Source organism: Bradyrhizobium vignae (assembly GCF_004114425.1).
Lineage (GTDB): Bacteria > Pseudomonadota > Alphaproteobacteria > Rhizobiales > Xanthobacteraceae > Bradyrhizobium > Bradyrhizobium vignae.
In genome coordinates, this window is sequence record NZ_RDQF01000038.1 from 1 (window position 1) to 57090 (window position 57090).

Sequence of the window (57090 nt, forward strand, 5' to 3'; positions counted from 1 at the left end):
CATGCCAGCCGTACGTCACGCCATCGTCGATCTCATCCTTCGGCCGCCGTCTCAGCATTGCCCATATTGCCGAAGGCAAATCCGTGAAAAACAGCGGCGAAAACACAATCTGCCAAAGTAGTGCTAGCCTAGGACTGCACCGCGATTATGCCGCGGCCGCGATGGAAACCGGCTCGGCGATTACGCGATTGATTTGGCATCGAAACCTCCAATGGAGGGTGACATGCAGAATTGGGAAGGGAATTGGACGAACGCAAAGTTTTGTGACGTTGCGAACCTGATCCTCGGCGCGGTACTGTTCGTTTCGCCCTGGATATTCAGTTTCGATGCGGGGACGGTCTCTCAAAACGCCGTTATCACCGGTATCGCCATCGCGATCCTTGCGGTCGCGGCGCTGGCGGCGTTCGCGGTGTGGGAGGAGTGGCTGAACCTCGTCGTCGGCTTGTGGGCACTGGTATCGCCCTGGGTATTGGGCTTCCAGGGAACCACCGCGATGACGGTGCATGTGATCATCGGCGCGGCGGTCGCAATCTTGGCAGCGATCGAGCTCTGGATTATCCCCAGCAACCCGCCGCGGCTGACCACCGGTAGCTGAGAAGCTGGATCGTTTGGCTCGTGGCATAGCTTCGCCGTCATCGGAAAAACCCTGTCCAGCCGACGCGGACGAAATTCGGTGCGGGCCTGGGGCCGGCAGCTACTCAGCGCAGTCGGCCTTGGGTCAGCCGTAAGTGCCGCAGCTTGAGTGCCGGCAACCGCTTCATGAGGTCAGCGGAGGCGCCAAGTTCTCCACGCGTGGCGATCGCCCGGATACCGCTGCGATGCTCTTCGATCAAGCGGTCGCGATCCGTCGCTTCCCAGAGTTTGTGCAGGACGTAGCGCGCGTCGAGATCGTCCATATCCCAGGCGGGATAGGCTCCGATCATCAGCACTTCGGGCTTCGTCGGCATGGTAGGGACTCCTTTTGAGCCCGGTGTAGGGCCGCAAATTGCTTAAGAGGCGCCGGGACGCGTGGATCACAGACAGGTGGTGATGCCGCCATCGACATAGAGCGTATGGCCGTTGACGAAGGACGACGCCTCGCCGGACAGAAACACGGCAGCGCCGATCAGTTCGTCGACATTGCCCCAGCGCGAGGCTGGCGTGCGCTTTTCCAGCCATGCCGAGAACTCGGGATTGTCCACGAGAGCCTGGTTCAGGGGAGTCTTGAAATAGCCGGGTGCGATCGCGTTGACCTGCAGACCGTACCTGGCCCAATCGGCACACATGCCCCGCGTCAGGTTCTTGATTGCTCCCTTGGTCGCGGTGTACGGCGCAATCCCGGGCCGCGCCAATTCGCTCTGGACCGACGCGATGTTGATGATTTTGCCTTTCCCGCGCGGAATCATATGGCGCGCCACTGCCTGGCCGACGTAGAAGGCGCTGGAGACGTTGGTCTTGAGCAACTCCTCCCACTTCTCGGCCGGAAACTCCTCCAAGGGCGTGCGGAATTGCATGCCGGCGTTGTTGACGAGGATGTCAATCGGCCCGATTGCCTCTTCAATGCGTAAGATTCCGCCGCGAACGGCGTCGGACCGAGTCACATCGAAGCTTGTCACTGCGACCTCATGGCCGCCGGCCCTGACGCCCGCTGCGGCCGCATCCAGCTTATTGCGATCGCGGCCATTCAGCACCACGGAGGCGCCGTGCTCGGCCAGCCCTCGGGCGATGGCAAGCCCGATGCCTTGCGATGATCCCGTTATAAGCGCGCGCCGGCCGGCGAGATTGAACAATTCGAATGCCACGGGACCCTCTCTCACTGCGCGTGACTCAGCGCTCAAGCAGCTTCTTGACGCCAGCTAGGCCGACACGCAGGAACGGGTCGGAGTGAATGTAAAAATACCGCACCCCCTGCTCCAGCAGCGCGGGCAGTTCATCCGATGTCACGAGTGTCCCCGCAACCTTTCCGGCCGCACGGATCTTCTTCACGGCGTAGCCAACTCGCTCCGTCACGGCCTGCGGCCGCGGCTGCCCGAATGGCGGCGCCGGCGGATAGCCCATGTTCTGTGAGAGGTCGCCGGGTCCAATGAAAAAGACGTCGATCCCTTCCACCGCGAGTAGCGCATCGATGTCGTCGATCGCTTTCGGAGTCTCGATCATGGCGATGATGAGCCGATTCTCGTGATCGGCCGGGCATGCGTAGCGCACCGCATCGACGATGGCGCGCGCCTGGTCTGCTGTATCGACCATCGGCACCATCAGACCGTCGGCGCCGGCATTGAGATAGCGGATCAGAACCGGCCGCTCATGAGAATGCGGGCGCACGATCGCGGCGCCACCGGCACCGCGGATGGCTTGGGCCGTGATCCGAACATCCTCGAAGCTCCAGGTGCCATGCTCGCAATCGACGAAGATAGCATCCGCACCGAGCTCGATCAGGCGGACTGCCAGCCCCGACGACGAGTGATGGGGCGTGAACATGGTGACCGCCTCGCTCTTGGCAAGGCGCTCGCGTAACTTGGCTCCGTTCATGGGAGATCCTCTTCTCTAGCTTTTCGGCTTGTCGGCGAGGCCCGCGGGTGCACCCACCCAACGGGCCGTTTCGATGTCCGCGGACGTATCCCGCATGAAGGTCGGACAGATGTGCAACTCTGGGATCACGGCGCCCTTTTGCAGGCTCGCACATAGCAGCACCGCACGCGCGACGTCGTGCGGATTGAGCATCGCGGCGCGTTCGCTATCCAGCGGCGGGCGCGCGCGGTTATCCATGATAGGCGTGTCGGTCTCGCCTGGAAGGATCGTCGTTGCTCGGATGCCCTGGTTACGAAACGTGTTGTGTAGGAACGTCATGAAGTTCTTCACGCCGGCCTTGGCTGCACCGTAGGCTGCTCCCCCGAGCAGGTTCGGATTGACGACGGCCAGCGAGGAGACCGTGATGATCGTGCCATCCTTCTTCGCGAGCATGTCATCCAGCACGGCCTGCGTCAGGTTGAACACGGCCGTGAGATTGACGTTGACTGTGGCGTTCCACTCCGCCTCGCTGATGAAACGCGCGTTCAGCACCTTGCTCGCGCTGCCGGCGTTATTAACGAGGATGTCGACCGACCCGACATGGCCTTTCACCCAGGCGACAGTCTCCAGGATCGCATCCCGCGACGCGACGTCGAGCGCGCGAGCGACGGCTTTGCCGCCCGCCTTCTCGATCACTGACGCAACTTCCTGCAGCGGCGCGATACGCCGCCCCGTCACGACCACCGTCGCGCCTTCCCGCGCAAGCAGGATCACCGTCTCGCGCCCGATCCCTGTTCCCGCACCCGTGACGAGTGCGATCTTCCCATCGAGCATACCCATGATTGTCCTATTCGGCGGCGCTCGCCGCCATGCTTGTGGGCTGATAGCCGTAAATCTGCCTCGCGGCGGCAGCCGTGATCAAGCCTTCGGCGAGATCGAGCTCGATCGCAGCCGCCGTGCGCTCGGACGTCCGTCCCCACCCGCCGCCGCCGGGCGTCTCGACCTCGAGCCGATCGCCGGTCTTCAGCACCACCTTGCCCTTGGGAAACTGCGGTTCGCCATTCCGGTACACCTTGCCGGCGCTGCCCGACTTGCCGCCGACCACGCCGAAGCAGGGATGGCGCACGCGTTCCGACGCCAGATAGATGTTCATCGGGTTGCGCCCGAGATTGCGCAGCACGACGCGCTGGCCGAGGCCGCCGCGGCTCTTGCCGGCGCCGCCGGAATCTGGGATCAGCTCCTTGCACTCCGTGAGCGCTGGCACCGCGATCTCGAACATCTCGATCGCCGTGACCTTGCAATTCGATGGGAAGCTCAGCGTATCAAGACCGTCGAATTCGGCGCGGGCGCCCTGCCCGCCGTGAAAATTCTGCACCGAACCGTATTGCGAACCGTCGTCACGCCGTCCGACGCAATTGGCGGCCCAGATCGGCGCGCCGCCGCTGTCGCCCATCACCTTGCCGGGCACCACGCCTTCCAGCGCTTTGAAGATCAGCGACGGGATCACATGTCCGATCAGGTTGCGCGAATTGCCCGCCGTCCATTCCTCCGGATTGAGGATAGAGCCGAGCGGCGCCTCGTCCGTAATCGGCGTGATGCAGCCCTCGTTGTTCGGCGTATCCGGGTCGAGCAGGCATTTCAACGCATAGACCGAGTGGGCGTAGCGATAATTGGTGCGGCAGTTGATCGAGTGAAGGATCTGCTCGGACGTACCGGCATAGTCGACGTGAATGGAATCGTCGCGGACGATCACGGCCGCCCTGAGCGTGACGTCGGTATCGTAGCCGTCGAGCAGCACCTCGGCGCTGTAGGTGCCGTTCGGCCATTGCCGGATCGCGCGGCGGGTCTGCGCCTCGGAGCGGGTGTGGATCGCATCCGCGAGTTCGTCGATCCCATCGAGATCATACTCGTCGAGGAACTTGACCAGCTCGCGGCCCATCACGTTGTTGGCCGCGACCATGGATTCGAGGTCACCCATTACCTCGGTCGGCAGGCGAACGGAGGCAGCGATTATGTCGAGGACGTCCTGATTGGGAACGCCGGCCTTGTGCAGCTTCACTATCGGGAAGCGAATACCTTCCTCGAAGATATCGCTGGCTTCGGAGTGCAAGGGCGCGCCGCCGATGTCGGGCAGATGCGCGATCGAACCCGCATAGGCCACGACCTTGCCTTTCTTGAAGATCGGCGTGATCATGGTGACGTCAGGCAGATGGCCGGTGCCGATCTCCGGATCATTGGTAGCGAGCACGTCGCCCTCCTGCAACGTGTCGACTGGAAACTTCGTCAGGAAGTATTTCTGCGCGGCGACTGGCAGCGAGGTGATGAACACCGGAATCGACCAGGTGCATTGCGCGAGCGCGCGGCCGCGGCTGTCGAGCAGCACCGTCACATAGTCGTGGTTCTCGCGCACGATCGGCGAGAACGCGGTCCGGCCGAGCACGATGTCGGCCTGGTCGGCGATGAAGATCAGTCGATTCCACATCACCTGAAGATTGATGGGATCGTTGAAATCGGCAGTGTTCACGGACATGGTGGCGTCGTCCCTAGGCGATGTTGATCACGAGATTGCCGTTGATATCGACATGCGCCGTGCCGCTCGGCCCGATGACGGCGGTCGACTCTCGTTGCTCGACGATGGCGGGCCCCTGGATGGCTACGCCCACCGGCAGCTTGTAGTGATCGTAAACCGGCGTTTCGGCGAAGCCGCCGCGCTCGCTAAAATAGACCGAGCGCGCGCCCTTCTTCGCCTCGGCAGCATGGCGCGTGTGCGGACGGGTCACACGATCCTTCTCACCGCTGGAGCGCAGGCGCCAGGTGATCACCTCAACGGACGAGCCCGCGACCGTGCGGCCGAACAGTTCGCGATAGAGCTTGTAGAAATTGCCGAGCAGTTGTTCGAAGAATTTCTCCCGCGGCACGCTGGGATCGGGCAGCGCGACCGTAATCTCGTGGCCCTGACCGACATGTCGCATGTCGACCGTGTAGCTGTTCACGATCGTCTCCGGCGCAACACCGGCGGCGCGGACGACTTCTGCACCTTGCGCGGAGAGATCGCCAAGCAGGCGATCCATGGTCTCAAAGTCCCAATTGTCCACCTGCATCGGGAAGCTCGCCGACAGATCGACCGCAACCGGCGCAATCAGCAGGCCGATCGCCGACGTGACGCCCGCACCGGTCGGGCAGATGATACGCTTGATGCCGAGCTTGCGCGCGATGCCATAGGCATGCACGGGCCCGGCGCCGCCGAATGCGACCATCGGCAGGCTGCGCGGATCGACGCCGAGGTCGGTCGCATGCACCGCGGCCGCCTTGCTCATGGATTCATTTACGAGATCGTGGATGCCGAAGGCGCAGCGGGAAACGCTGACGTCGAGCGAAGCTGCAAGCTTCGTCATCGCCGCCAACGCCGCATCCTTCGACACCTTGAACGAACCGCCGACGAAAGATTCGGTGCCCATATAGCCGAGCAGGATGTCGGCGTCCGTCACGGTCGGCTCGGTGCCGCCGCGCTGATATGCGGCCGGCCCGGGCATCGCGCCCGCCGAGCGCGGCCCGACATCGAGCAGGCCGAGCGGATTCTTGGCCGCGATCGATCCGCCGCCGGCGCCGATCTCGATCATCCGGATCGACTGGATTTTGAGCGGAAAGCCCGAGCCCTTGCGGAAGCGATGATAGTGCGCGACTTCGAGGTCGGTGCCAACCGTCGGCTCGCCGTTCGGGATCAGGCACAATTTAGCGGTGGTGCCGCCCATGTCGAAGGACAGCACGCTGCCCTCGCCGGCGATGCGGCCGAATTCGGCAGCGGCAACGGCGCCGGCGGCCGGGCCCGATTCAATCAGGCGCACCGGCAGCTCCGCGGCGCGGCTGCTCGGCACCAGACCGCCCGACGAGGTCATCCATAGCACCTGGCGATCGATGCCCTTGGCGGCGAATTCGCGCTCGAGATGGGCGACGTGGCCGGACATCTGCGGCCGCGTGTAGGCATTGACGACGGTGGTCGAGGCGCGGTCGAACTCGCGGACCTCTGGGCAGACTTCCGAGGACAGCGATACGAAGATATCAGGATCTTCCTCGCGCAGCAGCGCTGCGATGCGCTGCTCGTGGTCAGGATATTTGTAGGCGTGCAGCAGACAGACGGCGACGGACTTGATGCCCTCCTGTCGCAGCCGCCCAGCGATCTCGCGGACCGTGTCCTCCTCCAGCGCCGTGATGACCTCGCCATCCGCAGACATCCGCTCGACTGCGCCAAAGCTGTTGGCGCGCGTCACCAGCGGGTCGGGATATTTCAAATTCAGGTCGTAGAGATCGTAGCGCCCTTCGTTACGGATCCGCAGCATGTCCTGGAAGCCGGCGGTCGAGATGAACCCGGTCTTGACGCCCTTCCGCTCCAGCACCGCGTTGGTGACGACGGTGGTGGCGCCGAGCACCTGCAGATGATCGACATCGACCACGTCGCCGAATTCCCCGAGCAGTTCGGAGACGCCCCGAACCACGGCTTCGGCAGGATTGGACGGGGTACTCAGCACCTTGTGGAGATGCAGCTCGCCTTGGTCGTCGAGCAGCGCGAAATCGGTGAAGGTTCCCCCGGTATCGAATGCGAGCTTGGCCATCTGTTTCCTCGGAGCTGTCATCTTCGAGGGTAGGAAATGAGCCTCCACGCGACCACCACAACTCCAGTCTGCCGCCATAGGTTTTGTTTATGGCCTGGCAAAGCCGGCACGATGCAACAACACGAAAGCGCGAAAACAACACCATGCACAATAGAATGGCCGCAGCCGGCAGCCGTGTCGCTAGACCGCCCGGATACCCTGCGGATGGCTGCGCATGAGCTTCTCCACGACGGTCAGAAGCACCGAGCGCGTGGCAAGCGCGGGCTCCGACAACGGCAGGTGATCGGAGACGCACAAGGAGACGGTCGCCTCTATGGCGGGGCGCACCAGCCGTCGCACCTCGACACCGGCAAAGCTTGATGCGCTGGCGGCGGCGACCGACGCCGGCAGGATGGCCGAGCCCAGCCCTTCGGTCACGGCCGCACCGAGCGCGGAGACCGATTCGATCTCGGAGGCGACATTCGGCGTCACCCGCGCCCGCGCCAGGGACTCGTCGATCAGGCGACGCAGGAAATGGCCTTGGCTCGGCAGCAGCAGCTTGACGTCGGCCAGCGCCGACAGCGGCAGTGGCTCGTCACTCGGCTTCTTTGCCGTCGTCTCGGCGCGCGAGACCAGATACAGCTCCTCGCGAAACAAGGGCTGCAGCTTGACGCCCTTAATTGGACCGGAACCGTAGATCATGGCCATGTCCATCTTGCCGGTCATGATCAGCTCGCTCAGCACATGACCAAAGCTGTCGTTGATATGGACGATGATCTGCGGATGCAGCGCCGACATCTCCTTCAAGATCGGCAGCGACAGCGTGCTCGACGCCGAATAAGTCGCCAGGCCAATCGACACCCGTCCCGCCAGCGCCTTGGTCGATTGATCGATATCGGTCTGGGCTTGCTCGATCTGCTTCAGCAACAATTGCGCATGACGGTAGAGAATCAGGCCGGCTTCGGTCGGCACGATGCCGTGGTTGCTGCGGAGCAGCAGCTTGTGCTTGAAGTGGCTCTCCAGTGCCGCGATCTGCTGCGACAGCGCCGGCTGCGCGGTTCGCAATAGGCCGGCGGCGCGTGAAACGCTGCCGGCATCGACGACCTTGACGAAGCTCTTCAGCTTCCTGAAATCGACGCTCATGAGGATGGAATGCTGCTCTGGAACCACGCTCCTATCAGGCACTATCCCTTATCTAGCCCATTGATTTCAATCGGTTTCTCAGCGCAGCGCCCGGCAGGCCTGCTCGATGCGGTCGCAGGCGTCCTTGATCACCTCCATCGAGGTCGCGATCGACAGGCGGAAATAGGGCGAGAGCCCATAGGCCGCCCCCTGCACGGCGGCGACGCCGACGCCGTCCAGCAGATAGAGCACGAAGTCGAGATCGTTCTCGATGACCTTGCCCTCGGGCGTGGTCTTGCCGATTACACCTGCACAGCCGGGATAGAGATAGAAGGCGCCATCAGGCACCAGGCATGACAGGCCGGGAATCGCATTGAGCCGCGCGCAGGCATAGTCGCGGCGCTCCTTGTAGAGCTTGACGCTGTCGCGCACGAAGGACTGGTCGCCGGTAAGTGCATGGGCCGCCGCCGCCTGGCTGATCGACGACGGACAGGATGACATCTGCGATTGCAGCTTGTTGATCGCCGAGACCAGCGGCGCGGGACCTGCGGCATAGCCGATCCGCCATCCGGTCATGGCGTAGGTCTTGGACACGCCGTTGGTGAGCAGGATGCGATCCTTCAAGGCGGGCACCGCAGCCGCAAGCGTGGTCGCCGGCTCGTCGTGATACCAGATCTGATCGTAGATATCGTCTGACAGCACGAGGACGTTCGGATGGCGCAGCAGCACAGCGCCGAGCGCTTCGAGGTCGCTGCGGGAATAGGCCGCACCAGTCGGATTCGACGGCGCATTGAGGATCAGCCAGCGGGTCTTTGGCGTGATCGCGGCTTCCAGCGCGTCTACCGTCAGCTTGAACCCCTGGTTCTCGGAGCATCGGACAATGACCGGCTTGCCGTCATTGGCGATGACCATGTCGGGATAGGACACCCAATAGGGTGCCGGAATGATGACCTCGGCTCCTTCCTCCACGCTCGCCATCAGCGCAAGAAACAGGATCTGCTTGGCGCCGCCGCCGACGCAAATCTCGTTGTCGGTGTAGTCGAGCCCAAGGCGCCGCTTGTAGTCGGCGATTATCCCCTCGCGCAGCGCGACGGTGCCGTTGACGGCCGTATACTTGGTCTCGCCGCGGTCGATCGCCGTATGTGCCGCGGCCTTGATGTCATCAGGCGTGTCGAAATCGGGCTCGCCGATCGCCATGTCGACGATGTCGCGACCGGCGGCTTTCAACTCGCGCACGCGCGCAGACGCTGCGGTGGTCGGGGATATCTTGATGCGCGAGACGCGCGCGGCCGGCACGAAAATCGTCACTGTGGTCGTCCTTTGAGTTGCAAAGCGTGTCAGTGCTCGACGTTGGTCTCGCCGCGCATACGCCCGGTGAGGAAGAGCTCGCCGAGTTCGTCGTGGGTAATGTCGGCGGGCCGGCCGTCCCAGATCACCTTGCCGAGCCGCAGAATTACTGCGCGCTGCGCGACCTGCATGGCCTTCTTGGTGTTCTGCTCGACCAGCAGGATGGTCTGGCCGGCCGCGTTAATGCGCAGCAATTCGTCGAACACGATACCGATCGCGGTCGGCGACAGTCCGACCGAGGGCTCGTCGACCAGCAGGATTTTTGGCCGCTGCAGCACGGCCATCGCGACCTCGAGCAATTGCTGCTCGCCGCCGGACATGTTGCCCGCGAGCGTGTTGCGGCGGGTCTTCAGGATCGGGAAGAGGTCGTAGACATAGTCGCGCTCTGCCTTCACTCTGGCATCGCGCAGCGTGTAGGCGGCCATCTGCAGATTCTCGTCGACCGTCATGACTGGAAAATTGCAGCGGCCCTGCGGCACCCAGGAGATGCCTTCGGCCAGGATCGCTCGCGACTTGAAGGCAGAGATGTCCTTGCCCCGCCAGTTGATGCTGCCGCCCTTGACCGTGGTCATGCCGTAGAGCGTCTTGAGCAAGGTCGACTTGCCGGCGCCGTTCGGGCCCATCAGCGCAACGAACTGCCCTTGCGGAACGTCGAGATCGACGCCGTTGAGAATGTCGAGCGCGCCGTAGCCCGCGCGCAGTCCCTTAATCGAGAGAGAGGGTTCAGCCACCGAGATAGGCCTCCCGCACTGCCTGGTTTTGCACGATCTCGTCCGGTGTTCCCTCAGCGAGCTTGCGACCCTGATCGAGCACAACCACGCGCTTGCATAGGCTGGTGACCACGTCGATGTTGTGCTCGATGATCAGGAAGCTGACGCCGAAGGACGTGTTGGCGAGCCGGATGCTGTCGACCACGCGCTCGATGAGCTTCGGGTTGATCCCGGCCATGGGCTCGTCGAGCAAAATAAGCTTTGGTTCCGGCATCAGCATCGAGGCAAACTGGATGAGTTTCTGCTGGCCGCCAGAGAGCTTGCCCGCGGGCTGGAAGCGCACATCCCAGAGGCCGGCGATCTTGATCAGCTCGCGCGCCCGCTCCCGCAAGGCCGCGACACGGTTGCGCGCTGCGGTACCGATGCCGAAGGTCGACCAGATTCCGGGGAAGGTGAACATCTGACCAGCGATGACGAGGTTCTCCTCGATATCGAGCGCCGAGAATACCACCGTCTTCTGGAACGAGCGCAGCATGCGCCCTTCGCGCGCGATATCGTTCAACGACCAGCCGGTGATGTCCTGACCGTCGAGCTTCACCGCACCGGCGCTTGGCCGCGCAAGCCCAGTCACGCAGTCGAAGAAGGTCGACTTGCCGGAACCATTGGGGCCGATCAGACCGCAGATCTCGCCGCGATTGACATGCAGATCGACACCGTCGACCGCGCGCACGGCGCCGTAGGATTTGCAGAGCCCGGAAATGTCGAGAATCGGCAGCCCACTCATTTGCGCCTCTCGAGAAATGACCAGAAACGGCCGATCAACGGCGCGAACCCGTTCGGGAAGTAGAACACGAGCGCGAGCAGGAAGAAGCCGTACGCGATCATGCGCAGTTCCGGCGCGACGCGCAGCGCTTCGGTGAGGCCGACGAACAGCAGGCTGCCGAAGATCACGCCCGAGATGGTCCCCGCCCCGCCGCCGAGCACGATAATCAGCATCGTCGTCGAGTAGTACATCTGGAAGGTCAACGGGCTGACGACGGTGAGGTAATGCGCATACAGGCTGCCACCCAGGCCTGCGAAAGCGGCGCTGATCATGAAGACTATGAGCTTGTAATGCCAGGTCGGGATGCCGACGGATTCCGCCAGCGTCTCGTTCTCGCGAATAGCGATCATGTTTCGACCGGCGGGCGATCGCACAATCAGATAGACGGCGAGGGTCGCCAGCGCAGCGATGGCAAGCACTAAATAATAAAAACCGACGGTTCCCGACACCGTGAATGAGGCCGGCCCGAGCGAGAAGTGAGGCTTGGGGATTGCCGCCAGGCCCATGTCGCCACGCGTCAAGCTGATCCAGTTCTTGGCGATCGCCTGGCCGATGATGACGAAACCGAGCGTGCACATCACGAACGACGTCGATCGCAGGCGCAGCGCCGGGATGCCAAGCGGCAGCGCGATGGCGCCGGTCACGAAGCCCGCAGCGAGGAAATTCAGATAGAACGGTGTGCCGAAATGCACCGCCAGCAGCGCCGACGTGTAGGCGCCGATGCCGAAGAACGCTGCCTGCGCCAGCGACAACAGCCCGGTATAGCCGAGCAGCAGGTTGAGACCATGCGCCGGCAGCAGGAAGATCAACGCGATGATGATCGCATGCAGCGGGTAGTTGCCGAGGAACAGCGGTGCGACACAGGCCAGCCCAATCAGCGCGAGGCCGAAGGGAATGCGAAGATCGCGTCCCGTCGTCGCCACCGCGCTTTCGGCTTGCGTCATGGTCTGGTCCCGGACGATCTCGGTCATGTCACATCCATGCGATCAGAAGCGCGCCTGCGCGGAGAACAGCCCGTGCGGTCGCCACATCAGCACCAGCATGAGGGTCGCAAAGCCCACGGTGTCGCGGAACTGCAGGCCGACATAGGTGGCAACAAGGCTCTCGGCGATGCCGAGGATCATCGCCGCGACGAACGTGCCGCGAACATTGCCGAGCCCGCCCATGATGATGATCGGCAGCGTTTTGAAGGTGATGAGCTCCCCCATGCCACCATAGACACTTACATTGACCGGCGCCGTCAGCACGCCCGACAGCCCCGCAAGGCCGGCGCCTAGGATGAAGGTCCACAGCGCAATATGGCTGACATCGATGCCGACCACCGCGCAGCACTCGATGTTCTGTGACACCGCACGCATCGCCTTGCCCATCCGGCTGTAGGTGACCATCAGCTCGAGGCCGACGAACACGATGAGCCCGACGATAATGATCAAGATGCGCTGCTCGGCGAGCGTGAAGCCGAATATACTCACCGGCTCGATGTAGCCGCCGGAGAAGAACTTGTAGCTGCCACCGAACACCAGGATGACCGTGTTCTGCAGGATCAACGCGACACCGAGAGTTGCGAGCACGCCAGCCTCGGCTGGCGCCCCCACGATGCGTTGCATCACGAAATTGCCGACCACCACGGCGATCATCGCCGTCGCCACCACGCCAATCACGATCGCCACCGGATAGGGCAGATCGAAATAGTCGATCGCGAACCAGGCCCCGAAGGTCCCCAGCATATAATATTCGCCATGGGCGAAATTAATGGCGCGCAGCACGCCGAAGATCATCGTCATGCCGACGGCAACGATCGCGTAGACCGATCCGGATACGATCCCGTTAACGACCTGCTCGATGACCGTGTAGAACATGTGCGTTCCGTTGCGCTGCCTTACTTCGGATAGTCGATCTCGGCCGAGTAGGCTCCCTTGATCGCGGGCTTGCCGTGCTCGATCTCCAGCAGGATCATCGGCAAGCGGGCCTGATTGTGATCGTCGAAGGTCACCTCGCCAACTGCGCTTTCGTAGTGGATGGTGGAGAGCGCGGCGCGAACCTTCTCGCGATCGATGCTCTGAGCCTGCTCGATCGCCTTGGCGAGCAGATGAACCGTCTCCCAATGCACATAGGCGTGATTGTTGGGTGCCTCGCCGTACTCGGCGATGAACTTCTCCACGAAAGCCTTGCTCTTTGGAGAATCATACGCGGGAAGCCAGGCCGCGGCCTCGATGGCTCCTTCGAGCGCCTTCGGTGCCGCCTTGATCGAGCTCGCCGTATTGAATTCGGCATTGCCAATCAGCGGAATCTTTCCGGCGATGCCGACTTCGATCATTTGGCGCCCGACAATGGGCGTGCTATCCGCGTTGCCGTACATGATGATGGCCTGAGCACCGGAGTCGCGGATCTTGGCGAGCACGCTGCGGAAATCGACCTCGCCTTCCTTATAATAGTCTTCCGTCAGGATCTGGCTCTTGAAGCGAGGCAGGTACTTCTTGGTGAACTCGATGGCCGCGCGCCCATAGTCGGTATCGACGGAGAGCACGGCGTATTTGGTGAACCCCTTCTTCTCGGCAGCGTATTGCAACACGATCAGGGCGCGGTTCTCATCCGTCGGATAGTTGCGGTAGGTCCATTTGAAGCCGCCGACGCCCGCCTTGTAGGTAATCTTCGGATTCGACGAGGCGGCATTGAGCAACAGCACGCCGGCATCCTCGGCGACCGGCTGCATCGCGAGCGTCACCGAGCTCGATACGTCGCCGATGATGTAGTCGACTTGGCTCTGGTCGATCAGGCGCCGGGTCGCCGAAACGCCCTCGACCGGCGTGCCCTGGCTGTCCCCGGGCATGACGCTGATCTTGCGGCCGCCGACGCCGCCGCCGGCGTTGATCTCCTTCGCGGCCATCTCGGCGCCGCGCAGCGAGAAAGCGCCGTAGCGGGCATTCGGACCGCTCATTGGCGCCACCAAACCGAGCTTGACGGTGCCATCCTCGCTCCGGGCGAAGGCACCGGACGACATGGTCTGAAGCCCAATCAGAGCGGTTCCGATACAGAATCCCCGACGGCTTAACTCGATCGTCATTTCCCCGCTCCGTTGCTGCTGCCAATCCACGCGCCTGACCACGTCTCCGCCTTAGCGGTCTTGTTCTTAGATTTTTGCTGCGGCCGACGGTAAAAAATAGATTTGCAGCTGCGGGCGGGGGAAGCACGACTGCGGTCTGCCGCCATAGTGAATTCTTATGGCTGGCTGGGCCATCGGACTTGATGCCGCGGACCTGTTCGCCGCTTGGCGGCGCAGGCTACGGCGGTCTCTCGGCTTCGGCCGCCCTGCACTCCAACCAGCCGCCCGGTCAGTGAACCAATAGACCGGGTACCAGCGATCCGATCAGGCCGCGACGCCGATCGTCTTAGTGATAGACAATGATGAATGTAACGTATGTCACCGGTAGAAGATGCCCGAGCTTAACGCGAGAGACCTTCGCGGGACAGACTTTCCCTCCGCTGAATTCAGGCTGGCAGCGTGTTGGGGCTGATCGCACTCCTTCAATGCTGGACTGCGACGGGATGCGGTTCCGCCAAGGACACCCGGAGCATCCGATGAGGAGTAGCGCCCAAGCGCGGAGCGGCACCTTGGAACGGCAATGTCGCTGCCGATCGTATCAGGCACCGAGAAGCGAACAGGAAAAGCCGCTCGCGGCGAACAGCATAGCCAATCAAAGATAGTCTGCTTTGCGCCAAAGGCCAGCCCTCGATCACGTCGACCGGTTCAATGCGCTTCTTGGCGGAGGAAACACTGTAGTAGGCTTCAAGAGGCTGCTCACACTGGATGCTGCAAATTTTGGTTGATCTCCCGGTTGCACACGTGGTCCACGCGGCGCCTCCTAATTGATTGAAAAACTTGAACTCTGTTCCAATCCATCATGGTCGGGTTTGAGCCAACTCCAGCAATCGATGTCCATTCGGGTCGAAGAGGCACAGAGACACCCCTCCTCCTCATCACCGCGGCGGTCGCCACCACCTACGCCATGTCGCTGCGGTACGAGCGCCATTTCATTGTCGCCGAGCGAGCGCGTTTAGGCAGACCATAGCGCTGCCGCCGGGCCGCGGCATCGCCGGGAACAACCGGTCATCGCGGTGCTGCACGACGGGCACAGCTTTCGGCTCGCGTAGAGCACAGTCCTCGGATTTTTCCTGCCACCCGCGTGCGTAGTTCATCGCTGGACGTCGGTGCAACAGTGTCGCCGAAAGTTGTCCGCGATCTCCTCAGCTCTTGACCTCTCCGCTGGCCGATAGTGAAATCCGGCTTTCAGTAATTGTTGCGGGGGTGGCGTCGTGGAAGAGTTCTACGGAGGCTTCGCGCAGCGGACGCGCGATCTGGCGGAGAATGCGGGCCCGTTCACCAAGCGGCGGCTGCTCGACCTGGCCAGTCGGCACGATCTCAAGAGCAGCGGATCAAGCTACGGACGCTCCGGTGCCCAGGCAACGCCGCCGAACTTGCTGTTCTCCGGCTCGGGCGAAGCATGAGTAAGGGCGGCATCGCAGAGATCCGGTGCACTTAGTCCGCAACGCACGAGAGCGCAGCGTTGGACGAGGATGTCACTCGGTTTGATTCACGCTCTCGATTCTGAGGACATCCATTCCTTCCGACACGAAATATGGCATGTGATCCCCAACCCGGAGGCCGACAAGCGCGGCGCCCAAACCCGACAAAACCGAAAGCTGCGCCGGATTGGACGCGACGTCTTCAGGCCAGACCAACTGCACGGTGCGTCTGCGAATGCCCCAATTCGTCCAGAACTCGACCCAAGAGCCGATCGCAACGAGCGATTTGACCTCGGGAGCGTTATCCGAAACGATAATTGCTCGATCGATTTCAGCAAGCAGAAACGCCCCACCCGTGTCTCCTTGCCGTGCAGCTACGCGCGCGAGTGTGTCTAGGCGCGGAAAGTCGGACGCGGTTAGGGCGATGGAAGGCAGAGGCATCACTACACTCAGTTCGTCAAGGTAAAGGGAGGCGATCCCGCAACGAAGCGCTGGGAACAACCTGTTGGATCGAAAGACAGTCCGGACGGGCGAGGCTACCGTCCGGCTAAATGCCTTATTGCAAGCGTCCGCCATGCAGAGAACGCCGCGCAACGTGTGTATCAGGCTCAACCGTGTGAATCATAACAACTCCAACATAGTCCTTACTGACATTGCGAGCATTGCGGCGAATAGGGCACAAAACAGTTCGACGTAGTTCGGCTGATGCGACTGCATTCACAAAAGCCCACGCTCTTCATCCGCAGAATAGCCATCCGTTCAATCGGCGCGAGTAGATCGCATGGGGGCCGAAAACGTGCCGGCTCGCGCTGCCGCTAAGCTCATCCAATCGCGAAGAAGCCCTTTGTCATGCCTCGAATGGGAGGCCCGGCGCCGAAGATCCTCAATTGTATCGTCGGGATAACAGCGCGCAAAGTCTTCCCGGATCAAGCTCTCAAGGAAGTCTCGCTCAGCTTCGTCCGCTGGATCTACGTAATGAAGGCAAGTACTCAACACTGCGTTGTTCACCCGTCTCTGCTTATTGCGCTCTAGATTCGAGGGGGCCGAGCGCGGATGTTATTCATTCTGCGGGGCAGAATAAGTACTGCCCCGCACTGTTACATCGCGATTACCATGGTCCCTTCGGAGCCTCAGGCACTCTGTGGTACGCGGACCTCAAGAACCGTCAATCGCCGAAGGTCGCCGGTCCGCGTCTCCCAGGTGATCGAGTTGCCGGCATTAAGGCCAATGAGAGCGGCGCCGACGGGCGTCAGGACGGAAAGCTTTCGCCGGGAGATGTCCGCGTCGTCCGGATAGACGAGCGTCGCAGTCCGAACGGTCCCCGTCGAGTCGTCCCGGAACCGCACCTCAGAGCCCATGCAAACAGTTTGTACAGGATGGCCATCCGCAAGCACGTGTGCCCGCTCCAGCTCCTCGGTTAGTACAGAGGCCACATCAGGCATTTTGTTCTCCGCTGCTCGCGCGAGCAGCGAAAGCCGCTTGTAATCATTAGCCGTGAGCGTTATCGGCGGCTTGATCTCACTACGCACGGTCGTCTTAGTTGATGTTATTGACATCGTGTTCTTCTCCACTTTTTGCGTTCGGGTTTCGGCCCGACAAGATGTCTTCGTCTGCTCGTCTGGGTCCCCTCGCCGCGCCAGTTCGAGTAGAGCTTGCTCCAGGAAATGAAGCGGCCCGAGCTTCTGAGCCGATCTGGGATCGGCCAAGTTCGGTTGCTCGGACTTTATTCATCACATCGGATGCCTAGGCCTCGCATCTGCGGGCGCTCTGATACGCTTGCAGGCGGATTTGAGCTCGACCGAATGCAATGCGCTTTAGTTTGCCTGCCGGCGGTCGCCCCGAGCTCGGAGCGGACAAGCGCGCTGAGCTCGGGGCTATTCGCCCGCGATCGGATACCTTGCGAGGTACAGGCTCCGACGGAATGTTGCCAAGCTCACCATGATAAAGTTTAAGTGGGCATTCCTGGCATGAAGTCAAACGCGACATTTCGTCAGGAACGCATTACGCCTCAAGAAGAATAGAAGACCCTTCCCAGCCCGAAGGAGGTGCAATTCCTTTCCTGCGCAAAAAGCCGCCGGCCTTTCTCACTGGTATTAAGTTTCAGTAATTGATCGCCTCTTCGGCGGGCAATATTCAGAGCCCTTCTCAAACAAGAACCTCAATTCCGCTCGCTTTTTGATGGTACGATATGCATCTGCCACCGAAGTTCTCTGGCAAAAGACGGCCGGTCACCTGCTAAACGCGGAGATTGATAATGCCGAAGGAATACGAAACATCGGAGCAGCGAGAAAAGCGAGAACTGGACGAGGAGCTGGACCGGCAACTGCGGGAAACTTTTCCAGCCAGCGATCCCCCAAAAATCACGCGACCAGCCAAACGAACCGTGTCAAAATCAGCTGTCCGCGACACTGGGCGAATACGCGGCTGAGTCATATCGGGAGGCCATGGCGATCCGCGGACATGCGAATCTCCCTGCGGACGCCATGCTGCTGCGCAAGGGGATTTCGCGCTCTGGTTCTGTTGAGACCCTGGGCCCCCGGCGAGTCCCCATTCGTTCCGCGTCACGCCTGAGAAGAGGCAGCCGTGGCGACCTTTGGAGGTCTGAGGTCAGCGCGGGTGGGAGGAACGACGAGGACGTCCACGTTCACGGACCGCAGAACCTCTTCTGTGACGCTGCCAATCAACGCGCGGAGAAACCCAGATCGGCCATGAGTACCCATTACGACCATGTCCGGCCTCTTTTCTGCGACCGCGCGCGCGATCACCTGCATGGGCGCGCCCTCGTCGACCCTGAGCGACCATCGCTCGGTGGCGAACTCATTGGCCACGAGGAAACTGCTCATTTCTTCCAGCGCGCCGTGACGCTGGCTATCGACATATCCACTAATGACCTCGGAGCTCGCACCGGAGCTAAGCAACCGTCTCTTGGCCACCGGCGAGAAGGCGTGAAGAAGCGTCGCTCCGTTTGCCAAAAGCCCGGCGGTCAGGCCGAAGCGGATCGCATCGGCCGATGTCTCCGACATGTCGACTGGCACCAGAACTCGTTCGTAGTGCCGTTGCGCTTCGTTGTTCACCATCAGCACAGGATACTTTCCTCCGCGAATGACACGCTCGATCGTGGTCCCAGTAAAGATGTCGCGCAGAAACTGCTTGCGATGGGCGCCCATTACGATGAGATCGGCGCCGACCGCGGCGCTCGCGCGCAAGATCCCGTCGAAGGGATTCCCCCTGATCACGGTCGCATGGCAACGCGCGTCAGGTAGCTCGGGCATGGACCCGATCTGCTCGGTCAGGACCCGCTGAGCCTCGCGCTCTTCCATATCGGCCAGATCGGCGGGCAGGTCTTCATCAACGACGTGAACAAGGTGCAGTTCGGCACGGCGGGCGCGCGCCAGAAGGCCGGCCTGGCGCAGAGCGCGATGAGAACGCGTAGAGAAATCCGTCGCAGCGACGATGATCATGTCAGAACCCTTGTATTGGCCCACCTCGCTGAGGCGATCTCGGCAAGGGGACGATTGATTGGTTGAAGGCCGGCTCGTGGACCGGCCGCACACAGGCCGCTCCGAGATCCGGAGCGCAGGAGCATGTCGCGATCGAAAACCCTAGGAGCGGGAGCACGAGGTGACGAAGCACCTTCCAGCATCACCCTTCCGGGTGATGCGGTATCGGGGGCGGACGGCGCGCAAAGGCTGTGCGGAATCCGTCCGGATCACAAATCCAGATGAACAGGATCCACGAGGTCAGGACGAGCAGTGCGAAAAAGACAGACATGAAGAACTCCCGGCTTGCTTGGAATCGTTGAGTTGCCGCGCCCGGGCGATACAAATCGCCCGGGTCACATGCCGATTTGCAGCCGGTTCTCCTGAATGTCTGGTCGCACCTTGGTCATCATGTCCTCTATTGGGAATGCCGCAGATCTTCGAGCGGCATCCGCAAGATCAGGTCGTCGGCGCGGGCCGACGATCGGCCGGCTGAAGTCGCGGCGAACGTGCACGCGGTCCAGCATCATGCCTACAATGGACGTAAGCATGCGCCGCGGCAGATCAATTGCGACATTTAGCCGGCCTTGCCGGTGGGAGCGTCGCCCGGAACCCTCGCGTGGGGCTGCACCCGGCCTGCGGGTTTGCCCAGCTGTGCCCGTTCCGCGGTGTCGCGAAAGTGGGCTGCGCCGACGAGAACAGTCAGCGCGATCGGAGTGGTCACGATGCCGAGGACGATGATCAGGATTTCGTGCAGCACCGGTCTGGTCTGCAGCACCGAGAAGTAGACCATCGAAGCGGCCGCGATGAACACGGTACCGAGCGTCGTTCCGAGCGTCGGCGCATGGACCCGCTCGTAGAATGTACCGAGCCGCAAAAGGCCCAGTGAGCCGATCAGCGTGACGGCAGCGCCGGTCAAAAGGAAGACCGCTGTGAGGACGGCCGCCCAAGGCGGCAAGTGCTGAATGCCGTTCATTCGATCACCTCGCCGCGAAGGAGGAACTTGGCGAGCGCAGCCGTCCCGACGAAACCGAACAGGGCCATGGCCAGGGCAGCCTCGAAATAGAGCGCTTCGCCGGTTCGAATCCCGACCGTCAGAAGCAACAACATCGCGTTGACGGACAACGTATCGAAACCGAGAACGCGATCCTGCACGCGAGGTCCAAGGAAGATGCGCAAAGCGCCACAGCCAATTGCCAATCCCAGCAACACCTGTGCGACCAGCAGCGAGTAGGTCAGCATGAGCTGGCTCATTCGAATATCTCCAGCAGATGACGTTCGTAACGGTCCTTGATGGTGCGGATCCACTCCTCTTCATCGACGAGGTCCAGAACGTGGATGGTCAGCGCCCCTCTCTGGGCATCGAAGTTCACCCACAACGTCCCCGGGGTCGACGTGATGATGTAGGCGAGTGAGGCCAGCCCGTAGGGGTCGCGCATGTCGAGCGGAATCTCCACAAAACCCGATCTGCGCTGTCGCCGCCCGAAGCCGAGAACGATCCGTCCCACCGCCAGGTTCGAGCGGACGATGTCCATCACAACCATTCGCAACAACCGCAGAATGATGCCGGCTCGCCTGACCCGCACGGGCGGCAATTCCAAGATGGTCAGGATCCGTCCGCCGACGAGGGCGACCAAGCAGCCAAGCAGGATGTGCCCGAAGGTGATCGCTTGATTGAGCAGCAGCCATAGCGCGAGCAGGCAGAAGCTGATAATCGGAAAGGGCAGCAAGCGCGTCATTTGCCCTCCGCTTGTCGGCTGCTGGGGCCGTTGTCCAGGACGTCGCTGATGTAACCCGCCGGTGCGTGGAGGGAATGGGCCGCGGCCTGCATGAAGCGGATCACGGGACCGGCCCAGACGGTTTGCGCGGCACAGATGAACAGCAGGAATATGATCGGCGCCATCTCGATCACGCGCACGCGCGGCACAGTGCGATCGGGCGAGGCCCAGAAGATGCGGATTCCCGCGCGTGCCATCGCGACCAAGGTCGCGAAACCCGAGAGGATCAGCACCGCGAGAAGAGCCCATCCGCTACCGGGAATGGCTCCGCCCGGCTGATCGGTCGGATGCAGCGCCGCAGCGAGCAGCGCGAATTTGGCGATGAATCCGGACAGCGGCGGCAAGCCGGCGATAACTAGCGCACAGCCGATGAAAGCGACGCCGAGCCATGCCATGGTGGCCACGATCGCGATGCCCACGTCCGCTTCGGCTTCGTCTGTCTCGACCTCCTCGCCATAAGCCTCCCGCGTGACAGCGATCATGTCCGCTCCAGGTTCACGGCCGCGCTCGATGAGCTCGACGAGGAGAAAGAATGCGCCGATTCCGAGCGTCGAGCTGACCAGGTAGAACAGCGCTCCACTGGTGACGCCGACCTGTCCCATCCCGGTGGCGGCGAGCACCGTTCCGGAGGATATGAGCACCGAGAACCCGCCCAGTCGGGCGGTGTCCTGCGAGGCCAGTGTGCCGACCGCTCCGAACAGGATCGTCGCCAGACCGGCGAACAACAAGAACTCCCTGCCGAAGCCAGCCGATGCGCCGGCGCTCTCGCCGAAAAGCAAGAGCGACAGGCGCAGCACGATATAGACGCCGACCTTGGTCAGGATTGCGAAGATCGACGCCACCGGCGGACTTGCGGCGGCGTAGGCGGTCGGCAGCCAAAAGTTCAGGGGCCACATTCCTGCCTTGAGCAGGAAGGCAACCGCCAGCACGCCCGCACCTGCTTCGAGCAAGCCGCGGCTCTCGGCGGCGACCGCGGGCACCCGTGCCGCGAGATCCGCCATGTTGAGCGTTCCGGTCACGCCGTAGATCAGGCTGACCCCGATCAGAAACAGCAGCGAGGCGGCGAGGTTGACGACGATGTAATGCAGTCCCGCCTTCACCCGTGCAAGGCCGGATCCGTGCAGCAGAAGGCCGTATGACGCCGCCAGCAACAACTCGAAAAACACGAACAGGTTGAAGAGATCGCCGGTGAGGAAGGCGCCGTTGAGGCCCATCAGCAGGAATTGAAACAGCGAATGGAAATGCGCGCCTGCCCGGTGCCAGCGTGCAAGGGAGTACACGATTGAGGCCAGCGCGAGGATATTGGTCAGCAGCAGCATCAGAGCCGACAGCCGATCGAGAACGAGAACAATTCCGAACGGCGCAGGCCAATTGCCCAGACGATAGACGTCCCTTGTGCCGGTATCGGAGATTTCGAGCAGGATCGCGGCAATGCCAACGAGAGCAAAAGTTGCGCCGACGTTGAGGCCGGCGACGATCCACCGGTGTCTCTCTCCGTTGAGCAGCAGCATGCCGGCACCCGCCAGCAGGGGCAGGAGGATCGGGCCAATCACCAGGCCAGAGGCGCCGCTCACGCTTCCGGCTCCTGGCCGTCGACATGATCGGTCCGGGCGAGGCCGCGGGATGCCAGCAGCACGACAAGAAACAGCGCGGTGGTCGCGAAACTGATGACGATTGCCGTCAGCACCAGCGCCTGCGGGAGCGGATCGGCATAGCGCGCGGGATCTCCGGCCTCCTTTGCGATGAGCACCGGAGCTCCGCTCCGCACCCGCCCCATGGCCACGATGAAGAGATTGACGGCGTAAGAGAGCAACGACAGCCCGATGATGACCTGAAAGGTGCGCGGCCTGAGGATCAGCCAGACGCCGGACGCCGCAAGCGTACCGATACCGATCGCCAGCACGAGCTCCATCAGACCAGTTCCTCCTTCGATGCCTCACTGCCCAAGTGTCGGCCGCTTTGAGGCGGAACTGCGTACCGACGCAGCGATTGATGCGCGATCGCGATGAGCATCAGCACCGTGGCGCCGATCACGAGTGAGAACACGCCGACGTCGAAAAGGAATGCGCTCGCTGTGGGGACGCGGCCGACCAGCGGCAGTTCGGCATACGCAAAGTACGAGGTCAGAAACGGATATCCGAAAACGCAGGCAGCTGCCCCCGTGCACCCAGCGAGCAGAAGCCCAATCCCCATCCAGCGTACCGGCATGAAGTGCAGACGAGCTTCCACCCATGTCGTGCCGCGAGCCATGTACTGCAGGATGAACGCGGTCGCCATGGCGACGCCGGCCACGAAGCCTCCGCCCGGAAGATCGTGCCCGCGCAACAGCAGGAAGACCGCGACCACGCCGATCACGGGAAACATCAGCCTCATCATCAGCGACGCGGTCTCCGTGGTGTCCTTGGCGGTGTCACCCTTCTGTCGGTCGGGATGCGCCTCGTCGTGGCTGTCCTGGGCGTGCTGCTGTTCGGGAACGGGAATGCTCTCCGGCGCCGGACGGAAGCGACGCAACAGTGCGTAGACGGTGAGGGCGACGACCGCGAGCACCGTGATTTCACCCATGGTGTCGAATCCGCGGAAGTCCACCAGGATGACGTTGACCACGTTCGTGCCGCCGCCTTTTACATAGGCGTTTTCGATGAAGTATCGCGAGATGCTGTTCGTATCCGGGTGCTGCATGGCCGCAAGCGCGAGCGTCGCCAGCCCGACGCCGACGGAGAGCGCGATCGCGAAGTCACGCGCGCGGTGCCATCGAATCCTGCCGGCTGGCGCCTCCGCCCAGGCCGGGGCGATACGTTTTGGCAACCATCGCAAGCCGAGCAGCAGGAGCACAGTCGTAACCGTCTCGACGACGATCTGCGTCAGGGCTACGTCGGGAGCCGATAGCCATACGAAGGTGACGCAGGTCACGAGACCGGCAGACCCGAGCAGGATCAGCGCGACGACGCGATGAAATTTGGCCTGGATCGCGGCGCCGACCGCGCAGGCAGCGCCAACCGTCCAAAGCAAAGCGAACGCAAGGTCAAATGGAGTCCGCAGGGGATCCGCCAGCGGGACGCCGCGCCAATAGAGCGGCAGCAGGGCGGCGAGGAACGCGGTAGCGGCCAGGACTCTCAATTGTGGTTGGAGACGTCTCGTTCCGAGCTTGCTCTCGAGCCAGCGTGCAAGACGCCAGGATAGCGTCACCATCATCCAGTCGAAGACCTCCTTGCCGCTGAACCGGCCGAGCAGGGGCGGCCCCTCATTAACGAGAAGATAGGAGCGCAGCATCATATAGACGCCGACGCCGCCAACCATCGCCAGGATGCTCATCAGCAATTCGGGCGTGAAGCCGTGCCAGATCCTGAGACTGTACTCCGGCATGTTGGAACCGAGCACGGCGCCAGCGGCGGTATCGAGGACCGGTGCAACGGTCAACGCCGGAGCGATGCCCACCACGACGCATGCAAGCACGAGAAGCTCGGCCGGAAGCCGCATCAGAAGGGGCGGCTCGTGAGGCGTGCGCGGAAGGCCGACGGCGGCGGGACCGAAGAACACGTCGCGAATGAATCGGAGTGAATAGGCCACGGTGAAAGTGCTTGCCGCAGTGACGATGTAGGGTAGCGCCTGATCGACAAATGAATTGTCATGGATTTCGATTGTTTCAGCGAAGAACATCTCTTTCGAGAGGAAGCCATTGAGCAGCGGTACGCCCGCCATCGATCCGGCCGCAACCATGGCCAGCGTCGCGGTGATCGGCATGAACGCGTAGAGACCGCTCAAGCGCCGGATGTCGCGCGTGCCGGTTTCGTGGTCGATGATCCCCGCCGCCATGAACAGTGAGGCCTTGAAGGTGGCGTGGTTCATGATGTGAAAGATCGCTGCGATCTGCCCGAACGGCGTGTCCAGTCCGGTCAGAAGGGTGATCAAGCCGAGATGGCTGATGGTCGAGTAAGCCAGCAGGCCTTTCAGATCCTGCTGGAATACCGCGAGAAACGCGCCCAGCAGAAAGGTGATCAGACCGGCCGATCCCACCAGCCACAGCCATTCGTTCGATCCGCCGAGGGCGGGCCAGAGTCTGACCAAAAGAAACACGCCCGCCTTCACCATCGTTGCCGAGTGCAGATAGGCGGATACGGGAGTCGGAGCCGCCATCGCGTGCGGTAGCCAAAAATGGAAAGGAAACTGGGCGCTCTTGGTCAGGGCGCCGAGCAGGATCAGCACGAGAGCGGGAACATAGAGCGGATGCGAACGGATCGCCTCTCCTGACGCCAACACCTTGTCCAGGTCGTAGCCGCCGACGATGTGACCGATCAGCAGGACACCCGCAAAGAGGCAGAGTCCGCCGCTCGAGGTGATCACCAGCGCCATTCGTGCGCCGTCCCTCGCAGCCGAATTGTGATGCCAATAGCTGATCAGCAAGAACGAAAACAAGCTGGTCAGCTCCCAGAAGAAAACGAGCTGGAGCAGATTGCCGGAGAGCACTATCCCGAGCATCGCCCCCATGAAGGCGCTCAGGAGAGAAAAGAACCGCGGAACGGGGTCACTAGGCGACATGTAATAGCGGGCGTACAGCACTACCAGAAATCCGATGCCGGTGACCAGCATGGCGAACGCCCAGGCGAAGCCATCGAGTCTCAGTGCGAACAAAAGCCCAAGTTCGGCAATCCACGCCGTGCGCCAGCCGACGACCCCGCCGTGCGTCACGCTCGGATAGGCCACAGCAATGATGCAAAAGGCTGCAAGCGCAACTCCTCCGGCGAGCCATGCCGCAGCATTGCGCGCATGGACCGGCAGGAGCGCCGCGATGAAGCTCCCGACGAAGGGAAGAACGAGAACGGCAAGGAGGAACATGCCTTCGCTGCCCCAGCTGCTAGGTGGAGGGTATGTTTTCGCGACCCACCTTGCTTAGCCGAGACAGATGCGTATCGCCACTGTAAGGTTTGGCGCCGCTCTGCGGGTTCGACCGGCATGCCCGGGGCCACTGGCCAGCCCTCGTTCACAATCGAACGGTTCAGATCCAATGAGGAAAAGTGCCTACCAAGGCAGCAATTGCGGCCGCCAGCGCGCCAAGAAACGCATACAATCCGCAGAGCGCGACCACCCGCCAGCCGCTTAGCGCAACGGCCTCGCCGTCTTTGGGTTCACTGAATTCTGAGCGGCGTCGCATGTCGTGGATGCCATTCGTTGTTCCACGCAGGTGAGTCCAGCCCAATATAACGACGTGCTGCGGAATTGCGGCTCACATTCATGTCAAAGGCCGGCCCTACCGATTGAGGCGACAGAAGTTTGGACCCTCAGATGCGGACTGCCAGCGCACCATGTGCGTGCACAACTATGTAGGCGGATAACCACCCGCCTGCTTCACCTAGCAGTGCTCTTTCACTCGGTCTTCGGTATTGCAAGCGACTGTGCGGTTTCGCCGCAATGTCGCCGACGGGCTAAGGACACTATATTGGTTTTGCTATGGTTTATAGGATAGAAATTGATACGCGCGCGGCGCGCTTTGATCTTCACGCCGGCCTTCTTCTCGCAGGCAGTTAGCCGGACGGTGTGCGCGCCGTCCGGGCTCTTTTCGAGCTTTCGTGATCTCCACCCGAGAGATCGTATTGAAGCAGAAGGAGTTGTCATGCTGCCCCTTCCGAAAATCGCGCTCACCGCATCTGACTATCCACGGCTTGAACAGCTCGCCCACATTGCCGCCCGACAAGGAGACTTGGACGGGATATTCCTTATGGGTGAGATCAACAGGGCCGAGATCGTACCCGAAGAGTCGGAGGATCTCCCCTCATTCGTGACCATAGGATCGTGGGTCACCTATTCCACCAACTGGGGCGTTCCTCGGCGAAGGGTCCAACTGGTCTGGCCCGAGGAGTGTCAAGCGGATCTTGCCCGCATTTCAGTTTTGACGCCGTTAGGTGCGGCTTTGATCGGGCTCCAGGTCGGCGACCAAATGCCATACTTCGTTGCCGGCTGTTTGAACGTTGTAAGGGTACAAAACGTGGCCCAGTCAGACGAGGTAGTGCCCCTCGTGCCCAGGACGGCGCGTCGGCAGAACAAGCCGCTTGATGATGACCCAGGACCATCTGCGGCGTAGGAGAGATCAGGGCCCAAGAAGCGTCAGCGGATCGACTTCGAGACAGCCGATAGGCGCAAAAGAGATCTGACCGTTCTTTCGGTTTCGGAATGACAGCCAGATAGGTCGGTCGATCGGCGATGCGGGACCTACTATACGAGCGCGGCTTAGAGCACGGTTCTCCCTCGTAAATGCCACGGATCAGCTCGGCCGCATCAAACTTGCCCAACGCAAACCTCGGAAGAACGCGAGCAGGATATGAGGAAGACTAAAGGCGCGGAAATCGCTCTGTTGACCATTCTAACAGCCATATTGTTGCTCACCGGCGCTGGAGCTGTTGTTACGTGGGGAGCGACCACCGGTGTGGAAATCGGAAAGCATGGCTGGATAGCCCTTGGCCTCGGAACATTCTTCGCCCTGCTAGTCGGTTGCGGGCTGATGGCGCTGATGTTTTTCAGCAGTCGCAGCGGTCACGACGATATGGCGGACCCCTTCCGTCGGACAGACGTCAGATAGTCTTATCGTGCCCTCAAAGACGGCCAGACAGTCACCATTGAGGACAAATATTCGACTCTCTGAACCTAAAGGACGCCCGTCGCGTCTTTGCATTCTATCGGGCCCAGCAGTGCCCAACGCGATGGCCTCCTCCATCGCGCCCGTCGAAAGGCGGTGCCCGGCGACGTTGATGACGTCATCGGTGCAGCCGACCACCCGGACGTATCCATCCTGTCTGAGTATCCGGCGTCGGCCGTGATGAAGTACTGGCGTAACGCTGCAGATAGCCTCCCTCGAATCGATCGTTCGCGTACCAATGGGTGACGGCCGTGCCAGGCCGGAGCGCCAATTTCGGGCCCCGACATCTCGCCGGTGGCGACCTCGGTTTCTTCCGCACCATCGTAGCCCGGCATCGAGACCGAGGGCGACCCGTGCTTAATCGGCAGAATGCCGAGGCAATTCGGTTCGCAGCGATGGATCGTCCGGTAATACATCAACTAACGCATCGACTTCGCGCTGCAAACTCTCTCAATTCGATCAGCGCGTCTAGCCGGACGGGATCCGATCCCTAGGCATGTCTGTCGTTCTTTGGGTGCCGTCCGCGGCTAATCTGGGCCAAGACATCTTGCGCTGTGGCGCGCGCAGTTCGAGTCGACATCTCACTAGCATCACCAATAGAACCTTTAATGGATTAAGCCCGCTTGCCGGGCGCATCAGGTCGCCTTGGACGCTGAAGGTCCTCCGGGGCCTTCCGGAGCATGAAGTTTGCTCTTAACTCTCAGGAAAATTCGTTTGTCTGAAGTAAACGTCAGGCTCACGATAGAGCTCAGACAGTTTGTCGCTTGTCAAATGCGCACAAGAGACAAAACCAAGACGGCGTGACGTAAGCGCGGCCTTTGGAGATCTGATGTGTGAACAACGGCGTAATCCAGTCCCGTCGCCGGACGACCGGAGCGCATCCATCGCCTGGCGCCGTCTATGCCCGTCGCATTCAACACGGAGGTAGCGCGATGAATCCGACAAGAACGCTTCACGATTTCGGTCAAAGCTTGTGGCTTGACAACATCACTCGCGATTTGCTCAACGATGGCACTTTGCAACGTTACATCGACGAGCTCTCGGTGACGGGACTGACGTCGAACCCCGCAATCTTCAATCATGCGATCAACAGCAGCACGACCTATGACGTCGACATTTCCCAGCAGGCGTTGCCGACGAAATCGGCTGAGGATATTTTTTTCGATCTGGCCTTGGCAGATTTGACCCGCGCCGCCGAGTTGTTTCAACCTGTTTTCGCCCGGACAAACGGGATCGACGGCTGGGTGTCGCTAGAAGTCTCGCCCGCCTTAGCTCATGACAGCGACAAGACCGTCGAGGCGGCGCTCGAGCTTCACCGGCGTGGCGGCAAGTCCAACCTGTTCATTAAGATTCCCGGCACTGCGGAAGGGCTGCCTGCTATCGAGGCGGCTATCTTTGCCGGCGTTCCCATCAACGTCACGCTGCTTTTTTCACGCGAGCAATACGTCGCGGCTGCCGAGTCCTACCTGCGCGGCGTCGAGCGGCGCATCGCGGCGGGGTTGAATCCGGCAGTCGCCTCGGTCGCCTCGCTCTTCGTCAGCCGCTGGGATGTCGCGGTCGCCGACAAGGTTCCGGGCGCGCTGACAACCCGGCTCGGCATAGCCGTCGCTCAGCGGACCTACAAGGCTTATCGAGAGTTGTTGGCCTCCCCGCGCTTCCTGCGCGTCGCCAACGCCGGCGCACTACCTCAGCGCCTGCTATGGGCCAGCACCGGCACCAAAGATCCGCACGCCTCCGATATGCTCTACATCAAAGCGCTCGCGGCACCTTTCACGATCAATACGATACCGGACGCTACCCTCAAGGCCTTTGAAGACCACGGCGAGGTCGACACGACGCTCGATCCTGACGGAGGAGACTGCGAGAGAGTTCTCGCCGAATTCTTGAAGGCCGGTATCGATATCGACGGACTCGCTGCCAAGCTGCAGAACGACGGCGCCCAGTCTTTCGTCAAGTCTTGGAGAGATTTGATGGGCCGTATCGACTCCAAGGGGAACGCGATCCGCAAAGCGAGCTGACGTAGACAGTTATAACGTCCCGTACACCAGGCATTGTGCGGGAGCATTAGCGCCCTGTCATCCACCAGACCGGCCCGCCCACCCAGCGCTTGCTTTACCTCATTCACGGCTCGATGCGCGGGAGCTTCGGCATTCTGGTCCTTGCCGGCCCTTGGCATCCCGGATCGGCCGCTTGGCCGTCAAGGGCGCTTGACGCACGTCAAGAGCTCGTCATCTTCGATATCCGGATTGGCCATCCTTCATAGGTGACTGCGCACGACGAGATAGCGTCCATCGGGCTTCACCTTTACGCCGTTTCCGCCGCGCTGCGGGTCGCCAGCAGGGGCATTTCAAAGTCCAGAAGATGATTTGGATACTGCACCGACTTTGCGCTGCAAACTCTCTCAATTCTACCAGCGCGTCTATGTCTCGATTGAATTTCGTAAGGTCGCCAATTCGAGGAACTCGTCTGCCTGCCGTCTCAGCTCTTCGGATACCATCGCCGGTGCGGTCTGTACACTTGACACGACCGTGGCTCTGACTCCCAAACGCTGAACCGCCTCGACGAGGGCAGAAAATCTGCCGTCCCCAGAGAAAAGGAACAGTTCATCCAGTTGCGGAGCGATCTCAAGCGCGTCAATGGCAAGGTCTATACCAATGCTGCGTCTCGACCTCCTACCCTCATCCTCATGGCGCTTGATCAACTTCGTACGGACGGTGAACCGATTGACCTCGAGCCAGTCAGTGAGATGCTGAACGCCGCCGGCCGCGCTCTCTCTTATCGCCAAGTAGAAGTAAGAACGGACTATGACCCCGGATTTCTCGAATTCCAGCAATAATCTTTTGTAATCGATCTCGAAGCCAAGGTTTCTCGCTGTCCGATCCAGATTGGCTCCATCGATGAAGAGCGCTCTTCGTCCTGTCATGCCTCTTGCTTCCGCGGCGATCTGAGTCGCCTGCTTCTTTCGCGCCAACGTGCGCAGTGGTTCCTAATGATCTCCCGAAATCCGAGGCAATACTTGGAATTGGTGGAACGGCGGCGGAGACGAAAGCGTCCACTCCAGCGTGGTCGCGCCGGGTCCCCACGGGTTACCCGCTGCCGTTTCCTTCCGGACGAAGGCATGCACCATGGTCACGAAGAACGTGATCAAACCGGCGGCGGAGAGATAGGACCCAATTGACGCAATCTGATTGAAGCCGCCGAATGCATCCGGATAATCTGCAATTCGGCGTGGCATTCCCGACAATCCGAGAAAATGCATCGGAAAAAACGCAACGTTGACGCCGACAAACGTCAGCCAGAAGTGCAATTTGCCGAGGGCTTCCGAGAACATGTATCCGGTCATTTTCGGAAACCAATAATACCAGCCTGCAAAAATTGCGAACACGGCACCAAGCGACAAGACGTAATGGAAATGCGCAACGACGTAATAGGTGTCCTGCAGCGATCGATCGATGCCTGGGTTGGCGAGCACAACGCCGGTAACTCCGCCGACTGTGAACACGAAGATGAATCCGACAGCCCACAGCATCGGCGTCCTAAAGGATATGGAGCCGCCCCACATCGTGGCGATCCAGGAAAAGATCTTGATGCCCGTCGGCACAGCGATAACCATGCTGGCCAAGGCGAAATACGCCTGCGCGCTGCTGGACATGCCGACGGTGTACATATGATGGGCCCAGACGAGGAACCCGATGACCCCAATTGCGAGCAGCGCATAGACCATGCCCAGATAGCCGAAGATCGGCTTGCGGCTGAACGTGGCGACGACATGGCTCACCATGCCGAAACCCGGCAGGATCATGATGTAGACCTCGGGATGACCGAAGAACCAGAACAGATGCTGGTACAGGATCGGGTCTCCGCCGCCTTCAGGCGCGAAGAACGTCGTTCCGAAATTGCGGTCGGTGAGAAGCATGGTAATGGCGCCGGCCAGTACAGGCAGAGACAGCAGCAGCAGGAAAGCCGTGACGATGACAGACCAGACGAACAACGGCATCTTATGCATCGTCATGCCGGGCGCTCGCATATTGAAGATCGTCGTGATGAAGTTGATCGAGCCGAGAATCGACGACGCACCCGCGAGATGCATCGACAAGATCACGAAATCGACTGCCGGTCCCGGATGACCAGCGGTCGACAACGGGGCGTAGAGCGTCCACCCGGTGCCGGCACCATCCGATCCAGGCGCGCCTTCGACGAACATCGAAATGATGAGCAGAGCAAACGACGCCGGCAGCAGCCAGAATGAAATGTTGTTCATGCGCGGAAATGCCATGTCGGGCGCGCCGATCATGAGCGGCACCATCCAGTTGCCGACTCCGCCCATCATCGCAGGCATCAGCGTGAAGAAAATCATGATCAGGCCGTGGCCCGTTACGAATACGTTGTAGACGCGCGGGTCCGTGAAGATTTGCAGGCCGGTATGCTGCAACTCCATCCGAATCAAAACTGAGAAGGTTCCGCCGATAAAGCCTGCACATATGGCGAGCACGAAGTACATCGTGCCGATATCTTTGTGGTTAGTCGAATAGAGATATCGACGCCAGCCGCCCCGATGTGCCCGCCCCGCATCGTGCGCCTCGCCAACTGTCGACATGGTTGTCATCGTCAATTCCGATCAAGCATTCGAATGCTAGACCTGCTTGCCTCGCGACCTTCAAAGCAGGCGCTTGCATCTTTCTTCCATCAGAGCACCCGGGCGGCAATCGATTTTATTTGCAGCTTAAATGCATGATTCTTGATCTTTGAAACTTCACGTCCCTCTTCCGCGCCGACGTCGGAGACGTTGCGGACCACGTCCATTTGGATCGCGCGATGTCACATGTGGCTCTCTGGCGATTGATGACTTGAGCCAAAGGAGCGGGACAAACCTCTTCGCCGGCGGCGGAACGGCATGTCGGCTTCAGACCGGGCGAGCATTTGCGCCCGCCGGTCGCGTCACTCACTTAAGATCGCCAGGAAGGTCTCGAGTATCTGGGAACCACCACCGGACACATCTCGCGGACCTTCCGAAATTCGCGTGCAATCTCTTCGTAGCCGACTGCGTCGAGGAATTCGCAGATCACCGTTTCGGCGCTGCTGTGCACGTTGCAGCCGTCGCTGCTTCGTTGCAGCGATTTCAGTTTAGCGATCGTGTCATGCTTGATGACCGTGTGCTCGAATTGCGATTTGGACAAAACCGGCATTTAAACGTGCTCCCTATCCGACGTGGCACGAACCTGTTCTTCCGCGCCTTCACATCGAAGCGACGTTCCTCGATACGGTCGTTCCGTCGCAAGCCGATGTCTCAAAGCCCGAGATAGGCACGTCGGACTTCTGGATCGTCGATGAGCTGCTTGTCGGACCCACTACGAACGATACGTCCTGTTTCCATGACATAACCCCGATTGGCGACCGAGAGAGCCAGATTGACGTCCTGCTCGACCAGCAGAACTGTCACGCCCTCGGTGCGGATGGCTACCAGCGCATCTATCAACAGCTCCACGACTACCGGTGCCAGCCCCAAGCTCATCTCGTCGATCATCAAAAGAGTTGGGGCGGCCATCAATCCGCGGGCCATCGCGCACATCTGCTGTTCGCCTCCCGATAAGCTGCCAGCCAGCTGACGCCGGCGCTCGGCCAGGCGCGGAAATAGAGAGTACATCCTGTCCAGGTCCCGGCGTACTGCAGACTTGTCCGCGCGTACGAACGCGCCCATCAACAGATTGTCCCGTACGCTCATGCGGTCGAAGAGCTGGCGGCCTTCAGGAACCTGCACGAGGCCGGCCCTAAAGGCACCGTCGGACGTCATCGGCAGGAGATCCCGGGAATTCAAGAACAAGCTGCCATGGCAGGGCAGCACGCGCGACAGCGCGCGCAGCAGAGTGGTTTTGCCCGCTCCGTTGCTGCCGACCAGCGCCACGACCTCGGCCGGGTAAATCTTCAAGGCTATGTCCTGCAAGACCGGCATTCCGCCGTAGCCCGCACTTACTCCGCGCACGTCGAGCAGCGGGACCGCTTTGGCTGCCGAATCCAATTTCATGCCCGCCTCTTGCCGAGATAGGCCTCGACAACCGTTTGGTTCGACAGGACGCGGCCTGGATCGCCCTCGGCGATCTTCACGCCATGATTCAGCACCAGCAGCCGATCCGACAGACTCCTGATGGCCTTGATGACGTGCTCGATGACAAGGACGCTGATCCCCTCATTGCGAACTTTGCGGATCACTCCGATCACGTCTTCGATCTCGACCTGATTGAGACCAGCCATGACCTCATCGCAAAGAAGAACCTTCGGCTTCATTGCCAACGCCTTTGCCAGCTCGAGCCGCTTGCGGCCCGGCCCTCCTAGTTCGTCGGCGCGCTGATCGATATTTCTGGCCAGTCCGACGAACTCCAGCTGAGCGCGGGCCTGCTCACGGGCTTTCGCCATCTGGACCTGTCCGCCTCCCCGTCCGAACAGTGCCCCTACGGCGACGTTGTCCAGGACCGATAGGCCGGGAAATGGACGCATGATCTGGAAGGTGCGGCCTATGCCCAGTCTCGCACGGCGATATGCAGGCAAGTGGACAATGGACCTTCCTTCGAAGAGGATGTCGCCGGAGCTCGGAGCCAGCGTTCCGCTTATGAGGCTGACCAGCGTGGATTTGCCTGCACCGTTTGGACCGATCAGGCCGAGGATCTCGCCACGCAGCAGCATGAAGCTGACGTCGTCGACGGCGACTAGGCCCTCAAAGCGCCGGGTGACGTGATTGATCTCGAGCATCGCCGTCATAGCTGGTGGCTCCGAATATTTTCGCCGAAGTAACGCCAGCCCGTGCCGCGAAAGCGCCGCAGCACGTCGGCCAGGCCACGCGGCATCAAGACGACCGCGACGACGACGACAACGCCGAAGAACAGGCCCGCGAAACTAGTGATCTCGCTCGACAGAAGCTCTGAGACGGCCGAGAGCGAAAGCGCCCCGACGACGGGGCCGAAAACCGTCCCAGGCCCGCCAAATACTGCCATGATGATCATCTTGACGTTCAGGCCTATATCGAATGCGCTTTCCGGGTCGATGAACGTAACCCAGTAGGCGTGAATGCCGCCCGCCAGCGCACTGAATACGCCCGAGATGGCGAAAGCCACGGTTTTGTAAAGGGTCGTATTGACACCCATCACCGCCGCGCCTTCTTCATTTTCGCGGATCGCGATCAGTCCAAAGCCGAAGCGGCTACGTGTCAGCCAGTAGACGGTTAGCGTCGCGAGCACGAGCAGGAGCAGCGAAAACTCGTAAAAAAGCGGGTCGTTGTTGAGGGGCGGCAAGACGAGTCCGACGTTCCGCCCAGCCAATTTCACGTTGGAGACGATCGCGGCCATGACCTGGGCGAGCGCCAACGTCGCGATCGCGAAGTAGTGCCCCCTCAACCGCAGCACCGGCATCCCGATGAGCACGGCAAACACGACCGCAAGCGCAGCGCCGAACAAGAGGCCGACCCAGAAAGGCAATTGCCACTGCGCCATCGCGATGGCCACGCCGTAGCTGCCGAGCCCGTAGAAAACCGAATTGCCGAACGAGGCGTAGCCCGCATAGCCCCCAATGACGTTCCAGCCCTGCGCCAGAACGGCCAGAAGAAGGGCATTGATGCCGAACTGGATGAGCACGTCCGAACCGAACCACGGCACCGCAGCCAGGACGGCAAGCGCGGCCAGAAGTAGCATGGTGCGTGCCGTCTTCATGCCGCCTTCCCCAATAGACCGTTGGGACGCACGATCAGCACCAACACCAGCACGCCGAAGCTTGCCACGTCGGAGAAGGTCGATCCGATATAGAGCGCGGTCAGGGACTCCAGGACTCCCAGGAACAAGCCGCCGACGATCACGCCGAGCGGATTGTCCAGTCCGCCGATAATCGAGATGGCAAAGCATTTTGCCGTCAGCGCCGCGCCAATATACGGGTTGATTTGTGACACCGTTCCGTAGAGGCCTCCGGCGGCGCCAGCCAGCGCAACCCCGATTCCAAACGTCATGGCGTAGAGGTGCCGGGGATCGACGCCGTAGAGCCGGGCCGCAACCAGATTTTGCGCGGTGGCGCGGATCGCACGTCCGAGCCGTGTGCGCAGCAAGAAGAGCCACATGCCGACCGTCAACACGATCGCAATGCCGAACGCAAAAAGACGCGACACCGGCAGCACCACCGCTCCGAAGGCGATGCTGTTCCCGGCAGAGGACGGGTTGATGGTGCGAAAGTCGGCTGAGAACGCCAACTGAGCCAGGTAGGTGATCACGACGTCGATCCCGAAGGTCACCAGCAGAGTGTTGAACATCGGGGCCCTGACGATCAGGTTCAAAAGACCTCGCTGCACGCCATATCCCACCGCGAACATCACCACAGCAGTCAGCGGCAGCCCCAGAAATGGGTCGATGCCGGCATAAGTGTACAGGTACCAGGACACATAGCCGCCGAGCATTATGAACGCGCCATGCGCAAGGTTGACGATATTGAGGACGCCCCAGACCAGGGCGAGACCGAGCGCCATCACGGCGTACAGACCGCCCAGGAGCATTCCGTTGATAAGAACTTGCGCGAGCAGGTCCACATCTTCCTCTTCTCAGCCGAAGGCTCGTTCACAGTCTGCCTAGCGCACGTCCCAGGCCGGCATGGGATATTTCGGCCCCGCAATCTTGCCATTGCCACCGTAAATCGCGACCAAGCGGTCGCCCTGGACCTGAATGACCGTCTGGGGCAGATCGATCTGGCCGTTCTCATCGAATGCAATCGGACCATACAGGCTGTCGAACTTCACTTTCGAGAGCGCGTCGCGCACCTTCGCGGGATCCGTCGAGCCTGCCATTTCCGCGGCCTGCACAAGGGCTTCAACGTCGGCGACACCGGAGGCGGCATGATAATCGGGGTCGTAGCCGAATTTCGCCTTGTAGACGGCCGCGAACTGCGCGGCGTCGCCAAACCACCGGTCCTTCAGGTCTGTCGAAGGCAGCCAGGCCGTCATACCGAAGGCATAATCGGCATCCTTGCCCAGCGCCTTGCGGAAATCCTCGCTCGGAACGCCCACAGTGAAGGAATACATCTTCGGGGCGACCGCCAGGCTCTTCGCCTGTCGGACGAAATTCAGGATCTCGGTTTCATGACCCGCGACCAGCACCGCATCAATGTTCTTGCTTTTGATCTGCGCCAGAAGCGAACTGAAGTCCGTGGCGTTCGTGCTGTATCGCTCGTCCAAGACCAACGTCAGACCCGCCTTCTTCAATTTTGGCCGAGTCCCCTCCGCGACCGAAACGTCGAAGGCATCGTCCGCGTATAGCAGCGCGACCGATTTGGGAGCGGGATCGAGCCCGCTCAACATCTCGATTGTCGAGCCAAAATAGTTGCTGGCCGGCGCCAGCGTCCCGAAGATGTACTTGAAGCCGCGCGAGAAGATCTGGTCTGACGCGCCGCCCCCCTGCACCATGGGAATTCTGTATTTTTCGGACACAGCCGAATCCGCCAGCGCGAAATTGCTCGCAAACGGCCCCAGCAGGAAATCGACCTTGTCCTGCGAAACCAACTGCGTGTACTGACGCACACTCAAGTTCACGTCGGACTGATTGTCGTAGAGCTTGAGCGCGAGCTTGTACGATTCATTGCCGATCTTGACGCCGCCCGCGGCATTAACGCGATCGATCGCGAGTTGGTAAGCGTCGCGATAGTAGCGGCCGGTATTGGCGACGGGTCCCGTCAGCTGCACCGACGCTCCCAAGACGATCTCCTTTGCAAGGACCTCGCCCGAAGGCATCGAGACGGCTGCGGCAAACATCAGAAGAGCCGACAGACGGGAGATTTTGAACACGAAGTTCATGCCTTCCTCCTCGTCTTTGGTTGCTGCATCGGCGTGACGCTGCTCGCCGTCCGCTGGGGCTTTATGGCGATCAGAACGCTGCAGGGCGGCTGGTGCAGGATCGACTCGCCGACCGATCCGTTCAGCCACCGCGCAAGGGTCCCTTGATCGCGATGGCCCACGACAATCAACCTGGCGCCCATTTCCCGGGCACACAGCACTATCTGTTCGGACGGCCTTCCATACCGGATCTCGCTGGTCGCGACGCATCCGGCGCGTTGAAACCGCTTGACGCCCTCCTCGAGCACTCTCTGCATCACAAACTTCTGATTCTCAGGGATATAAGTCATCGCTTCCCCGATGAGCATGCTTTCGGCAGCATCGACGACGGCCAGAAGATGAACCGTCGCACCGCACCTTGATGCCAATGTCTCGGCCTGCGCCAGCGCCTCGCGGCCATCGGGCGAGCCGTCGAAAGCCAACAAGATTTTCTTATACATGGGGGCTTCCTTTCCGTACTGGTGTGCGCGGCCGGAACACGCCCGGCCGCTAACGCATGCGGCAATCTATGGCGCGAGCGGCAGGCTCCTTCATCGACACGTTCGAGCCGCTAGGGCAAAGATGGCCGACACCCATCGAGCCTTCAGGACAGTCTCGACGCCACCGACCGTCGAAGGCCCGGCGAGGCGTTTTGAAAGATCACTTGCCGAAGTTCGCGTCATCTCGGCATTCCTCTGTAGCACGCGCTCGGTGCCAACGATCTGCACCATCAAGCCGCCATCAACGTATGTCTGCGATCATGTTTGACAAACGAAATGTATGGACACTTGATATCGGTTTTGTTGCTGTGAGGTTTCGCATGGCAACACCACACAATCCGAGAATGCTCCAAGACGTGACAGTTGGCGAAGCGACAAAAGAGCCGACGCGTCCGTTTGAACAGCCACCTGCATCGAACTTGCATTGAACTGGCAACCAATTTCGTTTGCTTCGTTCAATCACGGGTGAATACAGTCTCTCAAGGACACAACAAAGCGGCTCAGGTCCGCCCAAGGAGGTTTTGATGTCGCGAGACGTAGTACGTCCGCTTGCCCATCGTCGTGAGCTTCTCACCGTCGGTGCCGCTATCGCCGGTCTTCTGCCTCTCTCCAACAGCGCGTTCGCGACCGGCAGGCGCTCGCGCTCCAACAAGGTACAACCTCGAACCGTCAAGACTTCCGAGACGGCGGCCGCGCTTCGCGATCTTTGGATCGGACACATTTTCTGGGTAAGAGCCGTCTCGCTCGCGACCATCGAAAAGCAGGGAGCGATCGCAAAAACGGCAGAACGTCAGGCCGTTGCCAACGCTCAATCCATCGCCGCGGCCATCGAGCCATTCTACGGCGCAGCGGCCAAGGATGCCTTCTTCAAGCTCCTTGCGGGACACTATGGTGCCGTAAAAGCCTATCTTGCAGCGACGGTTGCAGGCGACGCCACCAGGCAGGGTGCGGCTACTCAGTCTCTGACTTCGAACGCAGAAGAGATTGCGAACTTTCTGAGCAAGGCCAACCCATATCTGCAGAAGGATGCGGTGAACGGCCTGCTCCAGGCCCACGGTAGTCATCACATCCAGCAAATCCAGCAACTGACCGATCACCAGTACGACGCCGAGGCTCAAACCTGGGAAGAGATGAAGAACCACATCTATCAGATCGCGGACGCCACGGCCGACGCTCTGGCAAAGCAATTTGCCGAGAAGTTCTCCTGACGGTAGACGCAGCCATCGAGCACGGAGAAGCACTGCTCGTCGCCGCGATCCATCCTTCGCAGCACGAGGGGCAATGATATCAGAACTAGCCGAAAAGACCGGCCGAGCCCCGCGAGCTTGGCCGGAACGAAGCGCCGTTCAATCGGATGTGAACCGCGCCCTGCCACGGCACGGACGTCATGCGCGCCCATGCGACGATGAAATTGTGTTGCATGGGACCCAATCCTTCATGAGCGGGACTGAATCCGCGATACATGCCGATCGCCGCAGGCTGGCGATCTTGCCGAACTCGCTGTCGACCGGAGGACGGTCACGCTGCTCGGCTCGCCGCTTGCCGAACACCAGTCGACCGAGTGGCCTTCCGACAGTCCGATCAAGGCTGCTCCCAGAGGACTCAATACCGAAACCGCGTTCGGTTGTTCCGACGTTTCGTGGGGCATGACGAGGACGACCTGCCTTGTCGTGCCGGTAACATTATCGCGCACGTCCACGTGCGAGTTGACTGCTACGACGTTCTTTGGAAGCTCGTCGTCAGGGACGATTTTCGCCCGAGATATCTCCCGTAGTACGTTCGATGCGGACGACGCCATACGGCTATTCGTCAGCGCGGAAATGGCAATTGCGTATAGCCTGTCTCGGTCTGCTTCTGAAAGCATGACTGGAGGAAGTGCGATCGGATGCTCGTGGGGCGCATTCATGGCGGACTCCTGGCGGGTCGAACCTCGCTATTTTCGTTCACCGCTCGCTCTCCGCAAGCGAAAAACATTGCGCGTCATGATCAAGAAAGTTGATGTATCCTTCTGCGGCTCTTACGCTTGAGCGTCCTTTCCGATGTATTCGACGGTTCAAGCGCTGCCAACGTGAACTTCGGCGCCCCGCGAGAGTTGACGACGGAACAACGCCCCGCCAGGGCCAGAGGATATCGTTCACTAGAGGGCTCCATGGAAAACGACCTCTTGCCTGAGAGAATTCTCGATCAAATTGCCGACGCCGTCATCTACGCAGACCGATCGGGTGAGATCGCGCGATGGAATCGCGCTTCGGTGGCCATGTTCGGCTTCTCCTCGGAAGAGGCGCTCGGCCAACGTCTCGATCTGATCATTCCAGGGCATCTGCGCGCTCCGCATTGGCGGGGGTTCGACGCAGCTATGTCGACCGGCGTAATGAAGCTGCAAGGTCGTCCGACTTTGACGCGAGCCCTGCATAAGAGCGGACGAAAGCTCTACGTCGAGCTGACCTTTGCCCTCGTGAAGGGTGTCGACGGCGACGTGCTTGGCTCGGTCGCCATGGCCCGCGACGTCACCGAACGCATCGAGCGAGAGCGTTCTGCAGCACGCGCGGCCTGACTTCGGCCGTCATAGCCGCTCGCATCTTCGCTGCGTGGGCACAAGGTCAGGAAAGCGCGACAGGGGCGTGGCGCGAGCGCACCGTCGCGCTCCCACAAGCCAACAACATTCTTGATGCAAACTTGCAATACTTTTCGCTTGTAGAACTTGACCGAATAGCCGGTACTGGTGCGCGGCAGCCCAAGACATCGATGGCCCAATGAGCCAAGGACTGCAGATCCTTCTCGTTCTCGCAGGGAAACGACATCATGCGGAAAGCCCGGGTACCCCAACAAACGAACGCGGACGTCACAATCCGGCAGTTTGCGCCCTCTCCTTTCAAGGCGAATGCGCTCGGCTCCACCTACTTTGGCTATTGGTCCAAAGAGGAGATACTGAGCTTTCTCAAGCAGCTGCTTGACGGCGAACACATCGGCCTGACCGCATACGCAGCGATCGGTCGTGCGGCCTGCACCCATCTTGCAGACCTGGCTTTAGAGGCCGAAATGGGCCAGGGAGCGATTTGCATCCTGCTCAGAAAGGAGATTGCCGCGAGAGGCGGGACCGGCATGCTTCGCGCAAAGGCGACGGACGCCATTCCCAACATCGATGGCAGCCTCCGAAGCCGGATAAGGTTCGCAAGCCGCAATCAGGCCATGCTGGCCGACATGATCGAGGATGCCGTCGTGGACATCTTCGATTCCAAACTAAATGCGAAGCTCATCTACTTGCTGCTTCTACACCGCAAACAAGTCGAGCAGCTTGAAGCAATTGCCGCATAGCCCGCGGGGGGCGAGCAGGTCTTCGTGTCGTGCGACACATGCAAGAGCGAAGGGAGATTGTCGTGACCGCCAGAGAGTCTTTTGCCCAGCGGGAGAAGAGAGAGATAGACCGTCAACTGGATCGGGAGCTGGAGGACACATTTCCGGCAAGCGATGCCCCCAAGATTACCCGCTTCTGCGCGAAATCGCATGCCGCCACGGACGATACAAGGCGAAGCGCTCGTGTACCCAAGCAGCGACTGAAGCACCGAGCAATCTTGTGATGTTCAATCAGACGGCGCGCAGGACGCCGCAGCGCCGATGAAGTAATGAGGTCATGGGAGGGTATCATGGCCGGACTATGCGCTCTCGACTCTCGATACGACGCATTCCTGTTTGCCTCGATATGCGAGCCAGACCAGAACAACTTGAGCGTCTTGTCACTACTCGCACGCCAAGACGTCGACCCCTGGCAGGAGGCCGCCCGCCTAAGCAACCTTTCAAAGGCTCAGGCAATACAGAGCCTTGCCGCGACGATTTCCCAATCGAAGAGCGGGCAATGGTCTCCGTCGGAGGCAATCGTGCTGGCTGATCGCTTGATCGATCTATTGCCGTCGAATGGCCGTGCTTATTCCGCCGCGCCCTGGGCAGAGGGCGGGATCGGTGGGTTGATGTTGTGGGTGGCCGTCGGGCTATTCATCTCAATCGCCATTTCGGGAAACAACGTGCGAAATTCGACCAGGGATTTGGCCGAGCCGGTCAACCTCGCGGACAAGGCTACGCGGGCCGATACAATGATGCGATCGTCGAGGAGAATCGGAACAGATTAGATCGTCGCTGGGGATCGAGCGGACCGGTCGAGAGAAAGAAGAAGCAGCGATGGAAAGCAAGATTGTGGCGAAAAACATCAAGTTGAAGCGCGCATACGATAGTGCCCACTCCGATGACGGCACGCGAATTCTGGTAGACCGCCTTTGGCCCCGCGGTGTCAGGAAAGTGGACGCGGCGATCGACCTGTGGGCCAAGGATGTTGCGCCTAGCGCCGGGCTGCGGAAGTGGTTCGGGCATGATCCGGCTCGTTGGCCCGAGTTCCGTCGCCGTTATTCGGAAGAGATGCGCCAGCACCGCGAGCGGCTTGACGAGCTACGCGCCCTTGCCCAACGGGGGCGTATTACGCTCGTCTTCGCAGCGCACGATGCTGCTCACAACGATGCCGTCGTTCTTAGGGAGATCTTGCTCGGCCGGAGCACCTCCTGAGCGTCTTAGTCTCGCATTGACCGGCAACCGACGTGATGCGAGACTTGACTATCTCGTGATTAGCACAATTTTCTCGCACTCTCGATGGATCAAGACCAAGTTCGCGCCGCGGATACAAAAACACCTAATCGCAGCGCCCATTCGCCTGTATTGTCTGCGTGGAGAGTATCGGGATAGCCCCCCATCAGGGCGTCAATGGTCCGCGGTCGCAGAAGCCACGCGGGCTGGACCGTTCTGCCTACCTGCCTCCCCTAGCTGGAGCAGAGCGCGTGATTTTCGGCGGATCGCTCGCGGGGAATGTTTGTTCCAGCTGCCTGTCCAATTCCTCATCCAGTTCCCGCCTCTCGCGCTGTTCTCGGGTCTCGATTTCTCTTGTCACGACTAATCTCTCCTATCTCGGCGGGCATCCAGAGCCCGCTGACCTTCTCCACGACTGCGCTGAATGCGTGGCTTGGCGAATGGATTTCCCGCGGCAAGGGGTTGTGACCGCAAGACGAGGCCCCTGCTTCACTGCGGGACCAGATTTAGGGCTTCGGACCTCCGGGCGCGAGCACGCGATGCGGCGCACGCCCGGTTCACGAGCGGGTTTGCCGATACCCCGAGCTGCGAGGAGAATGATTGGAAGCTCGATCAAACATGACTGCTCTCATGTATGCTCTAAAGACGCGATCCCAAGGCAGCTGCGGACTTTTGCCGCACAGTCACGCTGCTGCGAACTCGATTCAGGGGAGAATCATCAGTCGGCGTCAGACCAGGAGGGGTTGGTGCACCAGGGTTCGACAAGAGGAAATGCTGAGGCTTCGCGCTCGGTAGCCACCTCTGAGCTTCATAAGCGTTAAGCTGCTTGCGTACGCACACACTTGGCCACTACAAGCACGCTGCATGGCAGTTGGGGCAAGGTCGATCCATCTGCCAGGCCATTCAGTAGCGGGCGAGCGCTCCTTGAGCTCGGCGACCGACGATAATTAGATCCGCGCCTATCTCAACGGCGGCGAGCATTATCTGTTCTGCCGGCCTCCCATAGTTCAGCTTGCTGCTGCGGCGCATCCGGTGCCCGTGAGCTGCCTCACAGCCTCGTCGAGCAGTGCCCGCGTTTCAACTCCCTGATTTGCGAAAGACGATGCCCCTCCCTCGAGGGTGAGCATTCGCTCGGGCGAGTCAACGATCGCAACGAGATGAACCGTCGAACCGCAAGCGGCTGCCACGTTCTGGGAATGAACGAGCGCGTCGCGGCCATCCGGTGATCCATCAAATGCCAGGAGAATCCTTCTGTACATCAGAGCCCTTGGTCTGACATACGTTGAAGCTCGGAACATCGACAGCCCCGCAATGGTTCCTCGGGTGCATGATCTGTCGGCATTTTTCCTGCTCCTGGCTCGCGGACCACACTGAGGTCAACCTACACGTCGATCAACATTTGACAAACCAAAACCATCATCGTTGGTCCCGATTGGCCGAAACGAAAATGGCGCGAGAATTCTTCAGTCTAAATGACCATAGGCGCACGACTTGCTCGCTGTCGCACTTAGCATTCTTGTCGATGAGAACTGACAACATTTTTCGTTTGCAAGGCTCGCACAATGGACGACAACTCAGGGGACCCCAAACGCGGACGATCGCAACGGATGCAATGCCTGTGCCGCTCGAACATTTCGCCAAGCATGCGATGGGCGCCCCCGCGCTCACAGCTCCCCAACTGACATTGCTCCTTTTGGCAATTATTGTCTGCCTGGGCACTGCTCTCGTGTGGACCCTTTGGGCGATCGAGCACGATACGTATGCGCGACACGATAGACATCGGTCGGATTAGGTATAACCAATCGCAGCTTAGCAACGAGCTGCTTCGATCAAAGTGGGCGCGATGGCATCCATCGCGCCCACGTCCTCTCTTCGGCGCCCGTCTATTAGTCTTCGCGGCCGACCTTGAGCACGGTGAGCTCGCGCCTTTCGCCGATTCTGGTGCGGAACGAAATCGTCTGATTAACCGAAAGCCCCAGAAGTGCGGCGCCGACCGGCGTCAGCACGGACACACGTCGGCGTGCAATATCGGCATCGTGCGGGTAAACTAGAACTATTTCTTGAATCTTTCCGGTCTGTTCATCTCGAAATTCCACCTTACTGCCGAAACTAACGATGTCGGGACGCAATTTATCTGCGGGGACGATATGCGCTCGGTCGAGTTCCTCCCGAAGATACTCACATACCTCGGCTATCGGCCCGCTTGCCACCGACGAGAGCGCCGATAGTCTGGCGAGATGATCAGCATCAATGGCAATCGGCGGTCTCATCTCAGCTACTATGTCGCGCTGCATTTCGCACTCCTTAAGATTTGTCGAGCGATCCAGCTCTCTTCCAACACATGCGCTCCTAAGCCGCCTGGGGGCCGTCGTCATCGGGCCCCAGAGCGCTGGTGGGAGCCCGACCGGCGCTGCGGCGGGATTGTGCCGGAAACAACAGTGGTGCTCCCGCCGGTGCCAGGACGCTTTCGACAATGACGGAATGAAGCCCGCCCTCGATACTGAAGAACTTCATACGCTGCCCAACGCTCATTCCAAGAAGGGCGGCACCAAGCGGTGAGAGGACCGATAGTTCCATCAGCCCGTTTCTAAGATCGTGCGGGCACACCAGGATTTTGGTTTCGGACTGCCGACCACCATCGACCCTGTAGGTCACCCACTCGTTGAGACGCACAGTGCCATCCGGCACCTGGTTCGTATCGAACACGACGGCCCGACGAATCTCTGACATCAGGAATCTGCCTACCGGATGACGTTCTTTCACGGCATCATCGGCTAACCGTTCAAGGCGCGCATGGTCTTGCCGCGCTATGACGATCGACGGCAATTGCTCAGTGGAATCGAATCGCTTGTTTGACATCGCGCAGTACTCCTCAGTTTTCCTGAGCTGGTAAGTCGCCTTCGTCCGACTCTTGGCGTTCAGAGGGGGCTAGACATATGCTTCGCATCCTCCTGGTTAGATCGATCAGAATGTTCGCGTGCTGCCCCAGCGCATCTATCTGATTTCGATAATACGCGTCTGAAACCTCGATCGCTTCCATTCCAGTTTTGGCGCCGGCAAGTCGGGCAAGATATGCAAATGACTGCAACGTGTTGTTGCCGGCCAGTTGCACGGTTTTGCGACTATGGTCTGCAATGGTCGCAACTACATCGCTCGCGGCGTTCATGTACACTCGCCCGATCTCTCTCGCCTCTGTCATCGCTTGAACTCCTTCGGTGTTAGCTCGATAGTGCTGCAAGTTGCCCTGTCGCCAATTGACCAAGCTTCGTATCGCGGCGCACCTTCGCCGACAGGCTCATGTCAAACGAGCGCGCAACGCGTGCTACGCATCTCGTGACAGAGCAGGAAAAATTGTTGTAAAAATCATTATCCCGGACAGCCATTAAGGCTACCCGGGTCACCTGCCAATTTGCAGGTGGCCCTCGACCGAATATTGTTGATCGAGCGCGATGATAATCATGCCAACATACTTGGCGCGACGGTCCGCGAAATCAAGATACTCCGTTGGTGCGCGCCGTTTTGTCGCGAACTGCTTCGTACCTTCGTACTAGACCCTTTCCGATCTCTGCAGAATTGAACCGCGATGAGATACGGCCTTGAATTCTCATCGCGGATCAAGTTGGCCTGCTCGTGAAGCCCAGCCCGGAATCGCCAACCAACGAAGTAGCTCGCGCCTGACATCTCAGACAGCAAAGCGCGCATTCGTGATCTGGATAGCGCATCATTCGGAGAACGCGCACAACCACCGTCGTGCGGTCACGTTGCCCTGCGGCAATTGCATAGCGCGCTTTGTGGCTTTTATCACTGCGACTTTTGCCACGCGGCCGCATTGGATCTATGTCGCTCAGCCCAGCGTTTTCATTGCATCGAACGGTCAAATAAATTCGTTTGTCGTCGAAGGCGGCCGATGGGAAGGTGCCGCTCTCCGGGAGACGGGTACCATGACCAACGCTGGACACAGACTTCCTGACCGACCGTCCATAGTTCTAACGAGAATGGACCGAGAAAAGCTGCTCAGGCTGCTGGAAGACTTGCCAACGAGAAGCGTCGATACCGATTGCCTTCTTCGAGAGGAGATTGATCGTGCCGACATGATTTCAGACACCTCCGCATGGAGTTCGGCCGTCAGACTCGGATGCGAGGTGAAGTTCGTAGAGCTTGGAACCTCACGTCTTCGTCGCGGTCGTCTCGTTCTTCCCGACGAAACCAGAACCGCTCACTGCATCTCGGTTCTAAGTCCGATTGGCACCGCCCTCATTGGACTTGGACCTGGGCAGTCAATTCATTGGACCGAGCGTGGTAGGGAACGAAGCCTCGCGGTGCTTGAAGTGCGAGCGAGCGGAGTATCACCGCCGACCTAATCGGCGGCACAGCGTGTCGATGATGCATGGTAATGGTCTGGCGACGTCGCCTTAGCGCTTCGCCAATGCTGACGCATTGCACATGTTCTTACTGAACGAGCCGACACACTTTCCTGTCGAGCTACTTCCCTGCGCTTGCAGCCTTGCGCAGTGCGACGAGTGCCGCCTCCAACGCTGCGGCATCAACATTTGTCGCGTGTGTGGCGTAAACGGGGAATGAGAACCGAGGCGCACCAGGAACTAGGTGAAGTTTGCCCTCGGCAAGATATGACTGAACTGCATGCATTCGGAAGTATCCGGAACCTCCCTCCAGGAGGATATAGCTGAGCGCAAGCGGACCAAGGTTTGTTACGAGGCTCGGCACGGTTTCCGGAAAGCTCACGGCATGATGAAGAGCGAACTCAGAACCCCATTCGACGTGAACATATCGGGGATCGTTCTCGTGATACTTCGCGAGATCGGTGGTCACGAGAACGAGTTCTTCCTCCATGACCAGATCTACCTCCAACCCTGGTCGATGTTGGGGAGCGTACATGATCGCGATATCTACAAGCCCGGCAGCAACGTGAGTAATCAAATCCTGAGGAACGTCGACGTGGACGCGAAGTGCAATGTCTGAGTGTGATCGCCTCAACTCCCTGACCCACTCGATTAAAAGCGGGCGCCATAAGCTGACTTCGCTTCCGATCGTCAAGACAGCGCTGTGTCCTTCCGGCACCGCCACTTGCTGTTTTGCGCGCTGCCACAATTGCACGAAACTCGGCGCGAAACGAAGGAACTGTTCGCCAGCCGGGGTGAGGCTCGCACCGCCCTTGTTTCTAACGAACAGCGGCCGCCCGAGCTGCTGCTCGAGGAGGCGCACACGTGCGCTGACCGTGGTCTGCGCGACATGCAAGCGGTCGGCAGCTTTGATGAAGCTACCGGTTGACACGATCTCGATGAAAGTTCTGGCAAGCTCGATATCCATTGTTTCATAGCATAATCGCTGCAGCAAAATGTCAATTGAATTCGTTTATTTGCTTTGTTCGTGCGATCGGCGGGATTGAACTACGGCCAGGCCATCATTCCTCATGGCTTCAAATGGCCGACGTTCCACAAGCGCCGCCGCAAGGAAGCGTCCGTCCCAAGAAAATCAAGATCGAGTGCGACCGAGTCTTCTTGCCAAAGGCCGGCGGATCGATCCCCGATCCATCGGCCGATCGCCGGCCACCTACCGGCCGCCCCTGACGTCGGACCTGCCTTTTCGCCGAAAGTCTATGCCGCCGAAATCCCGCAGCCGGAACCCAAGGGCGAGACTCCCATTGGTCCGACTGGGTAAGTTGAATGGCTCGGATCGAAGACTACGCGTTGATCGGCGATTGTGAGACCGGAGCCCTGGTTGGGCGCGACGGGTCGATCGATTGGCTCTGCCTCCCTCGTTTCGATTCCGATAGCTGCTTCGGACGGCTTCTCGGCAACGAGGACAACGGGTACTGGAAGCTTTGCCCAGTCGGTGAACATCGACGCGAGCGCCGGTACCGGCCGAGGATGCTGATCATCGAGACGGTCTTCGCGACTGACCGGGGGCGTGTCCGCCTCACCGATTTCATGCCTCCAAAGACAGACGTTTCAAAGGTCGTGCGGATCGTCGAGGGCCTGGAGGGTAAGGTCGACATGCGCGGCGAGCTGGTCGCGCGCTTCGACTATGGCATGAGCGTGCCGTGGGTCAGTCGCATTGAAGACGGGGCGCTCAGCCTTGTTGCGGGGGACTCGATGCTGCTGTTGAGAACCGAAGCGCCCATGCACGGCGAGTCCATGAAGAGCATCAGCTCGTTTTCGGTCAAGAAGGGACAGTGCGTCTCTTTCGTTCTTTCCTACCAGATTTCGTACCAGGACCCTGCGGCTGCCGAGGATCCAGGCGCGCTATTGGACGCAACGGACCGTTTCTGGCGCGAGTGGTCTGGCCGCTGCGAAGCAGCAGGAGCGTACTCCGATGCAGTTCAGCGCTCTTTGATCACTCTGAAGGCACTGACGTTCGCCCCGAGCGGCGGCATGGTTGCCGCGGCGACGACCTCCCTTCCTGAGCAGATCGGCGGCCCAAGAAACTGGGATTATCGGTTCTGCTGGGTGCGCGATGCCACGCTGACCCTCTTGGCCCTCATGGGAGCTGGGTACTACGACGAGGCGCGCGCCTGGCGAGATTGGCTCGTCCGCGCTGTGGCGGGAAGCCCCAAGCAACTCCAGATCATGTACGCGGTCACGGGCGAGCGCCGGCTGACCGAGTGGGAGGTGCCGTGGCTCTCGGGATATGAAGGTTCGAAGCCGGTGCGCATCGGAAACGCGGCGCACACCCAGCTTCAGCTCGATGTCTACGGCGAGTTGATGGACGCTCTCTATCAGGCGCGTCGCGGCGGGCTTCATGAGAACAAGCCGGCATGGGCGATCCAATGTGCCCTGCTCGACCATCTCAAAGGCATCTGGACCGAACCAGACGAAGGCATTTGGGAAGTTCGCGGCGGCGCCAAGCACTTCACCTACTCGAAGATCATGGCGTGGGTGGCCTTCGATCGTGCCATCAAGTCGGCGGCCGAGTTCGGCATGCATGGGCCGGTACGAGAGTGGGAAGCACAACGCGCCGCGATCCACGAAGATGTGTGTCGGCACGGTTACGATGAACATCGGCAGAGTTTCGTGCAGGTGTATGGCGAGCCGCAGCTCGATGCCAACCTACTGCTGATTCCGGCAGTCGGCTTCTTGCCGCCCGATGATCCGCGCGTGATCTCGACCATCAAGGCAATCGAGCGGGAATTGCTCCAGGACGGTTTCGTCCGCCGATATGACACGGGTGCAACAAAGGACGGTCTCCCGCCCGGCGAAGGCATGTTCCTCGCCTGCAGCTTCTGGCTTGCCGATGCGTATCATCTGATTGGCCGTGACGCGGATGCCAAGGCCTTGTTCGAGCGGCTTCTGGCGCTGCGCAATGACATTGGCCTGCTCTCGGAAGAGTACGACGTCGAACGCCGGCGCCTCGTCGGGAATTTCCCACAGGCGTTCGCGCACATCGCACTGGTGAATACGGCCCACAACCTCACGCACCGCGAGAAACCCTCTGAGCACCGCGGCAGCAAGAAGCCGGTTCCCAGCAAAGGACAGCAGGCGACGAACTCGCTTTAGGAGGCAACCATGGCTGAGACCACGACCGACCCCACAGCACCAGCCCTCCCCGGCGAACGTCCTCGACCCGCAGCCCGTTTTCCGGTCGTGCTGGAGGGCCAGCCAGCCCTCGTCACCGGCGCAAACTCTGGGATCGGCCGTGCTGTCGCCCTGGGTCTCGCCGCCTCTGGCGCCGACGTCATCGTCAACTACATCGTGGACCCGCAAGCGGCTGAAGACGTGGCCCACCGGATCGAAGCGTTGGGTCGGAAGGCGATCACGGTCAAGGCGGACGTCAGCAGTGAGGAGGACGTCGAGACGATGTTTGCCCGCGCTGTCGAGCACTTCGGGACACTGCACATCGTGGTCAGCAATGCGGGTCTGCAGCGCGATGCTCCATTCCATGACATGACTCTCGAACAATGGAATAAGGTCATCGGCGTCAACCTGACCGGCCAGTTTCTCTGCGCCAGGGAAGCCATCCGCGAATTCAAGAGGCGAGGTGTCGTGAAGGACGTCTCCGTCGCGGCCGGCAAGCTCGTCTGCATGAGCTCTGTCCATCAGGAGATACCCTGGGCGGGGCACGCAAACTATGCAGCCTCGAAAGGCGCCGTCATGCAGATGATGCGAAGCGTGGCCCAGGAGGTGGCTCCGCTCGCCATTCGTGTCAACGGGATTGCACCGGGCGCCATTCGCACGCCCATCAACCGGCCGGCCTGGGAGACCAAAGAGGCCTACGAAAGCCTGATGACCTTGGTGCCCTATAAGCGCATAGGAGAGCCAGACGACATCGCCCAGGCGGTCGCGTGGTTGGTGTCGGATGGCGCCGACTACGTGACGGGCGCGACCCTGTTCATCGACGGCGGCATGATGCTCTTCCCCGGCTTTGCGACCGGAGGGTAGGTCGTACCGCTGATGGAGCATGTCTCGGGCCGCCTCGACGCCTGAATTCCCCAACATGCCGGCAGCCGGCGACCGCTTCGCACGTTACACGTCTGCTCCCCTGGGACCGGGAAGAGGGATTTTCGGCTATTCCAACCGGCAAGCGCTTGCACAATAAACGAAGCAAATGACTCAAGCGGTCGTCAACATCGTCGATCTTTGCGTCCGCCGCTGGCGAGTCTCCATCCTCGTGGGAGCGCAGGCAACCAGCAAGTGCGCTTTCTCCCTCTCTCCTCGGAATTTTTCGGTCGTGCGTGCGCCAACCGGAGGCGGCTCCGCCCTTCTTCAGAAGGTCTGCTCACACGGGATGCAGCAAGATTTTTCTTGATCTCCCGGTGCACACGTCGTGCACACACCCGACTGAAATACTTGAACTCTCGCTCCAATCCATCACGGGCAAGTTTAAGCCAGCACCAGCAACCTGTGGCCAACTAGATCCCAATAGCGATGGCGTCATATGGCATGATGTGAACTCTAAGGCTCAAATCGTCTCGCCGGAAGAGCTGTCGGGGGTTCAAGTCAGTGAACGCTACCCCCTTTCCTCATGTCCAGCCAAACCTGCGATATTTGATCCAATCTTACGCTTAGGCAGTTCGTGAGCTTTGGGGCCGACGGAGCTTTACGCTCACTGAACCAAGATTGCGCGGAAATCGTTGACATTGGTCAGTGTTGGCCCTGTCATCACGAGGCGGTTCATCTTGGCAAACGCCTCGTAGGCATCATTTCGGGCTAGATGCGCGGCAAGATCGACTTCGGAGTCGCCGGCCGACGAGACAAACGTAGGATCGAACCACGCGCCGGCGTTATCCTCGGATCCATCGATGCCGTCCGTGTCCACGGCGATCGCAGAGACCCCCTCCGCGCCATCAAGGGACATTGCCAGCGAAAGAAGGAATTCCGTGTTTCGGCCGCCTCGTCCCTGCCCGCGCATCGTGACTGTGGTCTCGCCTCCCGACAAGATCACGCAGGGGCGCTTCGCCGGAGTTCCGCAGCTCAGAACAGAGCGTGCAATGCCGGCCATGACGACGCCGACCTCGCGCGCCTCCCCCTCGATGGCATCTCCCAAAATCAGGGGCTCAATGCCCAGCCGGCGCGCAGCAAGAGCGGCTGCGTCGAGCGCCGTCTTCGCCGTTGCGATGACGTGAGTCTCACCGTCGACACTGGTAGGCGCGACATTGGCGGCGATGACCTTCGCGACGTGGGCTGGCGCGTTGATTCCGTAGCGATCAAGGATCGCGCGGACATCAACCAAGCGGGATGATTTTGCCACGACCGTTGGACCAGAACCGACGATGGTCGGATCATCTCCGGGGACGTCGGAAATCACGTAGGTGACCAGCTTGGCGCGGCAGGCTGCCGCGAGACGTCCACCCTTAATTGCCGAGAGCGCTTTCCGAACCTCGTTCATGGCGCTGATCGGCGCACCCGAGCGCAGCAACTGGGAAGTCAACACGCGTTTCTCATCCAGGGTCAGGCCAGGCGCAGGCACGCTCAGGAGCGAAGATGCCCCTCCTGAGATCAAGGCAACGACGAGATCGTTGGGGCGAGCGCTCCGGACGAGCTCCAGTATTCTCTGCGCTGCCCGCAGCCCGGCGGCATCCGGCATAGGGTGAGATGCTTCCACGACCTCGATAGATCTCGTCTTTGCGGCATGGCCGTACCGAGCGACAACGAGACCCTCGAGCGAATGCGGCCATTCGGCTTCAAATGCTTGCGCCATGCTCGCGGCGGCTTTGCCGGCGCCCACAACAATCGTGCGACCCGATGGCGGATCAGGGAGGCGTCCGGCGAACCTACCCGCCGGGCGCGCAGCATCTAGCGCTGCTTGCAAGAGGGCATCGAGAATCACTCGACCGTCCGAATTGTCCATGTCCGTCCTCGATTGCAATTTGGCGCCAGTTCCGGCCGCGTTCTCAAATCGAGGAAAAACCCTTGGCGCAAGCGACCAGAACGTCGTCCTCGGGCGTGGACCACCAACGTCTGGAAAAGACTTCGACTTCCGTGAAGCCGCTATAGCCTGCGGCCTCAACGTCGCGCCTGATATGCTTGATGTCCATGACGCCATCTGCCGTCATTCCACGATCGAGCAGAAGGTCGTTGGTCGGGACGAGCCAATCGCAGACGTGGAAAGCCATGATGCGCTCCGATCGGCCGGCGGCGGCAATATCCTCACTCAAGCGCCAGTCCCACCAGACATGATAGACGTCTATGGCCACTCCGATCCCACCTTCGCGCGACGGATCCAAGCGTTCGCAAAGCGCCAGAGCTTCTCCGAGGCTCGTTATGCATGAGCGGTCGCCCGCGTACATCGGATGGAGGGGTTCTACCGCGAGGCCGACGCGCGCCTTTCTGGCGTAAGGCAGGAGGATATCAAGGCCCTCGGCCACTTGCGCCCGAGCTGAATTCAGATCTTTACTCCCCGCCGGGAGGCTCCCGACGACCAGGACAAAGCACGGCGCCCCCAATTCGGCCGCCTCATCGATTGCACGGCGATTGTCGGCAACGTTCGCTTCAAAACTGCTTCGGTCTGCGCCCGGAAAGTAGGTTCCGCGGCAGTAGCCGCTCAACGCCAAACCAGCGTCTCGAATGTGCCTGCCGACGAGGCGATGGTCCTGTCCTTCGAGATCCCGGCGCCACGGCGAAATTCCACCGAAGCCGTGACGGGCCACGCGTTCGATGACGTCTTGAATGGAAGAACGGTGCCCCAGAGTGGCAGTGTTGATCGAACAACGCGACAGCGGCAGGGGGCGAACCAATATTTCGGGCATCGCAGTCACTTCTCTACTTAAACCGGGGCGCACGTTTCTCGACGAAGGCTGCCTTACCTTCAATCGCGTCGTCGGAGAGCCCTAGAGGAATCGTTATCTCAGACTCCATCGCCAACCCGGCGTGATATCCGAGCCGCAATGCCACTGAAACGCAGCGCCGAGATGCGCGAACCGCTTCAGGCGATACCGAAGCGATTTGGCCGGCGACTTCCAAGGCTCGATCGAGCAGCTTGTCATCATCAACCAGCTCATCGAAGATCCCGATCCGGTACGCCTCTTCCGCATCGATCGGCTGTGCTGTCAGCATCAAACGAAGTGCTTGGCCACGGCCGACAAGGAGGGGCAGCCGCATGGTCCCTGTGGCGGTCGGCATCGCACCCAGCTTAGCCTCCGGTACACCGAACTTCGCGCTGCGTCCCGCGATCCGGATATCGCAGGCGAGCGCCATGACCGCCCCCCCGCCAAGCGTATGCCCATTGCAGGCGGCGATGACCGGCACCGGTCCGAGCTCAATAGCCTCGTTCAACCCCGTCTCCGCGAGACGAGCAGATTCGATCCATTCCGCCGTCGCCTCAAACTCCCGGATGTTTGAACCAACCGAGAAGGCCGCCCCCGTTCCGATCAGGACTACGCATCGTGCCGAATAGTCGGCCCGAGCGCGCTCCAGCAGAGCCTTCAATTCACGGCGCGCCTGCACCGTGAAGACACCGAGAGGCTTGGAAACGATTTGGACCAGCACCACGCCGGGACGCGGCATACTCGCTTCGAAGACGGAATTTGCGACAATCTGCTTCGACATTTCGATTTCCTCAGGCGGCGCGTTGTTTGCTCAGTGGCTTCGTGCCCGTCCGGTCGTGTAATTTCAGGCCGAACCGCTCCGGACGAAATAGTCGTTCGTCCATCAGCTTCAGATCGTCGGCCACGATGAGGGGCGTGCCTGCCCTCGCGATGATGTCACGTTCGAGGTCAACCCCTGGGGCAATCTCCACGACGGTCAGACCGCTCGGCCTGAGCGCCAGAACGCACCGTTCGGTCACGTATGTGACCTCGCATCCCCGATCCACAGCCCGCCGACCACTGAACGTCACGTGGCTGACCTCGGGAATGAACTTTGCGATCTTGCCCTCCTGCTGGATGCGCAGTCTGCCTTCGCCTGCGGACACCTTAAGGCCGCCCGCCATGAAATAACCGCTGAAGACGATCTTGCGGGCGTTCGCCGTAATATCAACGAAGCCTCCGCATCCCGCGGTCAAATAAGGTCGTGCGGCGAGACGCGACACGTTGACGTTTCCGAATGCGTCGACTTCCAGAAATGAAAGGAACGAACTGTCGAAGCCGCCACCCTGGAAATAGGTGAATTGTTGTGGCGTGGGAAAGATCGCCTGCGCATTCGCGGCGCATCCAAATGCGAAACCGGTAAGCGGCACACCGCCGACTGCACCCTGCTCGATAGCCCATGTGACCGCCTCGGCATGGCCTTCTTCCACGAGAATCTGGGGGACCATGGCCGAAATGCCGAAGCCGAGATTGACGGCGCTGTCGTCCGTCAGCTCCATCGCGGCGCGGCGGGCGATGACTTTCTCGACGCTCCACGGCTCCGGCTCGAACGAGGAAAGCGGACGACGCGTCTCACCGCTTATGGCGGGATCGTAAGAGATCTCGGTTGCCTGTGCCTGCTCCGGGTCAACCACAATGTAGTCTACGAGCGTCGACGGAACGTGGACGCGGTGTGTCGGAATCGAACCGGATGCAGTCGTCCGCTTGACCTGGCAGATGACGATCCCGCCGGAGTTGCGCGCAGCAAGCGCGAGATCGACCATACCCAGAACAGCGCCTTCATGCTCCATCGAGATGTTGCCGCGCTCATCGGCCGTCGTGCCGCGAATGATGGCGACTTGAGGAGCGTGATTGGGAAAATGAAGCCAGGGCTCGCCGCCGAACTCGACAAGGCGTACGATTTCTCCCCTTTTGACTGCCGCCTCGTTCATCTTGCAGCCGTCGAGCCGAGGATCGACGAATGTATCGAGGCCGACCTTGGTCAGCACGCCCGCCCGCTTTGCCGCAACGTCCCTCGCCATATCGTACATGACGCCTGAGGGGAGGTTGTATGCGGCGACGTCGTTCCTGCCGATCATCTCCCAAATCGCCGGAGACGGGAGCGACGAAGGACCGCTTGGGTAGGAGCCGGCGAGGATCGTCGACAGTAATCCCTTCTGGGCCAGATGATCGATTCCCTTGATCCCGTACATGTCACCGGCGGCGATCGGGGAGAATACCGTGAGGTCTCGCGGGTGCCCCTCCGAGCGGAACCGCTCGCCAATGGCGGCGAGTACGAAATCGGGGCAATTCAATCCCGCAGAGGCTCCGATGCAAACGACGTCGCCATCGCCGACGAGTTTCGCAGCTTCGGATGCTGTGATGATCTTTTGCTTCACCTTCGATCTCCTAAGTGATGTCGCCAAACGGACTGGCGTCAGTGGGCCGGCTGCTGCTTGGCACGAGTGACAATCTGCGTTGGGTTCACGAACCTCAGCGCGATGATCAACCAGACAAGGGTTGTCACCATGTAGACGACGGCCATCGCATCGATTGACTGAACGGCCCGCACACCAGCGGCGAACACAGCGTAATAGAGAGCGACTACGAGTGTCTGGCTCGTAGGGCCCGCGACCAGAAAGGTGAGCTCGAACATTGCGATCGTTCGAACGAGCACCAGCAACAGGGCGGCCAGAATGCCGGGAAGAAGTAAGGGCATCAGAACGTGCACAAATAACTTGAACGTGTTCGCGCCGAACACACGTGCAGCCGCCTCGAGCCTTGGATCGATCTGCTCGATAAACGGAATCATGACCAGGATAACGAACGGCACGGTCGGGACCAGGTTGGCCGCGACAACGCCCCAGAACGTTCCTGCAAACCCAGTCTGGTAAAGGACGGTGGCGAGCGGGATGCCGAAGGTGATCGGTGGCACGATCAACGGAAGGAGGATAACCAGCATGATGATCTTCTTGCCAGCGAAGTCTCGGCGGGCGAGCGCGTACGCCGCGGTGACGCCCAATAGTCCCGAGATGACAACGACCGCGCCGACGACTTCGAAGGTCACAAGCAGGACGTCCTGGAGCTGGAATTCGCTCCAGGCCGATGAATACCAACGCGTGGTCCAGCCGGCAGGAAACCATGTGCCAAGCCAGCGAGTCGCGAACGAGCTCGTCACGACCGAGCCGATCATCGCGAACAGATTGAGAATGAAGAATCCGACAAAAATCCAGACTGCTCGGATCCACAGTTTTGATGACAGAGAAGTGTCGCGGATCATCGATCCTACCCTTTCGTCCCTGCGACGGGCCCCCGATAGAACAGTCCGCGGGTCGCCATCATGCCTAGGACGATCGCGAGCTGAACGATGCCCATGATCATCGCGATCGCAGACGCCATCGAATAATCGTACTCCTCGAACGCAGCCTGATAGGCCGCAATAGAAATCACCCTGGTTTGTCCC

56 protein-coding genes and 1 pseudogene (1 of these 57 only partly in view) are annotated in these 57090 nt (G+C 60.5%); 13 read left to right on the forward strand and 44 right to left on the reverse strand.

Going from position 1 to position 57090, the window contains the following annotated elements:
• The first annotated feature begins 223 nt into the window (after positions 1 to 223).
• On the forward strand, positions 224 to 595 hold the full coding sequence (locus EAV90_RS26390; RefSeq protein ID WP_129145085.1) for an SPW repeat protein: 372 nt from the start codon (positions 224 to 226) through the stop codon (positions 593 to 595).
• Between the two features lie 139 nt (positions 596 to 734).
• On the opposite strand, the pseudogene EAV90_RS26395 reads toward EAV90_RS26390, so the two are convergent.
• From EAV90_RS26395 to EAV90_RS26455, 13 genes and pseudogenes are all read right to left on the reverse strand, one after another.
• Positions 735 to 947 (reverse strand): annotated as a pseudogene (locus EAV90_RS26395) (2-hydroxyacid dehydrogenase); the annotation flags it as partial.
• Positions 948 to 1013: 66 nt separating this feature from the next.
• The gene (locus tag EAV90_RS26400) at positions 1014 to 1781 is read right to left on the reverse strand and encodes an SDR family oxidoreductase (protein WP_129145087.1); all 768 of its coding nucleotides are present in this window, start codon (positions 1779 to 1781) and stop codon (positions 1014 to 1016) included.
• A gap of 25 nt (positions 1782 to 1806) precedes the next feature.
• On the reverse strand, positions 1807 to 2508 hold the full coding sequence (locus EAV90_RS26405; protein ID WP_129145088.1) for an HpcH/HpaI aldolase family protein: 702 nt from the start codon (positions 2506 to 2508) through the stop codon (positions 1807 to 1809).
• 15 nt (positions 2509 to 2523) lie between these two features.
• Positions 2524 to 3327, reverse strand: a complete 804-nt coding sequence (locus EAV90_RS26410) for an SDR family NAD(P)-dependent oxidoreductase (RefSeq protein ID WP_129145089.1) — start codon at positions 3325 to 3327, stop codon at positions 2524 to 2526.
• Positions 3328 to 3334: 7 nt separating this feature from the next.
• Positions 3335 to 5017, reverse strand: a complete 1683-nt coding sequence (locus EAV90_RS26415; RefSeq protein ID WP_129145090.1) for a hydantoinase B/oxoprolinase family protein — start codon at positions 5015 to 5017, stop codon at positions 3335 to 3337.
• A 13-nt stretch (positions 5018 to 5030) separates the two neighbouring features.
• Entirely contained in the window at positions 5031 to 7097 is a 2067-nt protein-coding gene (locus tag EAV90_RS26420) for a hydantoinase/oxoprolinase family protein (RefSeq protein ID WP_129145091.1), read from the reverse strand.
• Positions 7098 to 7277: 180 nt separating this feature from the next.
• A complete protein-coding gene (gene nac / locus EAV90_RS26425) occupies positions 7278 to 8219 on the reverse strand; it encodes a nitrogen assimilation transcriptional regulator NAC (protein ID WP_129145092.1) in 942 nt (313 codons plus the stop codon).
• 78 nt (positions 8220 to 8297) lie between these two features.
• Complete coding sequence (locus tag EAV90_RS26430) at positions 8298 to 9506, reverse strand: aspartate transaminase (protein WP_129145093.1); 1209 nt, start codon at positions 9504 to 9506, stop codon at positions 8298 to 8300.
• Positions 9507 to 9535: 29 nt separating this feature from the next.
• Positions 9536 to 10276 (reverse strand): branched-chain amino acid ABC transporter ATP-binding protein, encoded by a 741-nt coding sequence (locus EAV90_RS26435; protein WP_129145094.1) that lies wholly within the window; start codon positions 10274 to 10276, stop codon positions 9536 to 9538.
• Positions 10269 to 11039, reverse strand: coding sequence for an ABC transporter ATP-binding protein (locus EAV90_RS26440; RefSeq protein ID WP_129145095.1), 771 nt, complete (start codon positions 11037 to 11039; stop codon positions 10269 to 10271). The genes EAV90_RS26435 and EAV90_RS26440 overlap by 8 nt, the downstream gene beginning before the upstream one ends.
• Positions 11036 to 12022 (reverse strand): branched-chain amino acid ABC transporter permease, encoded by a 987-nt coding sequence (locus EAV90_RS26445; RefSeq protein ID WP_164937112.1) that lies wholly within the window; start codon positions 12020 to 12022, stop codon positions 11036 to 11038. The genes EAV90_RS26440 and EAV90_RS26445 overlap by 4 nt, the downstream gene beginning before the upstream one ends.
• Positions 12023 to 12064: 42 nt before the next feature.
• Positions 12065 to 12937, reverse strand: coding sequence for a branched-chain amino acid ABC transporter permease (locus tag EAV90_RS26450; protein ID WP_129145097.1), 873 nt, complete (start codon positions 12935 to 12937; stop codon positions 12065 to 12067).
• A 20-nt stretch (positions 12938 to 12957) separates the two neighbouring features.
• Positions 12958 to 14142: an ABC transporter substrate-binding protein gene (locus EAV90_RS26455; protein WP_129145098.1), complete on the reverse strand. Its 1185-nt coding sequence runs from the start codon at positions 14140 to 14142 to the stop codon at positions 12958 to 12960.
• A 1250-nt stretch (positions 14143 to 15392) separates the two neighbouring features.
• On the opposite strand from EAV90_RS26455, the gene EAV90_RS26460 reads away from it, so the two are divergent.
• Positions 15393 to 15584: a hypothetical protein gene (locus EAV90_RS26460; protein WP_129145099.1), complete on the forward strand. Its 192-nt coding sequence runs from the start codon at positions 15393 to 15395 to the stop codon at positions 15582 to 15584.
• A gap of 72 nt (positions 15585 to 15656) precedes the next feature.
• Here EAV90_RS26460 and EAV90_RS26465 read toward each other — a convergent pair whose 3' ends face one another.
• The 9 genes from EAV90_RS26465 to EAV90_RS26510 all read right to left on the reverse strand — a co-directional run bounded on the left by EAV90_RS26465 (position 15657) and on the right by EAV90_RS26510 (position 25692).
• Positions 15657 to 16043, reverse strand: a complete 387-nt coding sequence (locus EAV90_RS26465; protein WP_164937109.1) for a GreA/GreB family elongation factor — start codon at positions 16041 to 16043, stop codon at positions 15657 to 15659.
• A 689-nt stretch (positions 16044 to 16732) separates the two neighbouring features.
• Positions 16733 to 17308, reverse strand: coding sequence for a nucleoside diphosphate kinase regulator (gene rnk, locus EAV90_RS26475; RefSeq protein ID WP_347338816.1), 576 nt, complete (start codon positions 17306 to 17308; stop codon positions 16733 to 16735).
• Between the two features lie 855 nt (positions 17309 to 18163).
• On the reverse strand, positions 18164 to 19063 hold the full coding sequence (locus EAV90_RS26480; protein WP_129145101.1) for a universal stress protein: 900 nt from the start codon (positions 19061 to 19063) through the stop codon (positions 18164 to 18166).
• A 595-nt stretch (positions 19064 to 19658) separates the two neighbouring features.
• A complete protein-coding gene (gene mnhG, locus EAV90_RS26485; protein ID WP_129145102.1) occupies positions 19659 to 20057 on the reverse strand; it encodes a monovalent cation/H(+) antiporter subunit G in 399 nt (132 codons plus the stop codon).
• The gene (locus tag EAV90_RS26490; RefSeq protein ID WP_129145103.1) at positions 20054 to 20335 is read right to left on the reverse strand and encodes a K+/H+ antiporter subunit F; all 282 of its coding nucleotides are present in this window, start codon (positions 20333 to 20335) and stop codon (positions 20054 to 20056) included. Before EAV90_RS26490 ends, mnhG begins: the two co-directional genes overlap by 4 nt.
• A complete protein-coding gene (locus tag EAV90_RS26495) occupies positions 20332 to 20820 on the reverse strand; it encodes a Na+/H+ antiporter subunit E (RefSeq protein WP_129145104.1) in 489 nt (162 codons plus the stop codon). Before EAV90_RS26495 ends, EAV90_RS26490 begins: the two co-directional genes overlap by 4 nt.
• Positions 20817 to 22433 (reverse strand): monovalent cation/H+ antiporter subunit D, encoded by a 1617-nt coding sequence (locus EAV90_RS26500; protein ID WP_129145105.1) that lies wholly within the window; start codon positions 22431 to 22433, stop codon positions 20817 to 20819. The genes EAV90_RS26495 and EAV90_RS26500 overlap by 4 nt, the downstream gene beginning before the upstream one ends.
• Positions 22430 to 22771 carry a Na+/H+ antiporter subunit C gene (locus EAV90_RS26505; protein ID WP_129145106.1) on the reverse strand — a complete coding sequence of 114 codons (342 nt, stop codon included), beginning with the start codon at positions 22769 to 22771 and terminating at the stop codon, positions 22430 to 22432. The genes EAV90_RS26500 and EAV90_RS26505 overlap by 4 nt, the downstream gene beginning before the upstream one ends.
• Positions 22771 to 25692: a monovalent cation/H+ antiporter subunit A gene (locus tag EAV90_RS26510; protein ID WP_129145107.1), complete on the reverse strand. Its 2922-nt coding sequence runs from the start codon at positions 25690 to 25692 to the stop codon at positions 22771 to 22773. The genes EAV90_RS26505 and EAV90_RS26510 overlap by 1 nt, the downstream gene beginning before the upstream one ends.
• A 775-nt stretch (positions 25693 to 26467) precedes the next feature.
• Here EAV90_RS26510 and EAV90_RS26515 point away from each other — a divergent pair.
• From EAV90_RS26515 to tal, 3 genes are all read left to right on the forward strand, one after another.
• Positions 26468 to 26935: a GreA/GreB family elongation factor gene (locus EAV90_RS26515; protein WP_129145108.1), complete on the forward strand. Its 468-nt coding sequence runs from the start codon at positions 26468 to 26470 to the stop codon at positions 26933 to 26935.
• Positions 26936 to 27172: 237 nt separating this feature from the next.
• Positions 27173 to 27430 carry a hypothetical protein gene (locus EAV90_RS26520; protein WP_129145109.1) on the forward strand — a complete coding sequence of 86 codons (258 nt, stop codon included), beginning with the start codon at positions 27173 to 27175 and terminating at the stop codon, positions 27428 to 27430.
• 989 nt (positions 27431 to 28419) lie between these two features.
• On the forward strand, positions 28420 to 29505 hold the full coding sequence (tal, locus tag EAV90_RS26525; protein WP_129145110.1) for a transaldolase: 1086 nt from the start codon (positions 28420 to 28422) through the stop codon (positions 29503 to 29505).
• A gap of 401 nt (positions 29506 to 29906) precedes the next feature.
• Here tal and EAV90_RS26530 read toward each other — a convergent pair whose 3' ends face one another.
• The 9 genes from EAV90_RS26530 to EAV90_RS26570 form a co-directional block, all read right to left on the reverse strand.
• On the reverse strand, positions 29907 to 30410 hold the full coding sequence (locus EAV90_RS26530; protein WP_129145111.1) for a LabA-like NYN domain-containing protein: 504 nt from the start codon (positions 30408 to 30410) through the stop codon (positions 29907 to 29909).
• Between the two features lie 63 nt (positions 30411 to 30473).
• Positions 30474 to 32093, reverse strand: coding sequence for a cytochrome c oxidase subunit I (gene ctaD / locus EAV90_RS26535; protein WP_129145112.1), 1620 nt, complete (start codon positions 32091 to 32093; stop codon positions 30474 to 30476).
• A 340-nt stretch (positions 32094 to 32433) separates the two neighbouring features.
• Positions 32434 to 32673, reverse strand: a complete 240-nt coding sequence (locus tag EAV90_RS26540; RefSeq protein WP_129145113.1) for a hypothetical protein — start codon at positions 32671 to 32673, stop codon at positions 32434 to 32436.
• Between the two features lie 101 nt (positions 32674 to 32774).
• Positions 32775 to 33509 carry an ABC transporter ATP-binding protein gene (locus EAV90_RS26545; protein WP_129145114.1) on the reverse strand — a complete coding sequence of 245 codons (735 nt, stop codon included), beginning with the start codon at positions 33507 to 33509 and terminating at the stop codon, positions 32775 to 32777.
• On the reverse strand, positions 33506 to 34240 hold the full coding sequence (locus EAV90_RS26550; protein ID WP_129145115.1) for an ABC transporter ATP-binding protein: 735 nt from the start codon (positions 34238 to 34240) through the stop codon (positions 33506 to 33508). Before EAV90_RS26550 ends, EAV90_RS26545 begins: the two co-directional genes overlap by 4 nt.
• The gene (locus EAV90_RS26555) at positions 34237 to 35184 is read right to left on the reverse strand and encodes a branched-chain amino acid ABC transporter permease (protein WP_129145116.1); all 948 of its coding nucleotides are present in this window, start codon (positions 35182 to 35184) and stop codon (positions 34237 to 34239) included. Before EAV90_RS26555 ends, EAV90_RS26550 begins: the two co-directional genes overlap by 4 nt.
• The gene (locus tag EAV90_RS26560; protein ID WP_129145117.1) at positions 35181 to 36044 is read right to left on the reverse strand and encodes a branched-chain amino acid ABC transporter permease; all 864 of its coding nucleotides are present in this window, start codon (positions 36042 to 36044) and stop codon (positions 35181 to 35183) included. The genes EAV90_RS26555 and EAV90_RS26560 overlap by 4 nt, the downstream gene beginning before the upstream one ends.
• Positions 36045 to 36083: 39 nt before the next feature.
• Entirely contained in the window at positions 36084 to 37259 is a 1176-nt protein-coding gene (locus EAV90_RS26565; protein WP_129145155.1) for an amino acid ABC transporter substrate-binding protein, read from the reverse strand.
• A gap of 38 nt (positions 37260 to 37297) precedes the next feature.
• A complete protein-coding gene (locus tag EAV90_RS26570; RefSeq protein ID WP_129145118.1) occupies positions 37298 to 37780 on the reverse strand; it encodes a universal stress protein in 483 nt (160 codons plus the stop codon).
• 563 nt (positions 37781 to 38343) lie between these two features.
• Here EAV90_RS26570 and EAV90_RS26575 point away from each other — a divergent pair.
• Positions 38344 to 39027 (forward strand): hypothetical protein, encoded by a 684-nt coding sequence (locus EAV90_RS26575; RefSeq protein WP_129145119.1) that lies wholly within the window; start codon positions 38344 to 38346, stop codon positions 39025 to 39027.
• Between the two features lie 227 nt (positions 39028 to 39254).
• Here EAV90_RS26575 and EAV90_RS41790 read toward each other — a convergent pair whose 3' ends face one another.
• Positions 39255 to 39725: a GreA/GreB family elongation factor gene (locus EAV90_RS41790; protein WP_129145120.1), complete on the reverse strand. Its 471-nt coding sequence runs from the start codon at positions 39723 to 39725 to the stop codon at positions 39255 to 39257.
• 117 nt (positions 39726 to 39842) lie between these two features.
• Here EAV90_RS41790 and EAV90_RS26585 point away from each other — a divergent pair, with 117 nt between their 5' ends.
• The 4 genes from EAV90_RS26585 to EAV90_RS26605 all read left to right on the forward strand — a co-directional run bounded on the left by EAV90_RS26585 (position 39843) and on the right by EAV90_RS26605 (position 42370).
• Positions 39843 to 40373 (forward strand): PAS domain-containing protein, encoded by a 531-nt coding sequence (locus tag EAV90_RS26585; RefSeq protein ID WP_245509617.1) that lies wholly within the window; start codon positions 39843 to 39845, stop codon positions 40371 to 40373.
• A 248-nt stretch (positions 40374 to 40621) separates the two neighbouring features.
• Positions 40622 to 41134 carry a hypothetical protein gene (locus EAV90_RS26590; RefSeq protein ID WP_129145121.1) on the forward strand — a complete coding sequence of 171 codons (513 nt, stop codon included), beginning with the start codon at positions 40622 to 40624 and terminating at the stop codon, positions 41132 to 41134.
• Between the two features lie 329 nt (positions 41135 to 41463).
• On the forward strand, positions 41464 to 41943 hold the full coding sequence (locus EAV90_RS26600) for a hypothetical protein (protein WP_129145123.1): 480 nt from the start codon (positions 41464 to 41466) through the stop codon (positions 41941 to 41943).
• A gap of 49 nt (positions 41944 to 41992) precedes the next feature.
• Positions 41993 to 42370 carry a DUF488 domain-containing protein gene (locus EAV90_RS26605; protein WP_129145124.1) on the forward strand — a complete coding sequence of 126 codons (378 nt, stop codon included), beginning with the start codon at positions 41993 to 41995 and terminating at the stop codon, positions 42368 to 42370.
• A 921-nt stretch (positions 42371 to 43291) separates the two neighbouring features.
• Here EAV90_RS26605 and EAV90_RS41795 read toward each other — a convergent pair.
• From EAV90_RS41795 to EAV90_RS26635, 5 genes are all read right to left on the reverse strand, one after another.
• The gene (locus EAV90_RS41795) at positions 43292 to 43417 is read right to left on the reverse strand and encodes a universal stress protein (RefSeq protein ID WP_129145125.1); all 126 of its coding nucleotides are present in this window, start codon (positions 43415 to 43417) and stop codon (positions 43292 to 43294) included.
• On the reverse strand, positions 43396 to 43686 hold the full coding sequence (locus EAV90_RS41800; protein WP_129145126.1) for a universal stress protein: 291 nt from the start codon (positions 43684 to 43686) through the stop codon (positions 43396 to 43398). The genes EAV90_RS41795 and EAV90_RS41800 overlap by 22 nt, the downstream gene beginning before the upstream one ends.
• Before the next feature lie 588 nt (positions 43687 to 44274).
• Positions 44275 to 44682 carry a nucleoside diphosphate kinase regulator gene (gene rnk / locus EAV90_RS26625; protein WP_129145128.1) on the reverse strand — a complete coding sequence of 136 codons (408 nt, stop codon included), beginning with the start codon at positions 44680 to 44682 and terminating at the stop codon, positions 44275 to 44277.
• A gap of 55 nt (positions 44683 to 44737) precedes the next feature.
• Positions 44738 to 45247, reverse strand: coding sequence for a GreA/GreB family elongation factor (locus tag EAV90_RS26630; RefSeq protein ID WP_129145129.1), 510 nt, complete (start codon positions 45245 to 45247; stop codon positions 44738 to 44740).
• Positions 45248 to 45260: 13 nt separating this feature from the next.
• Complete coding sequence (locus EAV90_RS26635) at positions 45261 to 45554, reverse strand: phasin family protein (RefSeq protein ID WP_164937111.1); 294 nt, start codon at positions 45552 to 45554, stop codon at positions 45261 to 45263.
• A gap of 775 nt (positions 45555 to 46329) precedes the next feature.
• Here EAV90_RS26635 and EAV90_RS41805 point away from each other — a divergent pair.
• Positions 46330 to 46749, forward strand: coding sequence for a GreA/GreB family elongation factor (locus tag EAV90_RS41805; protein WP_129145131.1), 420 nt, complete (start codon positions 46330 to 46332; stop codon positions 46747 to 46749).
• Between the two features lie 121 nt (positions 46750 to 46870).
• Here EAV90_RS41805 and EAV90_RS26645 read toward each other — a convergent pair whose 3' ends face one another.
• Positions 46871 to 47716, reverse strand: a complete 846-nt coding sequence (locus tag EAV90_RS26645; RefSeq protein ID WP_129145132.1) for a LysR family transcriptional regulator — start codon at positions 47714 to 47716, stop codon at positions 46871 to 46873.
• A 356-nt stretch (positions 47717 to 48072) separates the two neighbouring features.
• On the opposite strand from EAV90_RS26645, the gene EAV90_RS26650 reads away from it, so the two are divergent.
• A complete protein-coding gene (locus EAV90_RS26650; RefSeq protein WP_129145133.1) occupies positions 48073 to 49902 on the forward strand; it encodes a glycoside hydrolase family 15 protein in 1830 nt (609 codons plus the stop codon).
• A gap of 9 nt (positions 49903 to 49911) precedes the next feature.
• Positions 49912 to 50784, forward strand: a complete 873-nt coding sequence (locus tag EAV90_RS26655; RefSeq protein WP_129145134.1) for an SDR family oxidoreductase — start codon at positions 49912 to 49914, stop codon at positions 50782 to 50784.
• Positions 50785 to 51448: 664 nt separating this feature from the next.
• Here the strand turns inward: EAV90_RS26655 and EAV90_RS26660 are convergent.
• The 6 genes in view from EAV90_RS26660 to EAV90_RS26685 are tightly spaced (at most 43 nt apart) and all read right to left on the reverse strand, a layout consistent with a single transcriptional unit that may run on beyond the window.
• Positions 51449 to 52693, reverse strand: coding sequence for a glycerate kinase type-2 family protein (locus EAV90_RS26660; RefSeq protein WP_129145135.1), 1245 nt, complete (start codon positions 52691 to 52693; stop codon positions 51449 to 51451).
• 43 nt (positions 52694 to 52736) lie between these two features.
• Positions 52737 to 53567 carry a sugar phosphate isomerase/epimerase family protein gene (locus EAV90_RS26665; protein WP_430644750.1) on the reverse strand — a complete coding sequence of 277 codons (831 nt, stop codon included), beginning with the start codon at positions 53565 to 53567 and terminating at the stop codon, positions 52737 to 52739.
• Between the two features lie 37 nt (positions 53568 to 53604).
• Positions 53605 to 54390: an enoyl-CoA hydratase/isomerase family protein gene (locus EAV90_RS26670; RefSeq protein ID WP_129145137.1), complete on the reverse strand. Its 786-nt coding sequence runs from the start codon at positions 54388 to 54390 to the stop codon at positions 53605 to 53607.
• Positions 54391 to 54400: 10 nt separating this feature from the next.
• Positions 54401 to 56026 carry an acyl CoA:acetate/3-ketoacid CoA transferase gene (locus EAV90_RS26675; protein ID WP_129145138.1) on the reverse strand — a complete coding sequence of 542 codons (1626 nt, stop codon included), beginning with the start codon at positions 56024 to 56026 and terminating at the stop codon, positions 54401 to 54403.
• A gap of 38 nt (positions 56027 to 56064) precedes the next feature.
• Positions 56065 to 56907 carry an ABC transporter permease gene (locus EAV90_RS26680; protein ID WP_129145139.1) on the reverse strand — a complete coding sequence of 281 codons (843 nt, stop codon included), beginning with the start codon at positions 56905 to 56907 and terminating at the stop codon, positions 56065 to 56067.
• 5 nt (positions 56908 to 56912) lie between these two features.
• Positions 56913 to 57090 carry the 3' end of an ABC transporter permease gene (locus EAV90_RS26685; protein ID WP_129145157.1) on the reverse strand. 731 nt of this gene lie beyond the right edge of the window, so 178 of the gene's 909 nt are visible here — the last part of the coding sequence; its start codon lies beyond the right edge, outside the window — the gene reads right to left on this strand; its stop codon occupies positions 56913 to 56915.

Bases quoted from the DNA above. Each gene is read 5' to 3' on its own strand.
- EAV90_RS26390 (WP_129145085.1), top strand. From the start codon at position 224: ATGCAGAATTGGGAAGGGAATTGGACGAACGCAAAGTTTTGTGACGTT.
- EAV90_RS26405 (WP_129145088.1), bottom strand. From the start codon at position 2,508: ATGAACGGAGCCAAGTTACGCGAGCGCCTTGCCAAGAGCGAGGCGGTC.
- EAV90_RS26410 (WP_129145089.1), bottom strand. From the start codon at position 3,327: ATGGGTATGCTCGATGGGAAGATCGCACTCGTCACGGGTGCGGGAACA.
- EAV90_RS26415 (WP_129145090.1), bottom strand. From the start codon at position 5,017: ATGTCCGTGAACACTGCCGATTTCAACGATCCCATCAATCTTCAGGTG.
- EAV90_RS26420 (WP_129145091.1), bottom strand. From the start codon at position 7,097: ATGGCCAAGCTCGCATTCGATACCGGGGGAACCTTCACCGATTTCGCG.
- nac (WP_129145092.1), bottom strand. From the start codon at position 8,219: ATGAGCGTCGATTTCAGGAAGCTGAAGAGCTTCGTCAAGGTCGTCGAT.
- EAV90_RS26440 (WP_129145095.1), bottom strand. From the start codon at position 11,039: ATGAGTGGGCTGCCGATTCTCGACATTTCCGGGCTCTGCAAATCCTAC.
- EAV90_RS26445 (WP_164937112.1), bottom strand. From the start codon at position 12,022: ATGACGCAAGCCGAAAGCGCGGTGGCGACGACGGGACGCGATCTTCGC.
- EAV90_RS26450 (WP_129145097.1), bottom strand. From the start codon at position 12,937: ATGTTCTACACGGTCATCGAGCAGGTCGTTAACGGGATCGTATCCGGA.
- EAV90_RS26455 (WP_129145098.1), bottom strand. From the start codon at position 14,142: ATGACGATCGAGTTAAGCCGTCGGGGATTCTGTATCGGAACCGCTCTG.
- EAV90_RS26465 (WP_164937109.1), bottom strand. From the start codon at position 16,043: ATGCCTCTGCCTTCCATCGCCCTAACCGCGTCCGACTTTCCGCGCCTA.
- EAV90_RS26480 (WP_129145101.1), bottom strand. From the start codon at position 19,063: ATGATCATCGTCGCTGCGACGGATTTCTCTACGCGTTCTCATCGCGCT.
- mnhG (WP_129145102.1), bottom strand. From the start codon at position 20,057: ATGAACGGCATTCAGCACTTGCCGCCTTGGGCGGCCGTCCTCACAGCG.
- EAV90_RS26490 (WP_129145103.1), bottom strand. From the start codon at position 20,335: ATGAGCCAGCTCATGCTGACCTACTCGCTGCTGGTCGCACAGGTGTTG.
- EAV90_RS26495 (WP_129145104.1), bottom strand. From the start codon at position 20,820: ATGACGCGCTTGCTGCCCTTTCCGATTATCAGCTTCTGCCTGCTCGCG.
- EAV90_RS26505 (WP_129145106.1), bottom strand. From the start codon at position 22,771: ATGGAGCTCGTGCTGGCGATCGGTATCGGTACGCTTGCGGCGTCCGGC.
- EAV90_RS26510 (WP_129145107.1), bottom strand. From the start codon at position 25,692: ATGTTCCTCCTTGCCGTTCTCGTTCTTCCCTTCGTCGGGAGCTTCATC.
- EAV90_RS26515 (WP_129145108.1), top strand. From the start codon at position 26,468: ATGCTGCCCCTTCCGAAAATCGCGCTCACCGCATCTGACTATCCACGG.
- EAV90_RS26520 (WP_129145109.1), top strand. From the start codon at position 27,173: ATGAGGAAGACTAAAGGCGCGGAAATCGCTCTGTTGACCATTCTAACA.
- tal (WP_129145110.1), top strand. From the start codon at position 28,420: ATGAATCCGACAAGAACGCTTCACGATTTCGGTCAAAGCTTGTGGCTT.
- EAV90_RS26530 (WP_129145111.1), bottom strand. From the start codon at position 30,410: ATGACAGGACGAAGAGCGCTCTTCATCGATGGAGCCAATCTGGATCGG.
- ctaD (WP_129145112.1), bottom strand. From the start codon at position 32,093: ATGACAACCATGTCGACAGTTGGCGAGGCGCACGATGCGGGGCGGGCA.
- EAV90_RS26540 (WP_129145113.1), bottom strand. From the start codon at position 32,673: ATGCCGGTTTTGTCCAAATCGCAATTCGAGCACACGGTCATCAAGCAT.
- EAV90_RS26545 (WP_129145114.1), bottom strand. From the start codon at position 33,509: ATGAAATTGGATTCGGCAGCCAAAGCGGTCCCGCTGCTCGACGTGCGC.
- EAV90_RS26550 (WP_129145115.1), bottom strand. From the start codon at position 34,240: ATGACGGCGATGCTCGAGATCAATCACGTCACCCGGCGCTTTGAGGGC.
- EAV90_RS26555 (WP_129145116.1), bottom strand. From the start codon at position 35,184: ATGAAGACGGCACGCACCATGCTACTTCTGGCCGCGCTTGCCGTCCTG.
- EAV90_RS26565 (WP_129145155.1), bottom strand. From the start codon at position 37,259: ATGTTTGCCGCAGCCGTCTCGATGCCTTCGGGCGAGGTCCTTGCAAAG.
- EAV90_RS26570 (WP_129145118.1), bottom strand. From the start codon at position 37,780: ATGTATAAGAAAATCTTGTTGGCTTTCGACGGCTCGCCCGATGGCCGC.
- EAV90_RS26575 (WP_129145119.1), top strand. From the start codon at position 38,344: ATGTCGCGAGACGTAGTACGTCCGCTTGCCCATCGTCGTGAGCTTCTC.
- EAV90_RS41790 (WP_129145120.1), bottom strand. From the start codon at position 39,725: ATGAATGCGCCCCACGAGCATCCGATCGCACTTCCTCCAGTCATGCTT.
- EAV90_RS26590 (WP_129145121.1), top strand. From the start codon at position 40,622: ATGCGGAAAGCCCGGGTACCCCAACAAACGAACGCGGACGTCACAATC.
- EAV90_RS26600 (WP_129145123.1), top strand. From the start codon at position 41,464: ATGGCCGGACTATGCGCTCTCGACTCTCGATACGACGCATTCCTGTTT.
- EAV90_RS26605 (WP_129145124.1), top strand. From the start codon at position 41,993: ATGGAAAGCAAGATTGTGGCGAAAAACATCAAGTTGAAGCGCGCATAC.
- EAV90_RS41795 (WP_129145125.1), bottom strand. From the start codon at position 43,417: ATGCGCCGCAGCAGCAAGCTGAACTATGGGAGGCCGGCAGAACAGATA.
- EAV90_RS41800 (WP_129145126.1), bottom strand. From the start codon at position 43,686: ATGTTCCGAGCTTCAACGTATGTCAGACCAAGGGCTCTGATGTACAGA.
- rnk (WP_129145128.1), bottom strand. From the start codon at position 44,682: ATGCAGCGCGACATAGTAGCTGAGATGAGACCGCCGATTGCCATTGAT.
- EAV90_RS26630 (WP_129145129.1), bottom strand. From the start codon at position 45,247: ATGTCAAACAAGCGATTCGATTCCACTGAGCAATTGCCGTCGATCGTC.
- EAV90_RS26635 (WP_164937111.1), bottom strand. From the start codon at position 45,554: ATGAACGCCGCGAGCGATGTAGTTGCGACCATTGCAGACCATAGTCGC.
- EAV90_RS41805 (WP_129145131.1), top strand. From the start codon at position 46,330: ATGACCAACGCTGGACACAGACTTCCTGACCGACCGTCCATAGTTCTA.
- EAV90_RS26645 (WP_129145132.1), bottom strand. From the start codon at position 47,716: ATGGATATCGAGCTTGCCAGAACTTTCATCGAGATCGTGTCAACCGGT.
- EAV90_RS26650 (WP_129145133.1), top strand. From the start codon at position 48,073: ATGGCTCGGATCGAAGACTACGCGTTGATCGGCGATTGTGAGACCGGA.
- EAV90_RS26655 (WP_129145134.1), top strand. From the start codon at position 49,912: ATGGCTGAGACCACGACCGACCCCACAGCACCAGCCCTCCCCGGCGAA.
- EAV90_RS26660 (WP_129145135.1), bottom strand. From the start codon at position 52,693: ATGGACAATTCGGACGGTCGAGTGATTCTCGATGCCCTCTTGCAAGCA.
- EAV90_RS26670 (WP_129145137.1), bottom strand. From the start codon at position 54,390: ATGTCGAAGCAGATTGTCGCAAATTCCGTCTTCGAAGCGAGTATGCCG.
- EAV90_RS26680 (WP_129145139.1), bottom strand. From the start codon at position 56,907: ATGATCCGCGACACTTCTCTGTCATCAAAACTGTGGATCCGAGCAGTC.